This is a genomic window from Aeromonas sp. MR19, assembly GCF_963899305.1.
In the GTDB taxonomy this organism is placed as follows: Bacteria; Pseudomonadota; Gammaproteobacteria; order Enterobacterales; family Aeromonadaceae; genus Aeromonas; species Aeromonas bestiarum.
In genome coordinates, this window is the sequence record NZ_CAWQWZ010000004.1 from 57,526 (window position 1) to 112,960 (window position 55,435).

A 55,435-nucleotide genomic window follows, 5' to 3' on the forward strand; every position below is an offset into this window, starting at 1 on the left:
CTAGAATGGCCATAGTTTTTTCTTTAGTTTCGTATAAATGCAGTCAATATTGGCGTAATTCTAGTCATTTACGCCGACAAAAAACAGCAACACTTTGCGTGCAGAAGTAACAGGGAGTGTTATGTATCTGAAGCAAACCATCCTCGCCTGCCTGCTGGCCACTTTGAGCCAGGGTGCCTTGGCCGATCAGTTGAAATTGAAAGCGGGTTATCCCGAGCGTTATGTCGTGCAAAAAGGCGACACCCTCTGGGATATTTCGGGCCAGTATCTGGCAGAGCCCTGGCTCTGGCCCCGGCTGTGGAACATCAATCCCCAGATTGCCAATCCGCACTGGATCTACCCCGGTGACGTGCTGCATCTGAGCTGGGTCAACGGCGAGCCTCGGCTCGGCAAGGCGACACAGGGGGGCAAGCCGGTAGTCCATCTCTCGCCCAAGAGCCGCTACGAGAACAAGGCCAATCCGGTCCCGACGCTGCCGCTCAGCGAAATAGGCCCCTTCCTGCAAACCGACCACATTCTGGCCGACAACCAGCAAGCGAAGAAGCTGCCCTATGTGCTCGGCAACAACGAGGCCCACATCGGCATGCTGGAGGGCGACACCCTCTATGTGCAGGGATCGCTGACGCCAGGTCAGGACTACGGCATCTATCATCCGGGCATGGTTTACAAGGACAAACAAACCGGCGAGCTGCTGGGGCAGGAGGCGGTCTTTGTCGGCACGGCCAGAGCCGAGGAGCGGCTGCCGGATGATCGCACCCGGGTCACCCTCAGTCACAATCAGCGAGAGGTGTATCAGGGGGACAAGGTGATGCCTTTCCCGCCGCAGGAAACGCTCTCCGCCGTGTTCACCCCGAAGGCAGCGCCCGTGATTTCACCGGGCTACATAGTCGATCTGCCGAGCAAGGCCCGTGGCGGTGGCAAGTTTGATGTCGTGCTAATCAACCGGGGGCTGCGGGATCAGCTTGCCCCCGGCGATGTGCTGGAGATCCGGCGCCCCGGTGCCAAGCTGGTGAGTAAGAACGGCAAGGTATCGTACAAGGAGTACTCTTCTGTCTACAACAAGGCCTTCTACTCGGCCGGCAAGCCCCCCTTGCCCTCGGAGGCGGTGGCCAGGGTGATGTTGTTCAAGGTGTACGACAAGCTGAGCTACGGCCTCATCATGCAGAGCCAGGACATGGTCAGCTCCGGCTATCAGGTCAGTAACTTCTAACGTGCCACCTCCACTCGGGCGGGTCTCGTTGTGGCTGACGCTGGATGCCGTCACCGGTATCGGCCCAGTCACCGCCGCCCGTCTGCTTGCCCACTTCGGTGGCGATATCGCCGCCCTGTTTGAGAGTGATGATGGTCGTTTGCGGGCGCTTGGTCTGCACTCGGCCCAGATACGGCAGCTAAGATGGCCACTGCCTTCGGTTGAGCAGGGGCTGAGCTGGGCCACCGAGCCTGGCAATCGCCTGCTCTGCCCCGATGATCCCGCCTATCCTGACCTGTTGAAAGAGATCCCCGCCGCCCCCTTGCTGCTCTACTGTCGTGGCAATCTTGCCGCCTTGTCTGTTCCACAGCTGGCGATGGTCGGTACGCGCCACCCCACCTATGCCGGCAAGGACAATGCCGCGCGCCTGTGTGCGGAACTGGTGGCGTATGGTCTGGCGATCACCTCGGGACTCGCGCTCGGTATCGATGGTGTCTGTCATCAGCAGACCCTGGCGACTGGTGGTATCACGCTCGCCGTGCTGGGCTCCGGCCTCGACTGCCTCTACCCCAAGCGTCATCAGGGGCTGGCTGGCCAGATCCTGGAGAACGCGGGTGTGCTCATCTCCGAGCTGGCGCCGGACAAGGGGCCGCTCGCCGAACATTTCCCTCGTCGCAATCGCATCATCAGCGGCCTGGCGCTCGGAACCCTGGTGGTGGAGGCGGCCGAACAGAGTGGCTCACTCATCACGGCCCGCTACGCGCTGGAGCAGGGGCGTGAGGTATTTGCCGTTCCCGGTGCGCCGCAGAATGTGCAGGCGCTGGGCTGCAACAAATTAATCCAGCAGGGGGCCAAACTTGTATTGAGCGCGGCCGATATAGTGGAAGAGCTTCCCGGATTGGTCAGCCTGGTACGGAAATCGGCTGGATTGCCTGAGCAACGGCATAATAGCGAATTGCCTTATGCCGATTTGTTGGATAACGTAGATTATGAGACCACGAGCGTGGATACCGTCGCCGAACGGGCCCAGCTTCCTGTCGAAGTGGCATTGGGCAGGTTGGTAGAGCTGGAGCTTTCCGGTGCAGTGATGGCGGTAGCCGGTGGATACGTCAGAGCGAGGAGGGCGAATCATGTTTGATGTATTGATGTACCTTTTCGAGACCTACATCCACAGCGATGCAGATGTAATGGTCGAGCAGGATGAACTCACCGACGAGCTGAGCCGGGCCGGTTTCGATAAAGACGAGATCGAGAAGGCGCTCGACTGGCTGGAGCGACTGGCCAACCTGCACGATAGCGAGCGGGAGGTGTACGTCACCGCCAGCGCGCAAGGCTCGATGCGTATCTATGCCCCGCAAGAGCTGGCTCGCCTCAGCACCGAATGCCGTGGCTTCCTGTTGTTCCTGGAACAGGCTCAGGTACTGAATGCCGAAACCCGCGAGATATGCATCGAGCGTCTGCTCGAGCTGGACAAGCCGGATATCGAGCTGGACGATTTGAAGTGGGTCGTCATGATGGTGCTGTTCAACGTACCGGGCAGTGAAAATGCCTACCAGCAGATGGAAGAGCTGGTGTTTGATGAGTCAGACGGCGTCATTCACTGACAGTCCGGTGCCGCGCTGGTAGAATTCAGGCCATCTGGATTTCAAGGCGCGGCCCATGTCAAAAATCGATCATCATCTCTTTTCTGCCCACGAACAGGCGTTCGAGCGAGAGCCGTGCCCGGAGTGTGGTGCCGAGCTGGTGATCCGACAGGGCAAGCATGGCCCCTTTCTGGGCTGCTCCGCCTATCCCACCTGTGACTATATCCGTTCTCTGACGCCATCCGGCCGCGACATCGAGAAAGTGCTCGAAGGTTCGGCCTGCCCGGATTGCGGCCAGCCGCTGGCGATCAAGAAGGGGCGTTACGGTCTGTTTGTGGGTTGCACCCAGTATCCGGCCTGCCAGCACATCGAATCCCTGCAGGAAAGCGACGATACCCAGATCCTCTGTCCCGAGTGTGGCAAGGGTCATCTGGTGAGTCGCACCTCCCGCTATGGCAAGCAGTTTTACTCCTGCGATGGGTATCCCCATTGTAAATATGTGGTTAACGACAAGCCGATCCCCATGCCTTGTCCCGAATGTGGCTGGGGCATCATGGTAGAGAAGAAAGTGAGGGGAAATCTGAGGTGGATCTGCCCGCAAAAGAAATGCGGCCATCAAAGTGAGCAGGTATAATCCCGCCGCCGTAACCAAATTGAAACGTTTTCGGCGAACTTCAACCCCCCACTTGGAGTAAGGAAATTCCCACCATGAATAAACCCTTTGTTGCCGTATTGATGGGCTCTGATTCTGATTTTCCCGTGATGCAATCTACCCTTGAAGTCCTCAAGTCGTTTGATATCACAGTGGAGGTCAAGGTTACCTCTGCGCACCGTACCCCGGCTGCGACTCATCAGTATGTGACCGATGCCGAGGCCCGTGGCTGCAAGGTCTTTATCTGTGCTGCCGGTTTGGCGGCTCACCTGGCCGGTGCCGTTGCCGGCATCACCACCCGTCCCGTGATCGGGGTGCCCATCGATGGCGGCCCGCTCAAGGGACTGGATGCGCTGCTCTCTACCGTGCAGATGCCGGGCGGGGTGCCAGTAGCAACCGTGGCGATCGGCAAGGCCGGCGCCAAGAACGCAGGCTATCTGGCGGCTCAGATGCTGGCGGTCGGAAATGATGAGCTGGCGGCCAAGGTACGTGCCGAACGCCAGAAGAATGCCGAAGAGGTGATGGCCAAGGATGCCGCCCTGCAGGCTCAACTGCTCAAGTAAGTGATAAAGCGGCAACCAGCCGGACATGTTCGCGCTTTATAACAGGACGCGCGGATGTGTACCGGCGGTTGTCGCTCTAACAGGTTCAATCCAAATAAGTGATGAGGCGGCAGCCTGGCTGCCGCATTTTTTCTATGCCCAACGAATTTGAACAAGCGGTTGCCGCCCTCCACAGTGAAGGGGTGATCGCTTATGCCACCGAGGCCGTGTTTGGTCTGGGTTGTGATCCCGACTCAGAATTGGCGGTGCAGCGTCTGCTGGCCATCAAGCAGCGTCCGGTGGAGAAAGGCTTGATCCTGATCGCCGCCGATCTGGCGCAACTGCAGGAATATATCGATGTGAGCCAGCTCAGCGCCGAGCAGCTGGCCCTGGTCGAGGCCAGCTGGCCCGGCCCCTTCACCTGGATCATGCCCGCTCGAGCCGCGACGCCGACCTGGCTGACCGGTCAGTTCGACACCCTGGCTGTGCGGGTGACGGCCCATCCTCAGGTGCAGGCCCTGTGCCGCGCCTTCGGCAAGCCACTGGTCTCCACCAGTGCCAACCTGACCGGCGAGGAGCCTGCCCGTCGGCTAGCCGAGATCGGTGAGGCGCTGGCCAGCCAGCTGGCCTATGTCCTGCCCGGCGAGGTCGGGGGCCAGGCCAATCCTTCCGAGATCAAGGACGCCAGAACCGGCGCCATCATTCGCCCCTCCTGAGTGGGGCGGGCTGACCCTTTTTTACCGCAATGCACATGGGCCTTGAGCCCTGGGTGTGACATCACAATAAAGTGGACAGGGCGTTCAAGATCCTGCCTGACTGGAGACAAGATGAGCAAACCGGACGTGGCCCAGGTCAAGGCCTTCCTGTTGCAGTTGCAGGACGAGATCTGCCGTGGCCTGGAGCAGGCCGATGGTGCCGGGCACTTTGTGGAAGATGCCTGGTGCCGCGAGGGTGGCGGCGGTGGTCGTACCCGAGTGTTGCGCCATGGCGCCGTGATCGAACAGGGAGGCGTCAACTTCTCCCACGTCTATGGCGATGCCATGCCTGCCTCGGCGACGGCCCACAGGCCCGAGCTGGCAGGTCGCAAGTTCGAGGCCATGGGGGTGTCGCTGGTGATCCACCCGCACAACCCCCATGTGCCGACCAGCCACGCCAACGTCCGTTTCTTCATCGCCGAGAAAGAGGGCGAAGAGCCCATCTGGTGGTTTGGCGGCGGTTTCGACCTGACCCCGTTTTATCCGTTTGCCGAGGATGTGCAGCACTGGCACCGGGTATCGCACGACCTCTGCCAACCCTTTGGCGAGCAGGTCTATCCCGAGTTCAAGTCCTGGTGCGATCGCTACTTCTTCCTCAAGCATCGCAACGAGACGCGCGGTGTGGGCGGCCTCTTCTTCGATGACCTGAATCGCTGGCCGTTTGCGGATTGTTTTGCCTTCATGCAGGCGGTCGGCAAGGGCTATCTCGATGCCTACCTGCCGATTGTCGAGCGGCGCAAGGCCCAGCCCTATGGCGAGCGGGAGCGGGAGTTCCAGCTCTATCGCCGTGGTCGTTATGTGGAGTTCAATCTGGTCTACGACAGGGGCACCCTGTTCGGCCTGCAGACCGGCGGACGTACCGAGTCGATCCTGATGTCCATGCCACCACTGGCCCGCTGGGAGTATGACTGGCAGCCGGAAGCGGGCAGTCCGGAGGCCTTGCTCTACACTGACTACCTCACGCCACGAGAGTGGCTGTGACCAGAGGGGCCATCATGGCCCCTTTTTACTGGCCGATATTCGGCTTGTTCCCGCGCGAGAAAACCCGTTAAATCGGAATATTGCCCTCTGATGGAACTCCTTGATGGATCGTTATCTGGTTTTTGGCCACCCAGTGCGCCACAGCAAATCCCCCTTTATCCACACCCTGTTTGCCAGGCAGACCCAGCAAGAGCTGGAATATGGTCTGGCCGAACCCGCCATCGATGAGTTTGCCACGACCCTGCGCGCCTTCTTCGCACAAGGGGGCAAGGGGTGCAATGTCACTGTCCCTTTCAAGGAGCAGGCCTTCGCGCTGGTCGACAGGTTGAGCCCGAGGGCCAGGCTGGCTGGGGCGGTCAATACCATCAAGCTGACCGACGATGGTGTACTGCTGGGGGACAATACCGATGGTGCCGGTCTGGTGGCGGATCTCAAGGCCCACGGCGTGACCCTGACGGGCGGCCGGATCCTGCTGCTGGGCGCAGGGGGGGCCGCCCGTGGTGCCCTGGCGCCCTTGCTGGCCGAACATCCGGCCGAACTGGTGATTGCCAACCGTACCCACGCCAAGGCGGAGCAACTGGCGGCTGAGTTTCACGATCTGGGGGTTGTCACGGCCCAGCGTTATGAGCTGCTGGAGGGGGTGTTCGATCTCATCATCAATTCCACTTCCGCCAGCCTGCAAGGAGAGCTGCCACCCCTCGCCCCTGCGCTGATCCACGCCGATATTGCCATCTACGACATGATGTATGGTGCCTCGGATACTCCCTTCATCGGCTGGGCCAGACAGCAGGGGGCCCGCCAGATCATGGATGGGCTGGGCATGCTGGTCGAGCAGGCGGCGGAGGCCTTTACCGTGTGGCGCGGAATCCGGCCAGGGACTAAACAGGTATTGAGAGAACTGAAACGAAATCTGGGGACCCTATGAACCAAGGCATTCTGTTTCCCGAGCTGGCGGACTGGCAAGCGCACGAACAGCGGATCCATTTCCCGGCCCAGCAGAGAGGGGCTCTGGTCGATTGTTACATCAGTCGCCGGCGTCTGGAAAAGATGACTGGTCTTTCCCTCGTCAGGGAGGAGGACATACTGCGCGCCTTCGAGAGTGTGCGCTTCGACATCGAAGATATGGCAGAGAAACTCATTGAAGAACAAGAGTTTGCAGAAGATGGCGCCATCTATCTCTAAGTTTTTTTAGTTTTTTCTCAAAGCAGCGGAACTTGTGTGGAATGCCGCTGACTAACTAGATAGTTGAGGAAGTGCTAGCTAGTCACCTTTATAACTCCCCGGTATTCGTACTGGGGATTTTTTTATCTATATGAAAAACAAAGTGTTTTTTGTAATTCATTTTTCATGAAACTAAATTACATAAATTACTTTCACTTTCTGCTGCTTTGCTATACAGTTAGCAACGTAGGGTACAGAGGTAAGATGTTCTATCTTTCAGACCTTTTATTTCACGTAATTGAATGTGGCTGAATAGCAGCCCCGATGAGCATTCGTCGGGGTGTTTTTTTATGCGCTGTGTTTAGAGTAAATGCTTTAATGTGGCCAGATATTTGTTAGAATGAAGGGGCTTCTTGAGGAAAACCAGTTGTCTTTGTTCTCAAGATTTAGCTTCTTCCCAATTTTTGAACTGATTGTTTCAGGCCGATACTGCACCAGTGGTACCGGCCTCATTTTTGTCCCTTCCTGCCGCCTTCATGTAATAAAATTTCATTTTCGTACTTATTGAGTGATGTGCCTTCAATTCGACGGCAGAAATCTGAAAACGTTGCCATGGGGATGAAAAGTTAATTAATAATGGTAATTAACTTTTCATCCCATTGTTAAAAAAGGCTTTTATCAAATTTTCTTGAGGAGGAGTATAGGCGGGGATCGAGGGTTGGCGGGACGTCATCAAACTGAAAGTCTTTCAATCAGCGGAGGGTCAACTCCGCCAATTGCAAGGAGGGGATAGCAGTATGATGGAGGAATGCATTATTCCTCGATCTGCTCTTGCTCATCACCTTCGGCGATCTCGTCCGCCCCAGCCAGGTACCAGCCAGACAGAGTCTGGGCCAGTTTTTCCACCCCGATATTGTTGAGGGAGGAGAAGGCTTCTACCTGGATCTGCGGGCCCAGGTCGGCAATGGCCTGACGAACCTTGATGACCTGATTGTTGCGCGGACCCGGGCTCAGCTTGTCCGCCTTGGTCAGCAGCAGCATGACCGGCAGTTCACGGTGGGAGCTCCACTCCAGCATGTTCATGTCGGTATCTTTGAGCGGGTGACGGATGTCCATCAGGATCACCAGGCCTTTCAATGACTCACGACGCTGCAGGTATTCTGCCAGTGACTTTTGCCACTTGAGCTTCATTTCCAGCGGTACTTGTGCATAACCATAGCCCGGCAGATCGACCAGACGCTTGCCCGGTTCCAGTTCAAACAGGTTGATCAGCTGGGTGCGGCCCGGTGTTTTACTGGTGCGAGCCAGGTTCTTGTGCTTGGTTAAGGTGTTCAATGCAGATGACTTACCGGCATTGGAACGACCGGCAAACGCAATCTCGACACCCCCATCATTTGGCAGGTGACGGATGTCGGGTGCGCTGGTCACAAAATGCACCTTATTGAAATTCAGAGTTTGTGTATCCAACGTAAATTCCCCATAGAGATAGAGGGTTATAGAGTTACTTTTTTGTGAAATCGTGTAAAATGGCGTCGCTTAAACGCGTTTATTTTAACATGCCTTCAGCGGCATGGGATCTGGAAGCCTAATAACGAGAAGTTGGAACGCCATGAAGAACCTAGTCATTACTCTTGCTCTGATGGTTGGCGTAACGGGGATGGCACAAGCCAAGGGCGATGCCGCTGCGGGACAATCCAAGGCTGCCGTGTGTGCGGCTTGTCATGGACCGGACGGAAACAGCCTTGTCGATATGTATCCCAAGATTGCTGGTCAGCACGCATCATATATCAAAAAGCAATTAGTTGAACTGAAGGCTGCAGCTTCTGGCCAAATTGGTCGAGTTGCGCCCATCATGGGGCCTATGGCGCTTCCCCTGTCCGACCAGGACATGGAAGACCTTGCTGCCTACTTCTCCAGCCAGAAGGTAACACCGATTGCGGTGCCTGATGACGCTGTAGCAGCGGGTAAAGCGCTCTATATGGGTGGTGACATGAGCCGTGGTCTGGCTGCTTGTACCGCTTGTCACGGTCCGCGGGGCTCGGGTGTCGAGCAGGCCAAATATCCGAGCCTGTCCGGCCAGCATCCTGCTTATATCAAGGCCCAGCTCACCGCGTTTCGTGCGGCGGCCCGTGAGAACGACCCGAACAGCATGATGCGGGACGTTGCCAAGAAGCTGACCGATCAGGATATAGAAGCCTTGTCCAAATACGTGGCCGGTTTGCACTGAAAACGCATTATGATGTACCCCATTGATATTAACGAGGAGCCACCGGCTCCTCGTTTCTTTTTGGCCTTTAACTCCATTTAGCCAATTTTTTCTCGTATTGTTGTAAGAGATCCCCCATTCATTGGCCTGGCCAGGGCTTAAACATTTTTCAAAAAATTTTTAGTAATTCATTAATTTCAATATGTTAAATGACAATAAGCAATTTATATCCGTTTGAAAACGTTCTTGGTGGATTGAGTCGTTTTATTAAGTTGATACAGTGGATGCATGGAGTAGCCCACGAGGCGATTCACGACCGGGATGTTGTGAAGACAGGATGTCGATGCGGCGGGATGCCACAGGACCACGCAAGTGACAGGCAAGGGATTGAAATACCAGGATGGTGACTGCTCAGGAAGAGCGGGGCTGCGGGATGCAACCACCCCAGAGTGATGGCCGGAGGCCGTCTCCATGGGTCAAGCAAGCACACGCACATTCAGGAACGACCATTAAGGTCAGGACGACCATATACAAAGATATGATGCGCAGAGGTATCACCAGGGACAGGGTGATTTGCAGCCAGGGATGGGACTCGCATAAACATATCGAGGCAGCTTCGGCTGCCTTTTTTCTTTTGGGTCATTAACCCGATTAGCCATTCTGTGTCAAAATACCAGCAACATGCCCAGAGGATACCGATCCTGCGGTGTTCAGAGGCCAGAAATGGTCGGGTTGGTGCAGGATCCCGCTCTTGTTTCTGATCCACTGTCCCCCGTGTCAGTATCCTCCCCGGATGGTCTCATCCCGGGTGCGGCTTCAATCCAGTTATTTGTCGGAGTCAGTCATTCATGTCGGCTAAACAACCCAACCGCAAGCCTACCGGTAAGCGCAAAGAATCAGATGCCAGTGCCCTGGAAGGCCGTGAGCGCAAACGCGCCGCCAAGCGTAAGGGCTTGAAGGCGGGCTCCCGCCAGCAGGCAGAACAGTCCAGCAACAAGAATGGCAAGCAGGCCAAGGATCCGCGTATCGGTTCCCGCAAGCCCATCGCGCTGATCGTGGAAGAGAAGAGCGGCAAGCCGGTTGCGCCCAAGCCGGTGAAAGAGAAGAAGCTGGTAATGACGCCCGAGCAGGAGCTGGCGGCCATCGAGAATGATGATCGCCTGAACGATCTGCTGGATCGCCTCGATGCCGGCGAGACCCTGGAAGCGGCCGAGCAGATCTGGGTTGACCAGCGTGTCGATCGCTATCAGGAGCTGATGGATGAGCTTGGCATCATAGACAACGATGATGACGAAGACGACGATGGCTCCTTCGACGATGCCGGCTATGACGAGCCGAGCCAGCCCGCCTCCGAAGAGGAGCTGTGGGATCGCTTCACCCAGGTTGACTATCAGCCAGAGCCCAAGCCTGAGCCGAAGAAAAAGTGATGAGTGGATGGATGCTGGCCGCCCTGTTGGGCGGCCTGATTTTGCTGGGGCTGGCCTGGTATGCCGGTACCCTGCTGGCCCGTCTCAAGCGCCAGCGTGATATGCAGATGCAGGCCGTTGCGGCCCGCAATGAGCGTATCCTCGACAGCGTGCGGGTGATTGCCCATGCGGTGCGGGACGGTCAGTGCGATTACTCCGAAGGCGCCATCCGGCTGACCAATTTGCTGGATGCCTTGCAGATCCAGGGCGGTCGGGCCTTTGCCAGTGAATTTCCGGGTTTGTACAGTCTCTATGAGAAGGTGAAAGAGATGCCGACTCATGAGGCGAGACGGGCCCTCAAGCGCAATGAAGTAATGAAGATGGATCTCGAACGCAGTGGCTATGAGGCCGAGCTGGAGGCGCAGATCCTCAAGGATGTGGCCCAACTGAAGGATTTTCAGTTAAGCCGGTGAGCCGATAACAAAAAAGAGGAAGCAAGCGTGCAAGCAGAACAGATTGTGTGGGATCAGGCCCTGATCGAAAAATATAACTACAGCGGCCCGCGCTACACCTCCTATCCCACTGCGCTGGAGTTCAACGAGCGCTTCGGCTATCCGGACTTCGTGCACGCCGCAGGCCAGTATCCGGCGCGCAACCTGTCTCTCTACGTGCACATCCCTTTTTGTCACAAGCTCTGCTACTACTGCGGCTGCAACAAGGTGATCACCCGTCATCAGCACAAGGCCGATCAGTACCTCGACTATCTCGAGCAGGAGATCAAGGCCCAGGCCCCCCTGTTCAAACACCGGCTGGTGACCCAGCTGCACTGGGGCGGCGGCACGCCAACCTATCTTGACGAAGCCCAGACCCGCCGTCTGATGGCAATGCTGCGGGAGCACTTCCAGTTCGCGGACGAAGGCGAGATCAGCATCGAAGTGGATCCGCGGGAGATCGAGCTCACCATGCTGGATGTGCTGCGTGAAGTGGGGTTCAACCGCATCAGCCTCGGCGTGCAGGACTTCAACAAGGCAGTGCAGGTCGCGGTCAATCGTGAGCAGGACAACGACTTTATCCGCGCCATGCTGGAGCGTGCTCGCGAACTGGGCTTTCGCTCCACCAACCTGGATCTCATCTACGGCCTGCCGCACCAGAATCGCGACAGCTTCCACCATACCCTGGAAGAGGTACTCAAGACGGATCCGGCCCGCCTTTCCATCTTCAACTATGCCCATCTGCCGAGCCGTTTCGCCGCCCAGCACAAGCTGAAAGAGGAAGACATGCCGGCCCCTCGGGAGAAGCTGGCCATGCTGCAGGACACCATCGCCTTCCTCACCGGTCAGGGTTACCAGTTCATCGGCATGGATCACTTCGCCAAGCCCGATGACGAGCTGGCGGTGGCCCAGCGCGAGGGCAAGCTGCACCGCAACTTCCAGGGCTACACCACCCAGGGGGATTGTGATCTGCTGGGGCTGGGGGTCTCCTCCATCAGCATGATCGGCGACGCCTATTCCCAGAACCAGAAAGAGCTCAAGGCCTATTACGCCCAGGTGGAAACGCTCGGCCATGCCCAGTGGAAGGGGTGCTCCCTCAACCAGGACGACCTGATCCGCCGCGAGGTGATCAAGCGCCTTATCTGTGACTTCAGCCTGAACTTCGCCGCCGTCGAACAGGCTCATGGCCTGGTCTTCAGTGAGTACTTCGCCGACGATCTCAAGCTGTTGCAGACCTTTGTCGACGACGGTCTGGTACGCATGACCGAAGAGGGACTGGAGGTGGTCTCCACCGGCCAGCTGCTCATTCGCAACATCTGCATGTGTTTCGATGTCTATCTTCGCAACAAGGCGCGCCAGCAGCAGTTCTCCCGGGTGATCTGAACCGGCAGCCCGGCGCTGAAGATAAAAAAACCGCCTCTCGGCGGTTTTTTTATTGGGTAAGCAAGCGGTTCAAGGCTCAGCGGCTGGCGGCGCGGGCGCTCAGCTCGGCTTTCTCGCCATCGCTCAGGAAGGCCAGGGTCAGGCCGTTTTGCTGGGCGGTGCGGATCTCGATCGCCGTCATGCCGGCGGCCGGGGCGGCCACCTCATATTCGTGGGGCAGGTCTATGCCTTCGACCGCAGGATCGTCCGTGTTGAGGCAGGCCAGCACGCCGGCAGCCAGGAACTGGCGGATCGGGTGCTCGGTCAGGCTCGCCACCGTTGTGGTCTGCAGGTTGGAGGTGAGGCAGGATTCGATGCCGATGCGGTGCTCCGCCAGATAGGCCATCAGACGGGGATCCTGGATCGCCTTGACGCCGTGGCCGATACGCTCGGCGCCCAGATCGCGGATGGCTTGCCACATGCTCTCGGGGCCGGCGGCTTCGCCGGCGTGCACTGTCACGCGCATGCCCGCATCGCGCACCTTGCGAAAGTGCTCGGTGAACAGCTCGCCCGGGAAGCCCAGCTCGTCGCCAGCCAGATCGACGGCAACCAGCTTGTCGCGGTGGGCCAGACAGGCCTCCAGTTCGATGCGGCACTGCCCGGTGCCGAAGGTGCGGCTCATGATGCCGATAAGGTTGGTCTTGATGCCAAAGTCGCGGCAGCCGGCAGCCACACCGTCTATGATGGCCTCCACCACGCCTTGCGGGTGCAGCTTGTGGGCCATGGCCATGTAGGCCGGGCTGAAGCGCAATTCGGCGTAGTCGATGCCGGCGCGCAGCAGATCTTCCACGTTTTCGTAGGCGACCCGGCGGCAGGCGTCGTAATCGGCCAGCACGGCCACGCCCCAGTCCAGTTTCTTCAGGAAGGCGACCAGACTCGGCTCATTCTCGACGATCTGCACGTGGGGGCGCAGCGCCTCCAGTTCATCGGCGGGCAGCTGGATATTGTGCTGACGTCCCAGCTCGAGGATGGTCTGCGGACGAATGTTGCCGTCCAGATGGCGGTGCAGGTCGGTCAGGGGGAGAGATCTGTCAATCATGGTGACGCCTTCTTCGAGTCGGGTTTGAAAGCCTGCCATTCTAGGCAGGGCTCTCAAAAAAGATACCCCGTTTGAAATCAAACGGGGTCTTATTGGTCAGTGATTTGCGAAGGCGTGATGGGAATCGTTTTTCCCGAGGACTCAGGAGAGGTCGAGTTCCTTCAGCTTGCGAGTCAGGGTGTTGCGACCCCAGCCGAGCAGGCGGGCGGCCTCTTGTTTGTGGCCATGGGTGTGATCCAGTGCGGTCTCCAGCATGATCCGCTCGAACTGGGGCAGGGCATCGGCCAGGATGTCGGTCTCCCCCAGCGCCAGCTTGCTGGCGACCCAATCCTGCAACTGCTGCTGCCAGCCACCGGTCAGGGCCGGCTGGCCCGGCTCGGCCGCGCTGGTGATGGGGGTCAGCAGCTCGGCGGGCAGATCCCCGACCAGCACCTCCTGGCCAGAGGCCATCACGGTCAGCCAGCGGCAGACGTTCTCCAGCTGGCGCACGTTGCCCGGCCAGGGCAGGCGGCTGATATAGGCCTGGGTGTCCGGGTGCAGGCTCTTGGCCTCCACGTTCAGCTCCTTGGCGGCGCGCAACAGAAAGTGCTGGGCCAGCTGGGGTATGTCTTCACGGCGCTCCTTAAGGGCCGGAATGTGGATGCGGATGACGTTGAGGCGGTGGAACAGATCTTCCCGGAATTCGCCGTCGGCGACCCGCCTCTCCAGATTCTGGTGGGTGGCAGCGATGATCCGCACGTCCACCTGCACCGGTTGATGGCCACCGACCCGGTAGAACTGGCCATCGGCCAGCACCCGCAGCAAGCGGGTCTGCACATCCAGCGGCATGTCGCCTATTTCGTCGAGAAACAGGGTGCCACCGTCGGCCTGTTCGAAGCGGCCGTGACGTATGTTGTTGGCGCCGGTGAAGGCGCCTTTCTCATGGCCGAACAGCTCGGATTCGATGAGATCTTTCGGGATGGCCGCCATGTTGAGGGCGATGAAGTTCTTGTGGGCGCGCGGGCTGTGCTTGTGCAGCGCGTGGGCGACCAGCTCCTTGCCGGTGCCGCTCTGGCCGTTGATCAGCACAGAGATGCTGGAGCGTGACAGTCGGCCTATGGCGCGGAACACCTCCTGCATCGCCGGCGCCTCGCCGATGATCTCGGGGGTGGCGGTGGCTTCTTGCTGACGAGACTTGCGCTTGGTGCGCTGCTCTTTCAGGTGATTCTCGGCGCGGCGCACCAGGGTGACCGCCTCGTCGATGTCGAACGGCTTGGGCAGGTACTCGAAGGCGCCGCGCTGGTAAGCGTTGACCGCGCTGTCCAGGTCCGAGTGGGCCGTCATTATGATGATGGGCAGATCGGCCTGGCGGCGGTGGATCTGCTCCAGCAGGCTGAGGCCGTCTATGCCGGGCATGCGAATATCGGAGAGGATCACATCCGGCGATCGCATCTCGAGCGAGCTCAGTAGGGCCTCGCCGTCGGCGAAGCTCTCGCACTCGAAGCCTTCGCTGCCGAGGGTGCGTTCCAGCACCCAGCGGATAGAACTGTCGTCATCGACGATCCACACTTTTGCTGTCATGACGTTCCCTTATTTGCGAAGCGGTAGAAAGATGGTGAATTCGGTGTGGCCTGGCCAGCTGATGCAGTCGATGCGCCCCTTGTGCTGATCGATCAGGTTCTGGGCGATGGAGAGGCCGAGCCCGGTGCCTCCCTCCTTGCCGGTGATCATGGGGTAGAAGAGGGTATCGCGGATGGCATCGGGAATGCCGGGGCCGTTGTCGATGATCTTGATCTCGGCCGCCAGCCGGTAGCGCTGGCCGTGGATGGTGATCTGGAAGGCGGTGCGGGTCTTGATGCGGATGAGCCCGGTTTGCTCGCCTATGGCCTCGGCGGCGTTGCGCACCATGTTGAGAAACGCCTGCTGCAGCTGATCCGGCTCCATCTCGAATTCCGGAATGCTGGGATCATAATCCCGTTCTATGCGGACCGTCGGCGGCAGCTCCAGCTCCACCAGGCGGCGTACCTGTTCCAGCACTGAGTGGACATTGTGCAGCTGGTGACGACCCGGATGTTGTGGACCGAGCAGGCGATCGACCAGCACTCGCAGCCGGTCGGCCTGCTCTATGATGATGCCGGTGTATTCACGCAAGGCCGGATCCGGCAGCTCTTTTTGCAACAGTTGGGCCGCGCCGCGCAGGCCGCCCAGCGGGTTCTTGATCTCGTGGGCCAGACCACGCACCAATTCCTTGGCCGCCTGCTGCTGGGCATGTTGTTGCAACTCCTGGCTGATCTTCTTCTGCTGATCGATCTTGCGCAGCTCCACCACCATCAAGCGTTGTTCATGGTCGGCGAGCGGGCTCACGCTCATCTCCACCAGTCTGGGTTCTCCTTCCACCACCAGGGTCACTTCGCTATCGGTGAAGCCCTGCCCCGAGGTGAGGCACTGCTTGAGGCGTTGCAGATCGAGGGAGATGTGTTCCAGCAGATGGGGCAGCTCGATCCCGATCAGCCGGCGCTGGCTGAGGGAGAGCAGTTGTTCGGCCGCCGGGTTGACGAACTGGATGCAGAGCCGCTCATCCATCAGGATGACGGCGGTCAGCAAGTTATCGAGCAGTATCTTGGCTTGATCCGGGCGGGTTGGCACAGGTTTCTCCCTAAAACGGTGCTATACACCAGTAATGCACCAACGTGGTGCATTTAGTCTACCCGTATCGATGCACAGGATCACCCCTTGTTGGGGAGCGGGGTCACTTTTGGTGCCGGATTGAGGCTGGCTCGGTGCAGGTAGAAGGTGACTACCCTGGATTTAGCAAGGATCGTACCGTCTTTGGCCAGCAGCTCGAGTTGGGCCTCGTGCGCACCGCGATCCAGGTTCTCGACCCGAATGGCCAGGCCATTGTTGACTATGGGGGCCGCCTTGCCATCCAGCGTCAGGCGCACGTCGTACTGGGTCGGTGCTTTCGGGCTGATCTGGCCCTGGAACACCACGTTGCCCGTGTTGTCGCGCAGCGTGCTGCCCTGTTCTGGTGAGAGCAGTTCGATCACCAGCTTGGCCGCTTCCTTCTCCTTCTTGGCATCGACGCCGGTCAGGCTGTTGAAGTTCTCCACCTGTACCGAGCGCGGCGAGCTGCCAATGAGAGGGGCAACCCGCAGATCCACTTCTTTGGCCTGCTGGCCGGGGGGAGGGGCATCCGTGTAGTGGACGACACCCTTGCTGTCTGTCCAGGAGTACACCTTGGCGGCCTGGGCCCCCATGCTCGCCAGCAGCAGACTCAGTGCCCATACGGGGTATGTGTTTCTCATCCATCTCTCCTTGACGGGATTTTGCTTAATCCTATCAGAGAAAAAACCCGCCTGTTGGCGGGTTTGGTCAAGTTCTGAGCTGTGGTCCGGATTAAACGGAGTAGTACAGTTCAAACTCCAGCGGGTGCGGGGTCATGCGCACGCGGTCAACATCCTGCTGTTTCAGTTCCAGGTAGGAGTTGATGAAGTCATCGCTGAACACGCCACCGCGGGTCAGGAACTCGCGATCGCTGTCCAGTGCGGCCAGCGCTTCGTCCAGAGAGCCGGCAACGGTCGGCACTTCGGCGGCTTCTTCCGGCGGCAGGTCATACAAGTTCTTGTCCATGGCATCGCCCGGATGGATCTTGTTGATGATGCCATCCAGACCGGCCATCAGCTGGGCTGCGAACGCCAGGTAGGGGTTGGCTGCCGGATCCGGGAAGCGTACTTCGATGCGGCGAGCTTTCGGGCTCGGCACTACCGGGATACGGATGGAGGCAGAGCGGTTGCGGGCGGAGTAGGCCAGCATGACAGGTGCTTCATAACCCGGTACCAGACGCTTGTAGGAGTTGGTGGTCGGGTTGGCGAAGGCGTTGATGGCCTTGGCGTGCTTGATGATGCCGCCGATGTAGTGCAGTGCCATCTCGGACAGACCGCCGTACAGGTCGCCGGCGAACAGGTTGACGCCGTTCTTGGCCAGGGACTGGTGGCAGTGCATGCCGGAGCCGTTGTCACCGAACATGGGTTTCGGCATGAAGGTGACAGTCTTGTTGTAGGCGTGGGCCACGTTGTGGATCACGTACTTCAGCACCTGCACTTCATCCGCTTTCAGGGTGAGGGTGTTGAAACGGGTCGCGATCTCGTTCTGACCGGCGGTCGCCACTTCGTGGTGGTGAGCTTCAACGACCTGGCCCATCTCTTCCAGCACCAGACACATGGCGGCGCGGATGTCCTGGGAGGAGTCGACCGGTGCAACCGGGAAGTAACCGCCTTTCACGAACGGACGGTGGCCCTTGTTGCCGTGCTCATACTCGGTACCCGAGTTCCAGGCGGCTTCTTCAGATTCGATTTTCACGAAGCTGTGGCCCATGGTGTTCGAGAAGGTGATGTTGTCGAACATGAAGAATTCCGGCTCCGGCCCGAACAGCACGGTGTCAGCGATGCCGCTGGCTTTCAGGAAATCTTCGGCACGCTTGGAGATGGAGCGCGGATCGCGGTCATAACCTTGCATGGTGGCCGGTTCCAGCACATCGCAGACGATGTTCAGGGTGGTCTCTTCGGTGAACGGATCCAGCTTGGCGGAGGCCGCATCCGGCATCAGCACCATGTCAGACTCGTTGATGCCCTTCCAGCCGCCGATGGAGGAGCCATCGAACATCTTGCCGTCTTCGAAGAAGTCTTCGTTGACCTGGTGGGAAGGGATGGATACGTGCTGCTCTTTACCCTTGGTGTCGGTAAAGCGCAGGTCAACAAACTTGACTTCGTGTTCCTGGATCAGGGCCAAAACGTTCTGGGCTGACATGCTAAGTAACCTCCGGTGTTAAAACTCTTAGGGTGAATGCGTCATCACATTCACATAAGCCAGTATCGTGCCAAGTTTGTGACAGCTTGATTTCAGGGCATTTGCGACTATAAGCCTGCCCCAAGACCCGCCATCTCAGCGCGTTACGCCTCAAAGTAGTGCAACAGTGGATCGTTTTGGTGCACTAAAATGGTGCGCAGTATACGGTCAGCCCCCATCTAAGCAGGCTTTGAACGGAAGGTCCATGATCCCGATCCCCTGTTATGCGTGAATGCACTGCAATTCTGCTAGGCAGATCACAAAGGCGAGAGTACAATTAGCGCCCAATTTTACCCGGTGATTGAGGCGAGAATGTTAGAGAATTTACGCAATATTGCGATTATTGCGCACGTAGACCACGGCAAAACTACCCTGGTTGATAAGCTGCTGCAGCAGTCTGGAACCCTGGACCGTACCACTGATGGTCAAGAGCGTCTGATGGATTCCAACGATCTGGAAAAGGAACGTGGTATTACCATTCTCGCCAAGAACACTGCGATCCGCTGGAACGACTACCGCATCAACATCGTTGATACCCCGGGTCACGCCGACTTCGGTGGTGAAGTAGAGCGCGTCATGTCCATGGTCGACTCCGTGCTGCTGCTGGTTGATGCTGTTGACGGCCCTATGCCGCAAACTCGTTTCGTGACCCAGAAAGCCTTCGCCCAGGGTCTGAAGCCGATCGTGGTCATCAACAAGATCGACCGTCCGGGTGCTCGTCCTGACTGGGTAATGGATCAGGTATTCGACCTGTTCGACAACCTGGGTGCCACCGATGAGCAACTGGACTTCAAAGTTGTCTACGCCTCTGCACTGAACGGTTGGGCTACCCTGGATCAGGGCGTTGAGTCCGACAACATGGAACCCCTGTTCCAGGCCATCGTTGACAACGTCGAGCAGCCGAAGGGTGACCCCGCCGGTGCCTTCCAGATGCAAATCTCCCAGCTGGACTACAACTCCTACGTGGGTGTTATCGGTATCGGCCGCATCAGCCGTGGCCGCGTCAAGACCAACCAGCAAGTCACCGTCGTCGGTGCCGATGGCAAGACCCGTACCGGCAAAGTCGGTCAGGTGCTTGGCTACCTGGGCCTGTCCCGTACCGAAGTGGTTGACGCGCAAGCGGGCGACATCATCGCCATCACTGGTCTGGGCGAGCTGAAAATCTCCGACACCATCTGTGACAACGGCGCTGTTCAAGCCCTGCCGCCGCTCTCCGTTGACGAGCCGACCGTGAACATGACCTTCCAGGTCAACACCTCACCGTTCGCCGGCAAAGAAGGCAAGTTCGTGACCTCCCGCAACATCCTGGAGCGTCTGAACCAGGAGCTGGTCCACAACGTGGCCCTGCGTGTGGAAGAGACCGAAGATCCGGACAAGTTCCGCGTATCCGGTCGTGGTGAACTGCACCTCTCCATCCTGATCGAAAACATGCGTCGCGAAGGCTACGAGCTGGCGGTATCCCGTCCGGAAGTTATCCTGCGCACCGTGGACGGCGTTCTGCACGAACCGTTCGAAACCGTGACTGTCGACGTGGAAGAGATCCACCAGGGTTCCGTGATGGAGCAACTCGGCCTGCGTAAGGGCGAGATGACCAACATGACCCCGGATGGCAAGGGCCGTGTCCGTCTTGACTTCATGATCCCGAGTCGTGGCCTGATCGGCTTCCAGACCGAGTTCCTGACCATGACCTCAGGTACCGGTCTGCTGTACCACACCTTCGACCATTACGGTCCGCACAAGGGTGGCAGCATCGGCGAGCGTCAGAACGGCGTGCTGATCTCCAACGCTACCGGCAAGGCTCTGACCTTCGCCCTGTTCGGTCTGCAAGACCGTGGTCGTCTGTTCATCGGTCACGCGACCGAAGTGTACGAAGGCCAGGTGATCGGTATTCACTCCCGTTCCAACGACCTGACAGTGAACTGCCTGAAGGGCAAACAGCTGACCAACATGCGTGCCTCCGGTACCGATGAAGCCCAGGTGCTGACTCCGCCGATCCGCATGACCCTGGAACAGGCTCTCGAGTTCATCGACAACGATGAGCTGGTAGAGATCACGCCCAAGGCTATCCGTGTGCGTAAGAAACTGCTGACCGAGATGGATCGCAAGCGCGCCGGTCGTGCTTGATATCTGTTCCTCGACAGACAGAGAGAGGCCTTCGGGCCTCTTTTTTTATGGTCGCTCGGCGGGGTATCGCTGGCCAGCATGCCCGAACAGGTCGCATCGATCCGGCCCATGGGTGGCCAAATGGCCATGCAATCTGACACAATGCCGGCATGATGAAGACATTGGGAATCACGATGCAGCAGAAATTCGGTGGCCGTCTCGGCCATGCCCTCTCCTTTTTACGCCACGATGGTGGTCACTTCGCCCAGTTTGTCTGGGGTCGTTTCCAGCAGGACAGGCTGACGGTGACCGCCGGTTATCTGGCCTATGTCACCCTGCTCTCCCTGGTGCCCATGATTGCCGTGGTGTTCGGCATGATGTCCGCCTTTCCCGTATTCCAGACCCTGAAACAGGCGATGGAGCAGTTCGTCTATCACAACTTCGTGCCCACCGCGGGTGAGATGCTCAAGGAGTACATAGACGGCTTCGTGGCCAATGCCACCAATACCACTGCCGTCGGCATCGGTGCCCTGATCGTGGTGGCGCTGATGCTGATCTCGGCCATCGACAAGAACCTCAACTACATCTGGCGCTCGACTCAGGGCCGACCGCTGGCGCAGGCGTTTGCCATGTACTGGATGATACTGACCCTGGGCCCTGTGCTTATCGGCGCCAGCATCGCCATCTCCTCCTACATTTTCTCGCTGCGGCTGTTTGGGGCCGAGAGCCTGTTCGGCATCGGCTACCTGCTGCTGCGCGGCTTGCCGTTCCTCTTCTCCGTGCTCACCTTCCTGCTGGTCTATACGGTGGTGCCCAACTGCAAGGTGCGGCTGATACACGCCTTCATCGGCGCCCTGGTGGCCGCTACCCTGTTCGAGCTGGCCAAGCGCGGATTTGCCATCTACATCACCAACTTCCCCTCCTATCAGGCCATCTATGGCGCCCTGGCGACTATTCCGATCCTGTTCGTCTGGGTTTACCTGAGCTGGTTGGTGGTCTTGCTTGGCGCGGAAACCACCGCCTGCCTCGGCGAATATGAGCGACCGGGCGCTGATGAGTTGGCCTGATCCGGCCTCTTGCTGTTAGCATCGACGACCGCCCCCGTCAGCAGATGGGGGCGGTCATTTTGTTTCAAGAGGAGAGGGATGTGATTGCATTGATCCAGCGGGTTTCCGAGGCCAGCGTAACGGTAGAGGGAGAAGTGACCGGGGCCATAGGCCGGGGGCTGCTGGTGCTGCTCGGGGTGGAGCAGGGGGATGACGAGGCCAGGGCCGACAAGCTGCTGCACAAGGTGAGCGGCTACCGCATCTTCTCCGATGAAGAGGGCAAGATGAATCTGAACGTGAGTCAGGCTGGCGGCAGTCTGCTGGTCGTCTCCCAGTTCACCCTAGCTGCGGATACCAAGAAAGGCATGAGACCCGGCTTCTCCGGCGGCGCCCACCCGGTCGAGGCCGAGCGGCTATATGACTACTTCGTGGCGCAGGCAACAGCCAGCGGCATACCGACCGAGACCGGCCGCTTTGCCGCCGACATGAAGGTGGCGCTGCTCAACGACGGTCCTGTGACCTTCTGGCTGCAGGTCTGAGAGGATGTATCGGCAGAGCCGGTGGCAATAACCGGGAGCATCGCGGCTAGGCGAGGTGGCGCGGGATTGCGTGCAGGATCACGTTGATGTAGCCGGGCACGGGGTGCGCCTGGGTGGGGCCAATCCACTCCTCGGCCAGCATGAGTGCCTGCTCCAGCTCCCTGTGGGTGCGCGGCAGCAGGTTGATGATGAGGGGACCGCGCAGCCGGGCGGCCAGGGTCTGATAGAGGTGATGCTGGAACATCAGCAGGGGGTTGCCATCCTGGCTGAACAGGTCGAGCAGCGCGAAGTCATAGGTGTCGTCGCGGGCCAGCAGGAAGGCGAGGGCATCGGCGTGGTGCAGGTGCAGCGCCCGATCAGCGGGCTCCGCCGGGTGGCGGAAGAACACTTGAAACAGGGTCAGCACCTCTTCGTCCAGATCCACGCAGTCGTGCCGTGCCTCGGGCCAGCGTGCCCCCAGGTGACGGGTGAGATCGCCGCCGCCGAGCCCCAGCTCCAGCACCCGGGTAGCCGTCACCGGCAACAGGCTGGCGATGCACTGCTGATGGGGCAGGCAGAGACTGGCCGGCTGGGCGAGGGACATGGCCGACTGCACCACGCCGTCTATCTCCAGCCAGCGGTGATGGGCATTTTCCAGTATGGAGAGGCGCCGTTCCGGCTTGGCGCTCAGGTGCAATAAGTGGTCGGCTTGGTACGCTTGCAGATTGAAGTCCATGAATTTGCACGGCAAGATGGTTTTCGACCAGTGTAACTCAAGGATGGAACTATGTACCGGGTGGTCACTCCCCAGACGGCAGCCGAGCTGGATTCTTACTACCAGCTGCGTTGGGAACTGCTGCGTAAACCCTTCAATCTGCCCGTCGGTTCCGAGCGGGATGAATACGATACCGTCGCCATCCACCGCCTGATGCTGGCCCCTGACGGCACGCCCATCGCCGTCGGCCGGTTGTTTGTCGGTGGCGACGAGGCCCAGATCCGCTTTATGGCGTTGCGCCCCGAGTTTCGCGGGCAGGGGCTGGGTGTCCGCATGGTGGAAGATCTCGAGCAGTTGGCCCGCAGCGAGAAGGTGAAGCGGCTGGTGATGAATGCCCGCCAGGAGGCGGTGGAGTTCTATCGCAAGTGCGGTTTCCTCGAGGTGGGGGAAGGCCCCGTCTCCTTCGGTCGCATTCCGCACCGCCAGATGATCAAGTCTCTCAGCCCCTTGCAGACTATCCAGTATCGCCCCGAGTGGTGCCAGGATCTGACCACCCGCTGGTCGCGGGGCATCCCCATCAGCGAGAAGATGGGGGTACACATCACCCACTACGACGGCCAGACCTTCCATCTCAAGGCCAATCTGGCGGCCAACCTCAACGTGCACGACACCATGTTTGCCGGCAGCATCTACAGCCAGTGCGTGCTGGCGGGCTGGGGCCTGATCTGGTTGCAGCTCAAAGAAGCGGGTCTGGTGGGGGATACAGTGCTGGCGGAGGGCAACATCAAGTATTACCGCCCGGTCAACGAGGAGCCGGAGGCGCGGGTGGCCCGCGAGGGAATGCCCGCCGTGCTGGCGCCGCTCAAGGCGGGAGAGTCGGCCAAGTTCAGCCTCAAGATCAAGCTGTTCAGTGGTGACAAGCTGGCGGCCGAGTTCCTCGGTCACTACGTGGTGCAGCCCATCAAGCGGCCCGGTCAGCAGGCCTGACGCTTTTCACCTCGCAAGATTGCAACAAGGCCTCATGATGAGGCCTTGTTCGTTTTACTGCTCGCTGGTCGGCGTGGGCGCTTTGGCGGGCTGTGCCGGTCGCCAGAGCGGGCTGTTGCGCCCCTGGGCCGGATAGCGCACCCCCACCTCCCAGCCACAGGAGGCCTGCTTGGCCGGGAACTCCCAGCTCAGCACGGGGGCATCGAGCGGGCCGCGCCAGTGGCTCAGCAGCTCGACGCAGCGCTGGCCATTCAGGGCACCGAGATCCAGCTGCCACTGTTCGTTGACCAGATCTATGCCCCCCTGCAGGGCGAGCAGGTGAGTGATGGTGGAGGCGCCGGCCTGCTCTATCTGCAACTGGCCCTGCTCCACCTTGCCCTGCAGCTTGATGCGGTAGAAGGGGGTGTCCCCCGCCTGCATGGCCTGCCACAGCTGATCCGGGCTGAGGGTGGGCGGGGTGGCGCCCTTGAACCACTCATCCAGCAGGGGATCTATCTGCACCTTGTCCCAGAAGGGCTCGTTGGCATCGATGGCAAAGCTCCCCTGCAGGGTGCTGCGCCACTCGCCTGGCGTCTTGCCGTGCAGGGCCTGCAGGTCGGCACTCAGATCGGCCTTGCCGGCGAAGGAGATGGGGGAGTGCAGCAGCTTGCTCCACTGCACCAGATCCAGCTTCTCCCCTTTCAACTGCAACCGGCTGGTCTGGCCCGGCTCCTTGCCCCACTGGCCGCTCAGGCTGAGGGAGCCCTGGTCGGGCAGCGAGCTGGTCAGCTTGTTGAGCAGCCAGGCGCTGGGGGTCAGTTCGCCGTCCAGCGCGCCGTTGCGGGCGCTGAGGCCGTCCCACACCAGCTCGAACCACTGGCTCTCTATCCTGGCCCGGCCGAGCAGGGGGGCGGGTTGCTGGCCCCGCAGGCCGAGATCGGTCAGATAGAGCTGCCAGCCGGTCAGCGACAGCGGCAGGGCATCGTCGAACGAGAGCACCTTGAGCTTGTCGAACGCCAGCTTGCGGATGTCGATTTGCTGTGGCCGCCAGCTCTGCCAATCCTGCCACCACCCCTGTGGCAGGCTGATGTCCATGCCGCTCAGGGCCATGTCTTTCAGGGTCAGCTTCTGCTGCTGGGTATCCAGCGCCAGCTCCAGATTGAATTCGCCTTCGTAGGCCTTGCCCTGCACCTCGGCGTCGATCTGCTGGGGCGAGAAGGCGACCTTGCCCTGGATGGCCTCCAGCTGGAACAGGCCGCGGCCGAGATCGCCGAGGGTCCCCGAGAAGTAGCCGCTGGGCGTGCTGCCGGCCTGCCAGTTGAAGGCGGTGAGCTGGCCGTTGAGGTTGTTGAGGGCCAGCTCCTGCTCGATGTCGTTGAAGCTGAGATCCCGGATCTGGCCGAGATCCAGGCTGACCTGACGCAGGGGAGATTCGGCCTTGGCAAGGGTGCTCCACTCGATGCGCATACCCTGGGTCTTGAGGTTGCTCAGCCGCAGGCTGCGGGCCGGCCAGTCCAGCTCCATGCCGGTTTCCAGCAGGCCGTCGAACAGGTTGGTGGTCAGCTTGTCGGTACTCAGCACCTGGCCTTCCAGTCGACCCTTGAGATTGAGGCGGGAGAGGGCAAAGGCGGGGGTTGTCAGCTGATTGATGTTGAGGCTCAGGTTGGCCTGGGGTGGCCGCACCGGATTGAGCAGCTGCCAGTCGTTGAGGGTGGCGTTGAGGCCGCTCAGGGTCAGCTCGTCACTCTGCAGGCTGAGCCGATCTATGGTGCTGTCGCTGATGGTGAGGGAGTGCACCGGCAGGTTCGGCAGCTGGTTGGGCAGCGGCAGCCTGATGACGGGGCGAATGAGATCGAGGTGGGCGATGCGCACGTCCCGGTTCAGCCAGTCGATGCTCTCTATCTCCAGATAGAGCTTGTCGAGGGTGACGGCGTCGCCATAGCTCACCTGCTCGGCCAGCAGGGTGTAGGGGTGGAGCGGGTTGAACACCAGCCGCCCTATGGTGACGGGCACCCCTGTCTGCTGGCTGATCCAGCCGGCGATGGGGCCCTTGGCCCGCTCCGCATCGAACAGGCCGAGGCCGACCCAGACAAATAGCAGCAGGAAGGCGAATGTATAGAGCAGGCCGCGTAGCCAGGAATTCATGGGTGCTTTCCTCCTGTTTCGGTATGGTTGTCAGGCGTTGGAGTAGTGATCTCGCAGACCCAGCCAGCGGCGGATCAAGGGGTCCACGTGGGAGCCGTGTCTGTCCATCAGGCAATGTGCCCATCTTCTGCATTTGCCTTGGTCAGGCATTGGAATAGTGATCCCGTAAACCGAGCCAGCGCCGTATCAAGGGATCGACATGGTTTGGATGACGGTCCATGAGGAAGCGCGCCATCTTCTGCACCTGCGGGATGAGCGACTGGTCGCGCACCAGGTCGGCGATCTTGAGGTCGGCCAGCCCGGTCTGACGGGTACCGAGCAGTTCCCCCGGGCCGCGCAGCTCGAGATCGCGCTGGGCGATCTGGAAACCGTCGTTGGTCTCCCGCAACACTCCGAGCCGGCTCTGGGCCGTCTTCGACAGGGGAGCATGATAAAGCAGCACGCAGTGGGAGGCCACAGAGCCGCGACCGACCCGGCCGCGCAACTGGTGCAGCTGGGCCAGCCCGAGCCGCTCCGGGTTTTCGATGATCATCAGGCTGGCGTTGGGCACGTCCACCCCGACCTCGATGACTGTGGTGGCGACCAGCAGCTGCAATATGCCCGCCTTGAACTCTTCCATGACCCTCTGCTTCTCGATGGGGCGCATCCGGCCGTGCACCAGCCCAATATGCAGGCCGGGCAGCTGGTTTTGCAGCTCGGCGGCGGTATCCTCGGCGGCCTGGCACTCCAGCACCTCGGACTCCTCGATCAGGGTGCAGACCCAGTAGGCCTGCTTGCCCTCTTCACAGGCCAGCTTGACTCGTTCGATCACATCCTGGCGACGGCTGTCCGGCAGCGCCACCGTGGTGATGGGGGTGCGGCCCGGCGGCAGCTCGTCGATGATGGAGGTGTCGAGATCGGCATAGGCGGTCATCGCCAGGGTGCGGGGTATGGGGGTAGCCGTCATGATGAGCTGATGGGGATGGACTCCCTCCCGCTCCCCTTTTTCGCGAAGGGCGAGGCGCTGGTGCACCCCGAATCTGTGCTGTTCGTCGATGATCACCAGGGCCAGGCGCTGGAACACCACCTGCTCCTGGAAGATGGCGTGGGTGCCCACCACCATCTTGACGCTGCCGTCGGCGATGGCGGCGAGTTGAGCCTCCCGCGCCTTGCCCTTCTGTTTGCCCGCCAGCCAGCCGACTCCGATGCCGAGCGGTGCCAGCCAGTGGCCGAAGTTGATGGCGTGTTGCTCGGCCAGCAGCTCGGTCGGGGCCATCAGCCCCACCTGGCAGCCGTTGCCGATGGCTTGCAGTGCCGCCAGCGCCGCGACCAGCGTCTTGCCTGAACCCACGTCACCCTGCACCAGCCGCATCATGGGGTAGCTGCGTTGCAGATCCTGGCCGATCTCCGCGACCACCCGGTTCTGGGCGCCGGTGGGAGTGAATGGCAGGGCGCCGAGCAGTTGCTCGACCAGCGCGGGCGCCGGCTTGAGGACGCGGGCCAGCTGGGTTTGCGCCTGGGCACGGACTTTCAGTACCGAGAGGTTGTGGGCCAGCAGTTCCTCCAGCACCAGTCGCTGCTGGGCCGGGTGCTGGCCGCTTTCGAGCAGCGCCAGCGCCACCGAGGGGGGCGGGCGATGGAGCAGGCGCAGGGCGGCGGCCAGTTCGATCTGCTGGGGATAGAGGCCGGCGGGCAGCAGCTCTTCCACTCCGTACAGGTCGAGCTGGGCCAGCGCCTGATCGGTGAGGTTGCGCAGGGTGAGCTGGCGCAGCCCTTCCGTGGTGGGGTAGACGGGGGTGAGCGCCTCTTCGGTCTGGCCGGCCTGTTCTTCGCCGAGCAGCTTGTACTCGGGGTGGGCCATCTCCAGTCCGTATTTGCCGGGGCGCACCTCGCCGAAGCAGCGGATCAGGCGGCCCTGGCCCAGGCTGTTCTTCTGGGCGGCGGTGAAGTTGAAGAAGCGCAGGGTCAGGGTGCCCGTGCCGTCGCTGATGCGACAGACCAGCATGCGGCGGCGGCCCATCACCAGCTGAGTGTCCTGGATTTCGCCCTCGACGGCGCCGTGCAGCCCGGGCGGCAGATCGCCGATGGGCCACACCTGGGTACGGTCCTCGTAGCGCAGGGGGAGGTGGAACAGCAGATCCTGTACCGTCGCCAGCCCCAGCCGCTCGAGTTTCTCCTGCATCTTGCTGCCGACGCCCTTGAGGCTGTCGAGGGAGATTTTATCCAATTTCATCAATTAGATGCCCGAAAACACTGTAAATATGTCCAGATGATAGGGGTTGTTGATGGCTCGATGCAAGCCGCGTTGCAGTGAGCCGGGCCGGCCGGGCGGCTGAAAAAAGGTGGTGGCCACATATGACAAAGGCCTGCCGAAAAACGGGAGGCCTTTGTGGCAGCTGCCTGTGGGCGCGATGCGCCCGGCGTCAGATGATGCGTTTGAGCAGGATATGAGCCCTGACCCTGTGGATCCGGGCCAGCAGCTTGCGCACCTGTTCCGGGTAGTCCTTGATCTGTTCAATCTGATCGAAGTGGCTGATCCGCTTGGTGTTGGCGAGTATGTTCTCCCGCTCCCCGTTGAACTGGGCACGCAGGTGATGGCGACGATCGTACACCAGCAGACCGTTCTCCAGATCCAGCGCCCAGGCGCGGGGGTTCAGGTTGTTGCCGGTGAGCAGCGCCCACTCGTCATCCACGAAGATCCCCTTGAGGTGGTAGGAGTTGCGCTCGCAGCACCACAGCATCAGGTTGAGACGGCCGGCATCTATGTGATGCTGGTTGCGCTCGGCAAACTTGCGCAGATTGGTCTCGTACAGATAGGGCAGGCCGCCTATGGTGGAGAATTTCTCCTCCGGCGGTATGAAGAAGTCGTTGGCCGTCTTGTCACCCACCACTATGGTCACCTTGCAGCCGCGCTTGAGCAGGGCCTCGATGTCCTTGTTCAACTCCTTGGGCGGGTTGAAATAGGGGGTGCAGATGAAGATCTCCCGCTCGGTGGCGCGCACCAGGGTACGGATCATCTTGTTGAGCTGATTGCCCCGTTTGCCCAGCCCCGTCATCGGAGTGATGGCGATCTCCTGGCTGTTGACCGGCATGCTCTCGAAGCGGTACTGGCCCAGGCGCAGGCTGTGCTTGAAGCGGCGGATCGGCCCCTTCAGCTGCTTGGCAGTGGGAATGTCGCTGCGATCCAGCCGCTGCACCGCTTCGCTCTTGAGGAAGAGATCGTCCACATAGTGGACCATGCAGCGGGTCAGCTCGGGGCTGGTGATCTGGTGATAACGGTCGAAACGGTAGCGATCCTGCTGATGCAGATAGATGTCGTTGAGGCTGGCACCCGAGTAGAGCAGGGTGTCATCGAAGATGAAGCCCTTGAGGTGCAGCACGCCGAGCAGCTCACGCCCTTTCACCGGCACGCCGTAGATGGCGATCTGGTGTTCGTGGCGGGCGGCCATTTCCTGATACATCAGGTGGTTGCCACCCTGCTTGCCCTTGCCGATCAGACCGCGCTGGGCACGGTGGAAGTCGACGAAGAGCTTGATGTCCAGGGCCGGGTTGCGCTGCTTGGCGGCGTAGAGGGCGGACAGTATCTCCCGTCCCGCTTCGTCATCCTGCAGGTAGAGGGCCACCAGATAGATGCGGTGAGTCGCGCTGGCGATGAGCGAAAGGATCCGGCTCTTGAAGTCCCGGGCGCTGTTGAGCACCTGAAACTGATCTGCGGCGACGGCGATCTGGGGCAGACGAGCCAACAGCTGTCGATAGTGTGCCGATGAATGCATAGAGAAACCTGAAATCACTGCGTTAAGCGTTCCACTCGGAGCGATGGATAGGCGATTCTAGCAACCTCGACCTGTTAGCCAAAGAAAGAATCGTCATAAAGATGAAAAAGGCCTCACATCGGAGGCCTTTTTGACAGCAGTTATGTTCAAAGGAAGCTGTAGATGATCATCGCCATGACGCCGCCCGTGGTGCCTATGATGGTCTCCATCACAGTCCAGGTCTGCAGGGTCTGCTTCTCGGAGAGGCCGAGATAGCGGTTGGCCAGCCAGAAGCCGGAGTCGTTGACGTGGGAGAGCACTATGGCCCCGCCCCCGATGGCGATGGTCACGGCGGCCAGCTGGGCACCGTTCAGGCCGAGCGGTTCCAGCATGGGCAGCAGCAGGCCGCAGGCGGTCAGCATGGCGACGGTGGCGGAACCCTGAATCACCCGCACCGCGGCCGCCAGTATGAAGGCCAGCGCGACTATGGGCAGGCCGGAATCCGCCAGCATGTTGCCAAGGGCGGCACCCACCCCGGAATCCACCAGGATCTGCTTGAACACGCCACCGGCGCCGGTCACCAGTATGATGACGCCGGCCGGCTGGATGGCGCTGTTGCAGACGCTCATCACCTCGTCACGGGACATGCCGCGACGCACTCCCAACAGGTAGAAGGCGGCCAGACAGGCGACCATGATGGCGGTGAAGGGGTGACCGATGAACTCCAGCCAGTTGTGCAGTGTGGATCCCGCCTCGACGAAGCGGCCGACTATGGTCTTGAGACCTATCATCAGCAGCGGCAGACCGATCAGGCCCATGGCCAGTCCGAACGAGGGCAGGGTCTTGCAGTCGTCGTGGGCGCTGCTCTGGGCATCGGCGGGCAGCGGCACATCCACCACCTTGCTGATCAGCTCCCCGAACAGCGGGCCCGCCAGGATCAGGGCCGGCACGGCGGCGATCAGGCCGAACAGTATCATGTAGCCAAAATCGGCACCCAGCTGGGACGCCACCAGGATGGGGCCCGGCGCCGGAATAAGGAACGCCTGGCAGGTGGCGATGCCCGCCAGCAGCGCTATGCCTATCTTCACCACGCTGCCGCCGCCGCGACGGACGATGGCAAAGGCCACCCCGATCAGCAGGACCACGGCCACGTCGAAGAAGAGCGGCAGTGCGCAGATGAAGCCGGTCAGTGACATGGCCCAGTTGGCGCGCTTGACGCCGAAGGTACCGAGCAGGGTATGAGCCACCCGGTCGAGGGCGCCGGTGACCTCCATTACCTTGCCGAACATGGCGCCCAGCGCCACCACTACGGCGACGAAGCCCAGGGTGCCGCCCATCCCTTTCTGGATGGTGTTGGCGATCTCGGCCGGGTTCATGCCGGCGGCAAGGCCGGCCACCATGGAGACCAGGATGAGGGAGACGACCGCGTGCAGGCGGGCCTTCATCACCAGAAAGAGCAGCAGCACTATGGAGCCGGCGGCCGTCATGATCAGGGAGAGGTCAGACATTGTTGTGCGTTCCTTGTTCCAGATTCAGTATCGACACCCTGCCGATCCATTGGCAGGCCATATCTTTATGATTTATTTAGATTTATGGCCAGGGCTCAAGCTCGCTTGCCCAGGTGACTGTGAGTTCGCTCAGTCTGTGGCAGACTTCACATTTCTTGTTGTTACCGGTAACATGTTACCGGTAACGTGCTAAGTTAGAACCCATCGGCAGCACGATTTTTGAAAAATGGGATAGAGGTCAAACAATGGCGGGCAAGAGCATTATCGTGATGGGTGTGTGTGGTAGCGGCAAGTCCAGCGTCGGCCTCAAGGTGGCTCAGGCGCTGGGTGCCAAGTTCATCGATGGTGATGACCTGCACCCCAGGGCCAATATCCAGAAGATGGCCGGTGGCAACCCGCTCAACGACGAGGATCGCGCCCCCTGGCTGGAGCGGATCCGCGACGCGGCCTACAGCCTGGAACAGAAGAACGAGGTGGGCGTCATTGTCTGCTCGGCCCTCAAGAAGCAGTACCGCGACCAGATCCGAGAGGGCAATGACTCGGTGCATTTCCTGTTTCTGGACGGTGATCAGCCGCTGATCCTCGAACGGATGCGGGCACGCAAGGGCCATTTCATGCGGGAAACCATGGTACAAAGTCAGTTCGATACCCTGGAACGCCCGGATGGCGAGGCCGGTGTATTTCACATCGATATAGACGGCACCTTCGAACAGGTGGTTGATCGGGCTGTCACAGCATTGGAGCAAGCCCAATGATCCATCAGGTTATTTCCAGCGTCACCGCCCGCATTCGCGAGCGCAGTGCCGCCCGTCGCCAGGCTTTTCTGGCCCGCATTCAGCGCCAGGCCGAGCAGGGCAAGACCCGCGCCGCCCTGGCCTGCGGCAACCTGGCGCACGCCGTGGCCGCCTGCAGCAGTGACGAGAAGGGGCGCATCCTCGACATGACCCGTGCCAACGTCGGCATAGTCACCGCCTACAACGACATGCTGAGCGCCCATCAGCCCTATCAGGGCTACCCGGACATCATCAAGGCCGCGCTGGCCGAGCTCGGTCACAGCGCCCAGGTGGCGGGTGGCGTACCGGCCATGTGCGACGGCGTGACTCAGGGCCAGCCCGGGATGGACATGTCTCTGTTTTCCCGCGATTTGATCGCCCAGGCGACCGCACTGTCACTCTCCCACAACACCTTCGACGCGACCCTGCTGCTCGGCATCTGCGACAAGATAGCCCCGGGCCAGATCATGGGGGCGCTCTCCCACGCGCACCTGCCCACCGCCTTCGTGCCGGCCGGCCCCATGGCCAGCGGCATCAGCAACGATGACAAGGTGAAGGTACGCCAGCAGTACGCCGCCGGTGAGCTGGGCCGCGATGCCCTGCTGGAGATGGAGTGCGGCGCCTACCATGCGCCGGGCACCTGTACCTTCTACGGTACAGCTAACACCAACCAGCTGGTGTTTGAGGCCATGGGCCTGATGCTGCCGGGCTCCGCCTTCGTCCATCCCCACAGCGAGTTGCGCCACGCGCTCACCGAAGAGGCTGCCCGCCGCATCAGCGCCATGATCCCGGGCTCCCCGGCCTACCGCCCCCTGAGCGAGGTGCTGGACGAGCGCGCCCTGGTCAACGGGCTGGTGGCCCTGCTTGCCTCCGGCGGCAGCACCAACCACAGCATCCACATGGTGGCGCTGGCCCGCGCCGCCGGCCTGCACCTGACCTGGGATGACATCAGCGACCTCTCGGATGTGGTGCCGCTGCTGGTGCGCATGTACCCGAACGGCCCGGCCGATGTGAATGCCTTCGAACAGGCGGGCGGCGTGCCCGGCCTGATGCGCCGTCTGGCGCAAGAGGGGCTGATCCACCTGGATGCCACCCCTGTGTTTGGCGAGATGCAGGATTACCTCAGCCGTCCGGCTCTGGTGGATGGCGAGCTGGTGTGGCAGCCGGTGGGCGAAAGCAGCGACGGGAGCGTGTTGTCGCCGACCGGTTCCGTGTTCCAGGCAACCGGCGGCACCAAGCTGCTGGCGGGCAATCTGGGTCGCGCCGTGGTCAAGGTCTCCGCCGTGGCGCCCGAGTATCGCGTCATCGAAGCGCCCGCCCGGGTCTTCTCCTCCCAGCACGCGGTGGAGGCGGCCTACAAGGCTGGCAGTCTCAATCAGGATGCCGTTATCGTGGTGCGCCACAACGGCCCGGCGGCCAACGGCATGCCGGAGCTGCACAAGCTGATGCCTGTGCTCGGCAACCTGCAGAAGGCGGGTCACAAGGTGGCGCTGGTCACAGATGGCCGTCTCTCCGGCGCCTCCGGCAAGATCCCGGCTGCCATCCATGTCACCCCGGAAGCCTTGCACGGCGGCGCCATTGGCCTGCTGCGCGATGGCGATCTGCTGCGGGTCGACGCGGTGACTGGCCGCCTCGACTGCCTGACCGATTTGAGTGGCCGTACCCAGGCCGACATCGACCTCACTCTGGAACAAGAGGGGTGGGGTCGTGAACTGTTCAGCGTGATGCGTCGCGCGGTATCGAGCGCCGAGTGCGGCGCCACCATCTTTGATTAAGGAAGCGTTATGCAAAACTGGAAAGTGACCCCTGCCGAGGTGTTTGCCGCCTCTCCGCTGGTACCCGTGATGGTCATCAACGATCTGGAACAGGCCCTGCCGATGGCCAAGGCGCTGCTTGACGGCGGCATCTCGGTATTCGAGATCACCCTGCGCACTCCGGTGGCGCTCGATGCCATCGCCCTCATCGCCAAGGCGATGCCGGATGCCATGGTCGGCGCCGGTACCGTGCTCAACTGCGCGCAGTTTGATGCGGCCGTGGCCGCCGGTGCCCGCTTTGTCATCTCCCCGGGGATGACCCCAGCGCTGCTGGCCCATGCCGCCAACAGCACGGCGCCTTTGATTCCGGGTGTTGCCACCGCCTCCGAAGTGATGCAGGCGCTGGAAGCAGGCTACGACCATCTGAAGTTCTTCCCGGCCGAAGCGAATGGCGGCACCAAGGCGCTGGCTGCCATTGCCGCCCCGCTTCCCCAGATCAAGTTCTGCCCCACCGGCGGCATAGGCCCGAAAAACGTGGCCGACTATCTGGCGCTGAAATGCGTCGCCACCGTCGGCGGCTCCTGGATGCTGCCGGCCGATGCGGTCAAGAGCGGCAACTGGGAGGAGGTGACTCGTCTCTCTCGCGAAGCGGTCGAGCTGGTTACACGCTAAGCGCCAGTAGTGCAGAAAAATCAGACAGGCCACCCTCGGGTGGCCTGCTTTTTGGTCGTCCTAATGGTGAAAAAGCCATTTGCAGCACGCAGCCTGCTCCCTTATGGTTATGGCCGGTTTCTCTCCGGCTGGCCGACATGTCCTTTCTCCATCGTTCCTGCCCGCAAGGGCACTTCACCCCGCTGCACTGCCATCCACAGGCCCAGTATTGCTACATGCACGATGGCGGCGGCGTCATCACTGGAGGCGGTGCCAGCGAGCTGCTGGTCGCCGGCCAGCTCTGTTTTATTCCTAAGGGCTGGGAGCACGAGTTTCGCGCGCTGCGCCACACTCGTCTCTCGCTCATCTATACAGCGCCGTCCGGGCATGATCCTTTTGGCCTGCGTCAGGTGACCCCCTTGCTGGCCGGTCTCTTTGCTCGTCTTGCCGAGTTGGGGGAGGGAAACGAGTGCGAGGCCTATTTGATGGTGATCGGCCACGAACTGGCACGCGCTGTCCCGCAGGCGGCTCAGCCTGCGCTTGCAGCCAATCTCGATCCACGCCTGCTGCGGGTGCTGGAGCGGGTCTGTCAGGCTCCCTCTGTCAACATTGCACTGGCGATGCTGGCAGAGGATTGCGGCGCCTCGGTACGCACCCTCAACCGACTCTTTCTCCAGCAGTTGGGTTGCACCTTTCGTCAGTGGCGGGAGCAGGTGGTGATGGGACGGGCGCGTCAGCTACAGCATCAGGGGCTCACGTTGGCGCAGATCGCCGACCAGCTCGGCTATGAGGATCCTGGTGCCTTCTCTCACGCTTTCCAGCGCTTTGTGCGGTGCGACTCAGCGCCGTGAACCTATGTCCTCGTCCTGCGCGCTGCCAGTCAGCAGGCAGGTTACCTCGTCGGTCTGGCAGATCCTGCCGTGGTGAAAGGTAAAGAGGCCGCTCACCTTGCAAACGAGGGGGAGGCCATCGTGACGGGTGGCCCGCACCACGTGGGTCGAGTGCACTCTCTCCCCTTGCGCCAGCATGGCGATAAAATCGATTGATGCACTCGCCAGATGGTTTCTCAGTGCCGCGATGTGCTGGCGGAAAGCCGCGTAGTCGAGCTGCTCGCCATTCACTTGCTGGCAGTAGTCCGGAGTGAACCACTGGTCGAGTTCGGCAAGGGTAAAGCTGGGATCGCAGATCACGTGTTGCAGGCAGGTTTGCAATCTCTCGGTGTTGTTCATCTTCTGCTCCTGATGATGTGGTCGGGATGTCGGGCCAGCATAGATCAGGGGACGGAGAGAACAGGCGGGAGGATGCGCCATCATGGCTGGTAAATGCGCCATGATGGCAGGGGGTCAGCCCAGGCTGTCCCCTTCATAGAGGGAGAAGCCCATGTCCTTACGGGTATCGGGCAGCGGCTGGCCGCTGAGTCGGGCCAGCAGCATGGTCGCCGCCTCGCGGCCTATCTCCTTGCGCGGGGTGACGATACTGGCCAGCTTGGGGGTCATGGCATGGCCTATGTCGAGGGCGTTGCTGCCGGCGATGGCGATCTGCTGCGGTACGGGTATCCACTTGGCCTGACACTGCAGCAGGGCGCCCACCGCCAGGTCATCGTTGGTGCAGAACAGGCCGTCGAGGTCGGGGTAGCGCACCAGCGCCTGATCCAGCAACTGACCACCCAGGGTGAAGCTGGAGGACTGCTCGGTCAGCAGGTGCTGGCCGGTCAGGCCATAATCGCCCATCGCCTGGTAGTAACCCTCCATCCGGAGCTGGGTGCGCACGTCGAGCCGCGCGCCGAGATAGACCAGCTTGCGTCGGCCCCGGCGCAGCATCTCTGTTACCATGGCCCGGGCGGCGGCCCTGTGATCCATCCCCACTACCATGTCGATGGGGGCTTGCGGCAGATCCATGGTCTCCACCACAGGAATGCCGGCAGTGGCGATCATCTTGCGGGTGCGCTCCGTGTGCTGGCTGTCGGAGAGGATCAGGCCGTCCACGTGATAGGAGAGCAGGGAGGCTACCTGCTCCTCTTCCCGTTCCGGGCTGTAACCGTAGTGGGCGAGCAGGGTCTGGTAGCCAGCGGGCCGGGTCACCGATTCTATGCCGTGCACCACGGCGGAGAAGACCTGGTTGGAGAGAGAGGGGATCAGTATGCCGATCGCCCTGCTGGTGGCGTTGGAGAGAATGTCCGGTGCCCGGTTGGGGATGTAGCCCAGTGCCTCCACCACAGCGGCGATCCGCTCACGGGTGCCCTCGGCCACGGCCTGCGGATCGCGCAGGTAGCGGCTGACGGTCATCTTGGTGACCCCGGTCTGGTCGGCTATGTCCTGCAGAGTGGGGCGGCGCTTTCGGGTATCGTTCATCTCGGGATCCGGCAAAAATGTTACAGGTAACATTACCGTTTTTGTTTAACAAAGTCAGCATATGACGCCATCGACAGAGGACTATTCGCATGATCAAGGGCAAGTGCTTCGAGGGGAAGCGTTTCGAACAGCAGTATGTGGCGCAAGAGTGTTTTACTGAGTGCCGCTTCATCGACTGCAACTTCTCCTGGCTGGACTTGAGCGAGAGCCGCTTCGTCGACTGCAGTTTCTACGAGCGGGAGCGCGAGCTGGGCTGCCAGCTGCAGGGCTGCGATCTGCGGGAGGCCAGCTTCCTGCGCTGCGATCTGACCCTGGCGGATCTCAGCCGCAGCCAGTGCCTGGGGCTGGAGATGCGTGACTGCCAGGCCATGGGCATCAACTTCGCCCGCGCCAGCTTCGCCAACCAGATCACCGTCAAGAGCTACTTCTGCGAGGCGCATCTGACCGGCAACAACTTCAGCTACGCCAACTTCGATGGCTGCCTGCTGGAGCGCTGCGAGCTCAGCGGCAATCGCTGGCAGGGAGCCAGCCTGCTGGGGGCCTCGCTGGCCGGCTCCGATCTGAGCGGCTCAGAGTTCGGCCAGATAGAGTGGACCAGCTTCAACCTGCAGGGCTGCGATCTGCGTCAGTGCGATCTGCCCGGGCTGGATCTGCGTCGGGTCAACCTGGATGGGGTGCAGATCAATGAAGATCAGCAGCAGGGGCTGCTCGAACAGCTCGGCCTCATCGTCTTCCCCTGAACCAGGCGGTCGAAAACGGGGTAAGTTTTCGTCATTCGATGCCGCCGACAGGGCCGTCGGCGACGATCAAAAAAGCCTGCGTCATGCAGGCTTTTTGTCATCGCGTGTGCGGGGTCAGCGTTTGGCCAGCCACTTGGTCGGGTTGATGGCTTCACCCTGATAGCGGATCTCGAAGTAGAGGCCGGGTCTGTCCTGGCCGCCACTGTCGCCGACCAGCGCCACGGGTTCGCCCTGTTCCACGCTCTGGCCCACCTGACGCAGCAGCGACTGGTTGTGACCGTAGAGGCTCATGTAGCCACGGCCGTGGTCGATCACCAGCAGCATGCCGAAGCCATCCAGCCAGTCGGCGTACACCACCTGGCCCGGTGCGACCGCCTTGACCTGGGTCCCTTCGCTGGCGCCAATCAGGGTGCCCTTCCACTTGAGCTCGGCGGTGCGGGGTGAGCCGTAGGAGATGAGGATCGGGCCCTGCACCGGCCAGCGCAGGCTGCCGTTGGTGCTGAGGCCGCCGTAGCCGCCACTGCTTGGCTTGCTGCTGCGCGCGGCGGCTTGCTGCTCCGCCACCCGGTTCTGTTGTTCGGCGACTTTCTGCTGTTGGGCCGCGAGCCGTTGCTGCTCGCCGACCTGTCGCTGCTGCGCCGCGATCCTCTGCTGTTCTGCAATCCGTTTCTGCTCGGCGGCCAGGCGTTGGGCCTCCAGGCGGCGCTGGCGCTCCTGCTCGGCCTTCAGCTTGGCCAGCCGTTCCCGCTCGGCCCGTTCACGGCGCTCCTGCTCTTCCCGCTGGCGACGCAGTTCTTCCAGCCGGGCCTTCAGGGCTTTCTCCGCCTTGACCAGCTTGGTCAGCTTCTGTTCGTCATCCTGTACCGACTGCTGCAGCTGGTTGCGTACCTTGGCGCGGCTCTGCTGGCTGGCCAGCAGGCTCTGGTGATGTTGCTGCTGTTCGCTCAGCAGGGTTTGCAGCTTGTTCTCGGTCTCTTTGGTGGCCTGCTGGTTTTTCGCCAGCTTGGTGCGGGTCGTGCGCAGGGCTTCGATGGCCTCGATGCGGGCCTTGTTGAGGTAGTCGTAGTAATCGAGAGAGCGGCTCAGTTTGGCCGGATCCTGCTGATTGAGCAGCAGTTTGAGGTAATCGTGGTTGCCCGCCTGGAAGGCGCTTTCCGCCTGCTTGGCCAGCAACTGCTTCTGATGGCTGGCCTGTTGTTCCAGATCCAGCTTGTCCTGTTGCAGGCCCACCAGTTTTTGCTGATTCTGTTTCAGCTGTTGTTTGGTCTGCTCGAGCTTGGCCGCCGCGGCCGAGATGGCCTGCTCATCGGCCTTGAGCTGGGTGTTGAGTTTGGCCAGCTCCTGCTTGCTGAGCTTGATGGTCTGCTGTTGCTCTTTGATCTGGGACTGCATGGTGCCGAGCTGCTGATTGGCAGCCAGGGCCTTGCCCGCGACAAACGACAGGCAAAAAAACAGCGCGCCGGCCAACAGGCCGACGCGACTGGTTTTGTTTGAAATAACTTCGCATCCCCGCATGGGGAAGGATTATTTCAGAATCATCAGGGGCTTGCCAGTCATTTCCGGCGGGACCGGCAGTCCCATCAGGGTCAGCATGGTCGGAGCCAGATCGGACAGTTTGCCACCTTCAACCACCTCGGACTTGCGACCGAAATAGATGAGGGGAACCGGCAGGTTGGTATGGGCTGTGTGGGCCTGACCCGTCTCTTCGTCCAGCATCTTCTCGGCGTTGCCGTGGTCGGCGGTGATCAGGCATTCGCCACCCACTTCGGCCAGAGCCTCGGTGACGCGACCGATGCAGTGGTCAACCGCTTCACAGGCTTTGACTGCCGCATCGAACACGCCGGTGTGGCCGACCATGTCGCCGTTCGGGTAGTTGCAGATGATGGTGTCGTACTTGCCGCTCTTGATGGCGGCAACCAGCTTGTCGGTCAGCTCTTCGGAGCTCATTTCCGGCTGCAGGTCATAGGTGGCCACTTTCGGGCTGGCGACGATCTCGCGGTCTTCGCCGGTGAAGCAGGACTCTTCGCCACCGTTGAAGAAGAAGGTGACGTGGGCGTACTTCTCGGTTTCGGAGATGCGCAGCTGGGTCTTGCCCTGCTTGGCCAGCCACTCACCCAGGGTGTTCACCAGGGCGGTCGGCGGGTAGGCACAGGCGGTTTTGATGTCGGCCGCGTATTCGGTCAGCATCACGAAGTTCAGCGCCGGGGTGGCGGCACGGGCAAAGCCGGTGAAGTCGCTGTCGACGAAGGCGCGGGTGATCTCGCGGGCGCGGTCGGCACGGAAGTTCATGAAGATCAGGGCATCGCCATCCTGCATGGGAGCGGCAGCACCGATGCGGGTGGCCTTGACGAACTCGTCGTTCTCGTCGCGGGCATAGGCGGCGGCCAGGGCTTCGCTGGCGCTGTCGGCGGTGAACTCGCCCTTGCCCTGAGTCATCAGGTCATAGGCTTGCTGCACGCGATCCCAGCGGTTGTCACGGTCCATGGCGAAGTAGCGGCCGATCATGGAGGCGAAACGACCCTTGCCCAGACGGGCAAACAGGGCGTCGAACTGTTCGATGGAGGACTGGGCTGAACGCGGCGGTACGTCGCGGCCATCCAGGAAGGCGTGGAAATAGATCTGCTCGGCGCCACGCTTGGCGGCCATCTCGATCATGCCCATGATGTGCTCTTCGTGGCTGTGTACGCCACCCGGGGACATCAGACCCATGATGTGCACGGCCTTGCCCTTGGTCACGGCACAGTCAACAGCCTTGGCCAGTTCGACGTTCTGGAAGAAGTCGCCGTCCTTGATCTCTTTGGAGATGCGGGTCAGTTCCTGATAGACGATGCGACCGGCACCTATGTTGACGTGACCCACTTCGGAGTTACCCATCTGACCATCCGGCAGACCCACGTCCAGGCCGGAGCCGGAGATCAGGGTGCTGGTGTAGTCACGGGCGAGACGGTCGAGGTTGGGAGTCTTGGCGGCAGCGACGGCGTTGTGCTCTTGCTTGGTGCTGTAGCCCCAACCGTCCATGATGACCAGAACCAAAGGTTTCTTAGCTGTTGACATAAGGCTATGTCCTCTCGGATAGGAATGAATTGCGGGAAGTGAAACTAGCGTAATATTACTACATCTGCCGAAATAGTCACCTGATAGCCAAGCCCAGGCCCGCCGTCGTTCAGGACTGTTGCCAGCCTGTTTCCCCTTTGTCGCCGGCTTGTCTCCCGGCTCGAAGAATCCTCGCCTCAAGGCGTCGGACGCCACTTTTTATTCCGATCCTTTATCGTGCCCCTGCCCGATGGGAGCCCGCTCCCGCTTTGCCGCCAAGATGGCTGATCTTGGTGGGGTCCCCATGTATACTCGGGCCCTTGTCTTGGTCCCTGGATAGTAGAAGATGCAAGAGTATTTGGATTTTGCGGCCCGTAACCCGCTGCTGACCGCAGCCTGGTTCGGCCTGGCAGGCACCCTGGTTTACACCACTGTGCGTGCTCGTTTTTCTCCGGTTAAGACGGTGAACAACCACACGGCTACCCTGCTGATCAACCGTGAAAATGCCACAGTGGTGGACATTCGCAGTCAGGAAGAGTTTGCCAAGGGCCATCTGGCCGGTGCCCAGCACCTGCCGCTCAGCCAGATCCAGAGCAATAACCTGGGTCCGGTTGAAAAGCATAAAGATGCCCCCATCATAGTGGTGTGCGAGTCGGGGATGACCGCTGGTGGCGCGGGTCGCCAACTGAGCAAGGCCGGTTTCAAGCAGGTGTATGTGCTCAGCGGTGGCATGGCCCAGTGGCGTGCAGATAATCTGCCGGTGACCAAAAAACGCTGATTTAAGGGCCTGCGCCCACATATTTTCTTAAAAAGGAATCAAACGAAATGGCTGACGAAATCAACAACCAGGAAGTACAACCGGAATTCCACATCCAGCGTGTTTACACCAAGGATGTCTCTTTCGAAGCCCCGAATACCCCGCACATCTTCCAGAAAGAGTGGCAGCCGGACGTCAAGCTGGACATGGACACCAAGACCAACATCCTGGCTGATGGCGTGTATGAGGTTGTGCTGACCCTGACCGTGACCTGCAAGCTGGAAACCGAGACTGCCTTCCTGTGTGAAGTGCAGCAAGCCGGTATCTTCACCATAGGCAACCTGCCGGAGCCGCAACTGGCTCACTGCCTGGCCGCCTTCTGCCCGAACATCCTGTTCCCGTATGCCCGCGAAGCCGTGGCCAATATGGTGAGCAAGGGTTCCTTCCCGCAGCTGAACCTGGCACCGGTCAACTTCGATGCCCTGTTTGCCCAGCACATGGCGCAAGCACAGGCCCAGCAGGCGACTGCGGAAGCCTGATAATGGCTGACCAGATCGCTATCTCGGTCTTGGGGGCGGGGTCTTATGGCTCCGCCCTTGCCATTTCTCTGGCGCGCAACGGTCATCCGACCCTGCTGTGGGGTCACGACCCTGCCCATGTCGCCGAGCTGGAACAAGACCGCTGCAACAAGGCTTTTCTGCCGGATGTCCCTTTCCCTGCCGATCTGCAGCTGACCGCCGATCTGCAGGCGGCGGTGCAGGCCGCGCCCGTGCTGCTGCTGGTGGTGCCGAGCCATGTGTTCGGCCAGGTGCTGGCTCAGGTCAAACCCTTCCTGCGCCCCGATACCCGTATCGCCTGGGCCACCAAGGGGCTGGAACCTGACAGCGGCCGCCTGCTGCAAGACGTGGCCCGTGAGGTGCTGGGTGAGGCGATCCCGCTGGCGGTGATCTCCGGTCCCACCTTCGCCAAGGAGTTGGCCGCCGGCCTGCCGACCGCCATCTCGGTGGCGTCGACTCACGATGACTTTGCCGATGACCTCTCCCTGTTGCTGCACTGTGGCCGCTCGTTCCGGGTCTATACCAATCCGGACTTCGTCGGTCTGCAGCTCGGCGGCGCCGTCAAGAACGTCATCGCCATCGGCGCCGGTCTCTCCGACGGGCTGGGCTTTGGCGCCAACGCCAGAACCGCGCTCATCACCCGGGGTCTGGTGGAGATGCAGCGTCTGGGTGCGGCCCTGGGTGCCGACGCCAAAACCTTCATGGGGATGGCGGGGCTCGGGGATCTGGTGCTGACCTGTACCGACAACCAGTCGCGCAACCGTCGCTTCGGTCTGGCCCTCGGGGCCGGCAAGAGCGTGGATACCGCCATGGCCGAGATAGGTCAGGTGGTGGAAGGCTATCGCAACACCAAGGAGGTGCATCTGCTGGCGGCCCGTTGTGGCGTCGAGATGCCCATCTGCGAGCAGATCTTCCAGGTGCTCTATCAGGGCAAGAACCCGAAAGAGGCCGCCATCGCCCTGCTAAGCCGGGACAAACGCGACGAATAAGAGCAAATTCCATTAGGCTGTTTTATTAGCCATTTTGAACCTGGGCAGTGCTCGAAATCCTCACGTATGCCTATACGCTCCGGTTTCTGCGCGCTGTCCGTGTTCAAACTGCCGTCAACAACGACGCCTACTGAGATAGGCTCATTCGGTTCGTCGGATAGCAAAAGGCCCCGCCAGATTGGCGGGGCCTTTTTCATGTGCTCATCAGGTCGGTGACTGCCTCGCTGCGGGAGTCACTGCCGCGGCATCAATAGTAGGAGTGATCGCCGCGCTGGTGCTCGGTGGCATCTTTGACGCCGTTGAGCTCGCCCGGGAATTTCTCCAGCAGCTGCTTCTCAATCCCCTCTTTCAGGGTGTAATCGACCATGGAGCAACCGTTGCAACCGCCGCCAAACTGCAGGATGGCCAGCTTGTCTTCGGTCAGCTCGACCAGGGTGACCTTGCCGCCGTGACCGGCCAGCATGGGGTTCACCTCGGACATCAGCACATATTCGATGCGGTCGATCAGAGGTGCATCGTCGGCCACCTTGCGCATCTTGGCGTTTGGCGCCTTGAGGGTGAGCTGGGAGCCCATCTGATCGGTGACGAAGTCGATGGTGGCATCGACCAGGAAGGGGGCGCTCAGAGGGTCGACCAGGCAGTCGAAGCCGCTGAAGGGCAGGTGTTGATCTTCCGGATCGACCGCGTCGGGTGGGCAATATGATACGCCGCACTCGGCATTCTGGGTTCCCGGATTGACCACAAACACCCGGATATTGGTGCCATCAGGCTGTTTTTCCAGCAGTTTACGGAAATGGGCCTGGGCGGTGTCGGAAATGCTGATCATCACTATCCTCATAAACCTGAGTGTACGACTAGGGTATTCATGATAACTCGCTTGGCAGTGCTTGGGTAGCATGCTGATGGCGCCGGGCATATGTCAAATATACCTATGGTCGCCTGATGTGCCTGAGCTTGCGGTAGCCATGTCGAGTGTCATTTGAGGTGTTTGAGCGTGCGGCAAATGGCCCACACCTCCACTTTTACGATGCCGCTCTCGTGCAGTACGCGGGTGAGTTGGCCTGCCGTCGCCCCCGTGGTCACCACATCGTCGAGCAGGGCCACGTGCCGATAGTGGTGGGGCTGGATCTGGAAGGCACCGCGCAGATTCCGTCGCCGCTGAGCGGCACTGAGCCGGGTCTGCTGTGGGGTGGCTCGGGTTCTGCGCAGCAGCCGGGTGTCGCAGGGGATGCCGGTGATCTCGCTGAGGGTGATGGCTATCTCCTCCGCCTGATTGAAGCCGCGCCACCAGAGTCGCCACCAGTGCAGGGGAACCGGAATGATGGCCTCGGGGGGATCGTCTCTCTCCAGATGATCGGCCAGCAGACGGGCGAGCAGCGGCGCCAGCAGGATCTGGCCAGAATATTTCAGCTGCGGGATGAGCATGGAGTAGGGGGCCTGGTAGTCGCCAATGACCTGCAGCCGCTGCCAGGGCGGTGGCCTGTGCTGGCAGCGCCCGCAGACAGGTTCGGTTTCTCCGTCAGGTTCCGGCAAGGGCGACGCACACAGGCTGCATTTGCGATAGGGCTGGTGGAGGGCCTGCTGGCACCAGCTGCAGAGCAGCGGCTGTGCATCGCAAGGCTGTTGGCAGAGCAGGCAGTGGCCCTGCCAGTCGGCATGGTTGCCAAGGATCGGACTTGCTTTGGCGAGCAGCCGCTTTAACATGCTGACCCCAAGAGAATGAACAGGGATCTTGAGTCTAGATGAGCGTATCGGTAGAGCGATTTGGTCAGGGGCCCGATCTGGTGCTGTTGCACGGATGGGGCATGAATGGCGCAGTCTGGCATGGTATTGCCCAGCCGTTGGCGGCCCATTATCGGCTGCATCTGGTGGACTTGCCTGGGTTTGGCAACAGTCCGCTGGCCGACGGGAGTGAGTACTCCTTGCCCTGGCTGGCTGAGCAGATTGCCGCCGTCTTGCCGCAGCAGTGCCATCTGCTCGGCTGGTCCCTCGGTGGTCTGGTGGCGAGCCAGTTGGCGCTGACCCAGCCTGAGCGCTGCCAGAGCCTGATCACGGTGGCGAGTTCCCCCTGCTTCATGGCCCGTGACGACTGGCCGGGGATAGCTCCCAAGGTGCTGACCGGCTTCAATCAGATGCTGGCGGGGGACTTCAAGCAGACCATAGAGCGTTTCCTCGCGATCCAGGCCATGGGCAGCGAACATGCCCGGGATGATATCCGCCAGCTGCGCCATTGGTTGGCCGAACGTCCGGCTCCCCAACTTGCGGCGCTGGAGGCTGGACTCGGTCTGCTGGCGGACGTTGATCTGCGCGATGCGCTGGCAACGCTGAGCCTGCCCTGGCTGCGGGTCTATGGCCGACTGGATTCGCTGGTGCCCAAGGCGGCCATACCGCTGCTGGACGAACGCTACCCGGCCAGTCACAGCCTGGTGCTGGAAAAGGCCTCGCACGCACCCTTTATTTCCCATCCACAGCAGTTCGTTGAAATCATTCGACATTTTGTTGGTTGAAAAACAACCTATTTGCTTCATTAATCCTCTGGCGTGACGGATAATTAATCCAGCGTCAGAGGAGTGTCATCATGCGTATAGATTCTGCATTGAACAGCGGAGTACAAGGGTTTCAGCGAGCGGAACAGATTGCCGACAAGGCATCCAGCCAGATCGCCCGGCTCAACACCCCGAGCGGTGATCAGGTACAACTGCCTGATGAGCTGGTCAACCTCAAGGTGGCCGAAGTACAGGCCGGAGCATCTGCCAAGGTGATCCAGACCGCCAGTGATGTTATGGGTACCCTGATCGATATCCGGGTGTGACATGAACATCAATGTCAGTCTGCCGACCATTATTCCTAATCAACTGCAACCGCAGACGGAATCGGCACGCACTGACAATCGCCGTGTAGCCCTCATCCCCCAGACCCGTCAGAGCGAGGCATTCAATGCCGAGCCTGAAGTCGGCTCACAGAAAGACAAGGCCAAGGCCAGCCAGGCCAATCCCAACCAGACCTCCCAGCAGACGCGGGAAGCTTCCCAGACCGGCAATCCGCAAACGCCGGTTGATCACCGCTTCGTGGAGGCCACGGGTGAAGACGGGCAGCGCAACAAGCAACAGCAGGATCCCAGACAGCAGGAGCAACAACAGAAACAGGAGCTGCAGGTCAAGGAGCTGGCCGACAGGGATCAGGAGGTACGGACCCACGAGCAGGCACATCAGAGCACGGGCGGCCAGTATGCTAGCAGTCCGACCTATCAGTTCTCGATGGGACCGGATGGCAAGCGCTACGCTACCGGCGGTGGCGTCTCCATCGACATCGGGACCATTCCCGGCGATCCCAGGGCGACCATCGCCAAGATGCAGCAGGTGCGTGCCGCCGCTCTGGCCCCGGCCGATCCTTCCGCACAGGATCTGAGCGTGGCCAGAAGTGCCGCCGCCAAGGAGGCTCATGCCCGCAAGGCGCTGCTCTCATCCGACCCAGACTCCGCCTTGGCGGCCGATGGCAGCGCCAAGACGGGCGTGCTGAACGGCTACATGGAGCAGCGCAACCAGGTCATTGCCCAGCGTTATCAACAGGCGGTCAGGCCTGCTGCGCAGCAAGGGTTCAGCCTGAACGTCTGAGCGCTGCACCACTCTTCCCCCTGATTTTTCGATCACGTCCCGGGTATTTGCAACTAATCTGAGGGGTAATCCCATTCATCCTCACAGGAGTCGTCATGCACTTTGATGAAGTCAAACCGGAAGACTTTGCCACCTTCTCCCGCGTTCCCCCTCCTCACCTTCAGATGGAACAGTTTTTGATGCAGCTTGGTGGTGGCGGAACCGAAGGCACTCACTTCAAGAAGAAAGTCATGCTGGCGGCCGGTTGGAGCCATACCGGCGTGGTTTCCTATGGCAAGTACCCGCAGGAGGCCTGCAAGGCATTCAATCGACTGCGGGAGGTGCTGGCCCGGCATCAGGATCCTGAAAGTATTCTGGCCACCCTCAGTCAATGAGTCTTGGTGTCTCGTAAAAAAGCCCCTTTCGGGGCTTTTTTCATGTCTTGACGGCTCATTTCTTGGTTTTGGAGAGGGCTGCCGCGAAGGCGTTGCCCATGGCGCCACCCACCGGCGTGCTTGGACGCGGCGCCGGTCTCGGCTTGGCACTGCCAGCATTCGCGTTGCGGGACTCCGCAGGCTTGCGGACCGGTTGTCCGGCTTTTTCGTCCAGTCGCATGGTCAGGCTGATCCGCTTGCGCGGGGCATCCACCTCCAGCACCTTGACCCTCACTATGTCACCCGCCTTGACCACCTCGCGGGGATCCTTGACGAAGCGATCCGTCAGAGAGCTGATGTGTACCAGCCCATCCTGATGGACGCCGATGTCGACGAAGGCGCCGAAGTTGGTGACGTTGGTGACCACGCCTTCCAATATCATCTCGGGCACCAGATCGCTTATCTTCTCCACCCCATCCTTGAAGGTGGCGGTCTTGAACTCGGGGCGCGGGTCGCGGCCCGGCTTGTCCAGCTCACCTATGATGTCGGTGACGGTGGGCACGCCGAACTGCTCATCCGTGTAGTCGGCCGGCTTCAGGCTGCGCAGCAGGCTGCCGTTGCCGAGCAGGCTCTCAACTTGCTGCTGGAGTTGCGCCAGGATCCTCTCAACCACAGGGTAGGATTCCGGGTGCACAGCCGAGCTGTCGAGCGGGTTGCTGCCCCCGCGAATGCGCAGGAAGCCAGCGCACTGTTCGAATGCCTTGGGGCCGAGCCGGCTCACTTTCAGCAATTGCTGGCGGCTCTGGAAGGCGCCGTGCTCGTCCCGATAGGCGACGATATTCTGGGCCAGGGTCTGGGAGAGACCGGATACCCGATTCAGCAGGGCGACCGAGGCGGTATTCACATCCACCCCGACCGCGTTCACGCAATCCTCGACCACGGCGTCCAGCCGGCGGGCCAGCTGGCTCTGGCCGACGTCGTGCTGGTACTGGCCCACGCCTATGCTCTTGGGATCTATCTTGACCAGCTCGGCCAGGGGATCCTGCAGGCGGCGGGCGATGGAGACGGCGCCACGGATAGAGACATCGAGATCCGGGAACTCCTGGGAGGCAAGCTCGGAGGCGGAATAGACAGAGGCCCCCGCTTCGCTCACTACTATCTTCTGCGCCTTGGCGGCGGGGTAGCGCTCGAACAGATCGCTCACCAGCCGGTCTGTCTCTCGCGAGGCGGTGCCGTTGCCTATGCTGATGAGCTCGACCTTGTGCTTCTGGCACAGCTCGCTCAGGGTCTTGAGGCTCTGATCAACCTGGCGCTTCGGCTCGAACGGATAGATGGTGGCGTGATCGACCAGTTTGCCGGTGGCGTCGACCACGGCCACCTTGACCCCGGTACGGATGCCCGGATCCAGCCCCATGGTGCAGCGCATGCCCGCCGGCGCCGCCATCAGCAGATCCTGCAGGTTCATGGCGAATACCTTGATGGCCTCGTCTTCTGCCGATTCGCGGATACGGCCGATCAGCTCGGTCTCCATCTGCAAGGAGAGCTTGATCTTCCAGGTCCAGCTCACCACCCCCTGCAGCCACTTGTCGGCCGGGCGGTTTTGCAGATTCAGCTTGAGGTGGTGGGCTATGATGCCTTCGCAGGGGCTGCTGCCCTCGTCTTCACCTGTGATCAGCGCCAGATTGAGAATGCCCTCGTTGCGACCGCGCAGCATGGCCAGCACCCGGTGGGAGGGGGCCTTGTGCAACGGCTCGTCGTGCTCGAAGTAGTCCTTGAACTTGGCTCCTTCCTGTTCCTTGCCGGCCACCACGCGGGCGCGCAGGGTGGCGTTGTGCCACAGATAGTCCCGCAGCTTCTCCAGCAGGTCGGCCTGCTCGGCGAAACGCTCCATCAGTATGTAGCGGGCGCCGTCGAGGGCGGCCTTGCTGTCAGTGATGCCGTGCTCGCTGTTGAGGAAGGCGGCAGCGGCCTGCTCGGGATCCCGCATAGGGTCCGTGAGCAGCAGGCTCGCCAGCGGCTCCAGTCCCGCCTCTATGGCCATCTGCCCCTTGGTGCGACGCTTGGGCTTGTAGGGGAGATAGAGATCTTCCAGCCGGGTCTTGCTGTCGGCGCCGTTCAGCTCGCGGGCCAGTTCCGGGGTGAGTTTGCCCTGCTCCTCGATGGAGCGAATGATCACCTGGCGGCGATCCTCCAGCTCGCGCAGATAGCCGAGGCGGCTCTCCAGGGTACGCAGCTGGCTGTCGTCCAGGCCACCGGTCACCTCTTTGCGATAACGGGCGATAAAGGGCACGGTCGAACCTTCATCCAGCAGGCGCACGGCCGCCTGCACCTGTTCCGGGCGGGCATTCAGCTCACCGGCAATCTGTCTCTCTATTACATGGCTGTGCATCTGGGATCTCTGTGGTCGCTTCTATCCAACTGGCCCGGGGTGGCGTCGATGTGCTGCGGCCGGGTATGCCGCTCGGCAGCTCGCCGTCTCTCTGCACCATGAGGGGGGACCGCATGGTGTGCATTGAGCGTTGCCGGGGCTGGCCCGCACCCAAGGCGCCAAATGTGAGCACTATATGGGGTCGGGCGGCGCTATGCCACCCTGCTGAAATGACATGCATGGCTGTCGGGCCGAATGGCGGGAGAGGGGCTGGCCGCCCAGATACTTGTCATGGGGGCTCTTTGCTTGGACGGGCAGGGCATCAGCCCTTGCCCATGGCGGGGAGGCGAACGCTTCCCGCTACCGTCACTTCGGATAACTGATCTCGTTGACATACCAACAGACGTCACCGACTGGCGTAGGCACTATGGCCTCATCCCCGACCTCCTTCTTGAGCAGGGCGCGGGCCATGGGGGAGTCGATGGAGATGTAATCCTTGCGACCGAAGATCTCGTCATAACCGACGATGCGAAAACGCTTGGTCTCGCCCTCGTCGTTCTCCACCTCGACCCAGGCGCCGAAGAACACCTTTCCCTCCTGGGCGGGGGCATAATCGACGATCCCCAGCTCCTCGAGGCATTTACGCAGGTAGCGCACCCGCCTGTCGATCTCCCGCAACCGCTTCTTGTTGTACTGGTAGTCGGCATTCTCGCTGCGATCGCCCAGGCTGGCGGCCCAGGCCACCTTGCGGGTGGTCTCGGGGCGTTCTTCGCGCCACAGGAAATCGAGCTCTTCTTTCAGCTTGTTGTAGCCTTCGCGGGTGATCAGCTTGGTCTTCATGGATTTCAAGTACCTGCGTCAATGTGGGCTGATGGGCCTCTGGTGGCTCGGCCGATCTTATCCGCTGTCGCCTCGCTGTCGAGCAAAACCTGCGTCGTCATGGGAGAGGGCGTGGGCCGGTGGGCGCAAGGCGGCCATGGGCAATAACCAGTAACATATTTATGCTTTGCCGTTGGGGGCCCGGGCTCTAGTATTGGCAACATATCGAGAGGAGAGGCAAGCAATGAGTCAGCAATACAAGGTTCTGGTGGTCGACGATGATTTGAAATTGCGTTCCCTGCTGGAGCGCTATCTGACCGAACAAGGATTCGTGGTTCGTGGCGTCGCCAATGGTGAACAGGCGGATCGCCTGCTGACTCGTGAAAATTTCAGCCTGATGGTGCTGGACTTGATGCTGCCGGGGGAGGACGGCCTCTCCATCTGTCGCCGCCTGCGCGAGGCCGGCAACCAGATCCCGGTGCTGATGCTCACCGCCAAGGGCGATGAGGTGGATCGCATCGTCGGGCTCGAGATGGGGGCCGACGATTATCTGCCCAAGCCGTTCAACCCGCGCGAACTGCTGGCGCGGATCCGCGCCGTGCTGCGCCGTCATACCGTCGAACTGCCCGGGGCTCCCTCGACCGCCGAGAAGATGGTGACCTTCGGCAGCTATCAGCTCAACCTGGCGACCCGTGAACTCAGCCGTGATGGCGAGCCGGTAGCCCTGACCAGCGGCGAATTTGCCGTGCTCAAGGTGCTGGTCAGCCATCCCCGCGAGCCCCTCTCCCGCGACAAGCTGATGAACCTAGCCAGAGGGCGCGAGTACACGGCGACCGAGCGCAGCATCGATGTACAGGTCTCCCGCTTGCGCCGCTTGCTGGAGCAGGACCCGGCCCAGCCGCGTTACCTACAGACCGTCTGGGGCCTGGGTTACGTCTTCGTGCCGGACGGTGATGGCGAATGAAGAAAGTGAGCAGCATGTTTTCCCGCATGCTCTGGTTTCTGGCCGCCGTGTTGGTGGTCTATCAGTTTGTCTCCTATGCCACCTTCTACAACTATCTGCTGGCGCCGACCGTCAAGCAGATCAGCCACCTGCTGGCCAACCAGGTCAAACTCATCTTTCCGGTCGAAAGCAACCAGCTGGCGCTGAGCGAGGATGCCGAGGCGCTGGTCTATGTGGCGACCGGCAGCGACATCTATACCCAGACAGAGGCGGAGCAGCATGGGCTCAATGACTCCAAGCCCTACACCTATCTGGAAGAGAGCATCAGCCGCGAGCTGGGGGGCAAGACCAAGGTACGGGTCGAGATCCAGGATCACTACATCATCTGGATCCAGCCGCCCCAGGCCAATCAGGTGTGGGTTCGCATCCCGCTGACCGAGATCGAGGATGACGACATAGAGCCGCTGATCCTCTACATGAGCGTGCTGCTGGTGGTGACCCTGTTCGCGGCCTGGCGGTTTGCCCGCCAGCTGGTGCGTCCGCTGGAGGATCTGGAGGCCGGTGCCGTGGCCGTGGCCCGCGGCAACTTCCCCGACGCGCTGGGGGAGCAGGGCTCGCGGGAGGTACGCCGGTTGACCCGCACCTTCAACCACATGTCGAGCTCGATCAAGGGGCTGATCGAGGAGCGCAACCTGATGATGGCCGGGGTCTCCCACGATCTGCGCACCCCCTTGACCCGCATCCGGTTGGCGACCGAGATGATGTCTTCCGGGGATGAGTATCTCAAGGAGAGCATCAACGCGGACATTGACGAGTCCAACGGCATCATAGATCAGTTCATTGACTACATCCGGCCGGACGAGGGGCTGGATACCCAGCAAATCGACCTGACCCAGCTGATCCACGACGTGCTGCTGGTGCAGACCGATCAGGGGCTGGAGGTGGATCTCGAATTGCCTGAAGAGGCGGTGCGGGTGGCCTGCAATCCCATCAGCATCCGGCGCATCCTCAACAACCTGTCGGGCAACTCGTTGCGCTATGGCGCGAGCCGCCTGCATGCAGAGCTGAAGGATGATGGCCACTGGGTGCGGCTGCGGCTGTCAGACAACGGCCCCGGCATCCCGGAGCAGGACTACTACCGGGTGCTCAAGCCCTTTACCCAGGGCAACGAGGCCCGCACTGGCAGCGGCAGCGGCCTGGGGCTGGCCATAGTGGCCAAGATTGTCTCCCAGCACCATGGCACCATACGGCTGGGGAGCTCGGAACTGGGGGGCTTGCTGGTGGAGATCCGGCTACCCAAGAACCAGCCACTGGAGTGGATGGATTGAGAGAAGGGCGTATCCGTGGATACGCCCTTCTGCATTGTCAGGCTTGCGGCTCGGTGCTCTTGCGGTAGCGCTTGCCGTATTTGAGCTGCTGGATCAGCAGGGCGGCCACGATCAGCCCGAGCCCTATGGGGGTGGCCGGGTGTATGGCTTCGCCGATCAGCAGGTTGAGCAGTACCAGGGAGGCAAACGGCGAGATGAAGATGAGGTTGCTGATGGGGGCCGTGTTGGTGGCGTGGCGCAGCGCCATCAGCCAAAGCACGAAGCCGAAACCCATCTCGAACAGGCCCACATAGATGGCGCCGGCCCAGCCCTGCCAGGCGGTCATGGCAAAATCGGAGAGCAGCCAGGTCGCCGCGACGATGAAAGGCAGGCTGATGATGAAGCCGAGCAGCAGGCTGACGATGGGGTCTCCCTGATTGCGGGTGTTGAGGATCCAGTAACTGGCCCAGATAAGGGTCGACACTAGCGCCAGGGTCACCCCGAGCGGGCTGTCGAACTGCAGGCCGAATACATCCCCCTTGGTGGCGATCACCAGAGCGCCGAAGTAACCCAGTATTATGGCGACGCCGTCGCGGCGGCGCAGCTTCTGGCCGAGAAAAGGAACGGCCAGCAGGCTGAGGGTGATGGCCCAGGTGTAGTTGAGGGTCTGCGCCTGTTGCGCGGGCAGCAGGTCATAGGCCTTGAACAGCAGCAGGTAATAGAGGAAGGGATTCAATACCCCCAGCGCCAGGTAATAGAGGGGGCGGGCCTTGAGGTAACTCAGCAGCAGTGCCAGCTTGCCCTGTTTGGCAACGATAGCGCCGAGAGTCAGGGTCGAGGTGAAGGCGGCCACAAGCAGCAGCTGCACAGGCTCGAAGTAGGCGAGGGAAATCTTGAAGGCGGTGGCGACCGTCGACCAGAGGGCAACGGCGCAGAGTCCATACTGATAGGCTTTCTTTTGATCTTTGAGCATAGAATGTCGTTCCACTGACGGAGGCAGGTGCACAGTCTACCAGCCTGTTTGTAACATTGTCGTCACCCCCGGTTGGCGGGGAATGGCGTCACCGCCGGCGAGATCCATCTGTCACATAAAACTGCGCACAATCTGTTCGCTCTCCCTTGCGCAAATTTGAAAAATCCGTATAATCCCCTCCGCTTACCCATGAGGTAAGCCAGACGATATGTCTGCTGCTGAGTTGTTCGTTTACGGACAGCCAGCCATACAGTCCTCCCGATATGGGGGGAAACGTGAAAAATCACACCTCTGGCGGGATCACTCCCGGTCGGGCGGTGTTGGTTTATGTTCTTTTATCTATTGGAGCTCTGTCAATGCAGAACCAAAGAATCCGTATTCGCCTGAAGGCTTTTGATCATCGCCTGATTGATCAATCCACAGCGGAAATCGTTGAAACTGCAAAGCGCACCGGCGCGCAGGTTCGCGGTCCTATCCCGCTGCCGACTCGCAAAGAGCGCTTCACCGTCCTGATCTCCCCGCACGTCAACAAAGATGCGCGTGATCAGTACGAGATCCGCACTCACAAGCGTCTGGTAGACATCGTTGAACCGACTGACAAGACCGTTGACGCTCTGATGCGTCTGGATCTGGCAGCTGGTGTAGACGTCCAGATCAGCCTGGGTTAATTACGGAAAGAGGTTGATAACAATGACAATCGGTCTTGTAGGTCGCAAAGTGGGTATGACTCGCATCTTCACTGAAGATGGCGTTTCTATCCCGGTGACTGTTATCGAAGTTGAAGCTAACCGTGTAACTCAGGTCAAATCTGTAGAAACCGACGGCTACAACGCTATTCAGGTTACCACTGGCGCCAAAAAAGCCAGCCGTGTGACCAAGCCGGAAGCTGGCCACTTCGCCAAAGCTGGTGTAGAAGCCGGCCGCGGTCTGTGGGAATTCCGCTTGAACAACGGTGAAACTTTCACTGTTGGTAGCGAGCTGAAAGTAGATCTTCTCGCTGACGTTAAGATGGTAGACGTTACCGGCACATCCAAAGGTAAAGGTTTTGCGGGCACTGTAAAGCGCCACAACTTCCGTACCCAGGATATGACCCACGGTAACTCCTTGTCTCACCGCGCTCCGGGTTCTATCGGTCAGAACCAGACTCCGGGTCGTGTATTCAAGGGCAAAAAGATGGCTGGTCACATGGGTGCTGAGCGTGTAACGACTCAGAACCTGGAACTGGTTCGTGTTGACGCTGAACGTAACCTGCTGCTCATCAAAGGTGCAGTCCCAGGTGCAACCAACGGCAACGTGATCGTCAAACCTGCCGTCAAAGCGTAACGTCTGAGGAGATAGTAATGGAATTGGTAATGAAAGACGCCAAGAGCGCTCTTGAAGTTTCCGAGACTACCTTCGGGCGCGAATTCAACGAAGCTCTGGTTCACCAGGTCGTCGTTGCATATGCCGCAGGTGCCCGTCAGGGTACTCGCGCGCAGCTGACTCGCTCTGAAGTGTCTGGTGGCGGCAAAAAGCCGTGGCGTCAGAAGGGTACTGGTCGTGCCCGTGCTGGCTCCATCCGTTCGCCCATTTGGCGTTCCGGTGGTGTGACTTTTGCTGCTAAGCCGCAAGATCACAGCCAAAAAGTAAACAAGAAGATGTACCGCGGCGCTATCCGTAGCATCCTGTCCGAGCTGGTACGTCAAGAGCGCCTGATCGTTGTCGAGAAATTCGGCATCGAAGCGCCGAAGACCAAAGAACTGATCGCCAAGCTGAAAGAGATGGAACTGACTGACGTTCTGATCGTGACAGCTGAAGTCGATGAGAACCTGTTCCTGGCTGCTCGCAACCTGTACAAAGTTGACGTGCGTGATGTTGCCGGTATCGACCCGGTCAGCCTGATCGCTTTCGACAAGGTTCTGATGACTGCTGATGCAGTTAAGCAAATCGAGGAGATGCTGGCATGATCCGCGAAGAGCGTCTGTTGAAAGTTCTGAAGGCTCCGCATATCTCTGAAAAGAGCACCATGGTCGCCGAGAAGCAGAACACTATCGTGTTCAAAATTGCTGTCGACGCCACCAAGGCGGAAGTCAAAGCTGCAGTTGCGAAACTGTTCGAGGTCGAAGTTGAGACCGTCCGTACCCTGAACATGAAGGGTAAAACCAAGCGCGCAGGTGCACGCGTAGGCCGTCGTTCCGATTGGAAAAAGGCTTATGTGACCCTGAAAGCTGGTCAGGACATCGACTTCATGGGCGCAGCCGAGTAAGAGGAGTTCTGAAAAATGGCAATCGTTAAGTGCAAGCCTACTTCTCCGGGCCGCCGCCACGTCGTTAAGATCGTCAATCAAGAGCTGTACAAGGGTAAGCCCTTTGCCGCTCTGCTGGACAGCAAGAGCAAGTCCGGTGGTCGTAACAACAACGGTCGTATCACTACCCGTCATATCGGTGGTGGTCACAAGCAGCATTACCGTATCGTCGACTTCAAGCGCGAC

At 60.6% G+C, this 55,435-nt stretch carries 57 protein-coding genes (2 of these 57 running past the window's edge); 36 read left to right on the forward strand and 21 right to left on the reverse strand.

The features are described from left to right. Positions 1-13 carry the start of a peptide deformylase gene (gene def, locus AACQ95_RS02385; RefSeq protein ID WP_042866891.1) on the reverse strand. The gene continues 500 nt to the left of window position 1, outside the view, so 13 of the gene's 513 nt are visible here — the first part of the coding sequence; its start codon is at positions 11-13; the stop codon falls past the left edge of the window. 108 nt (positions 14-121) lie between these two features. Here def and AACQ95_RS02390 point away from each other — a divergent pair, with 108 nt between their 5' ends. The 9 genes from AACQ95_RS02390 to AACQ95_RS02430 all read left to right on the forward strand — a co-directional run bounded on the left by AACQ95_RS02390 (position 122) and on the right by AACQ95_RS02430 (position 6,884). Further along, positions 122-1,210 carry a LysM peptidoglycan-binding domain-containing protein gene (locus tag AACQ95_RS02390; protein ID WP_043554584.1) on the forward strand — a complete coding sequence of 363 codons (1,089 nt, stop codon included), beginning with the start codon at positions 122-124 and terminating at the stop codon, positions 1,208-1,210. A gap of 1 nt (position 1,211) precedes the next feature. Then, positions 1,212-2,327 (forward strand): DNA-processing protein DprA, encoded by a 1,116-nt coding sequence (gene dprA, locus AACQ95_RS02395; RefSeq protein WP_241280492.1) that lies wholly within the window; start codon positions 1,212-1,214, stop codon positions 2,325-2,327. Further along, positions 2,320-2,793, forward strand: coding sequence for a DUF494 family protein (locus AACQ95_RS02400; protein ID WP_043136489.1), 474 nt, complete (start codon positions 2,320-2,322; stop codon positions 2,791-2,793). Before dprA ends, AACQ95_RS02400 begins: the two co-directional genes overlap by 8 nt. Positions 2,794-2,848: 55 nt before the next feature. After that, a complete protein-coding gene (locus AACQ95_RS02405; protein WP_241280493.1) occupies positions 2,849-3,406 on the forward strand; it encodes a DNA topoisomerase family protein in 558 nt (185 codons plus the stop codon). A gap of 74 nt (positions 3,407-3,480) precedes the next feature. Continuing rightward, positions 3,481-3,987, forward strand: coding sequence for a 5-(carboxyamino)imidazole ribonucleotide mutase (gene purE / locus AACQ95_RS02410; protein ID WP_043136483.1), 507 nt, complete (start codon positions 3,481-3,483; stop codon positions 3,985-3,987). Positions 3,988-4,121: 134 nt separating this feature from the next. Then, positions 4,122-4,682, forward strand: coding sequence for an L-threonylcarbamoyladenylate synthase (locus AACQ95_RS02415; protein WP_241280494.1), 561 nt, complete (start codon positions 4,122-4,124; stop codon positions 4,680-4,682). 111 nt (positions 4,683-4,793) lie between these two features. Next, positions 4,794-5,702 carry an oxygen-dependent coproporphyrinogen oxidase gene (gene hemF / locus AACQ95_RS02420; RefSeq protein WP_241280495.1) on the forward strand — a complete coding sequence of 303 codons (909 nt, stop codon included), beginning with the start codon at positions 4,794-4,796 and terminating at the stop codon, positions 5,700-5,702. Positions 5,703-5,805: 103 nt separating this feature from the next. After that, positions 5,806-6,627, forward strand: a complete 822-nt coding sequence (gene aroE, locus AACQ95_RS02425) for a shikimate dehydrogenase (RefSeq protein WP_241280496.1) — start codon at positions 5,806-5,808, stop codon at positions 6,625-6,627. Next, entirely contained in the window at positions 6,624-6,884 is a 261-nt protein-coding gene (locus AACQ95_RS02430) for a DUF1488 family protein (RefSeq protein ID WP_098981036.1), read from the forward strand. The genes aroE and AACQ95_RS02430 overlap by 4 nt, the downstream gene beginning before the upstream one ends. Before the next feature lie 792 nt (positions 6,885-7,676). On the opposite strand, the gene yihA is transcribed toward AACQ95_RS02430, so the two are convergent. Then, a complete protein-coding gene (gene yihA, locus AACQ95_RS02435; protein ID WP_042033919.1) occupies positions 7,677-8,330 on the reverse strand; it encodes a ribosome biogenesis GTP-binding protein YihA/YsxC in 654 nt (217 codons plus the stop codon). 142 nt (positions 8,331-8,472) lie between these two features. Between yihA and AACQ95_RS02440 the strand changes: the two genes are divergently transcribed. The 4 genes from AACQ95_RS02440 to hemN all read left to right on the forward strand — a co-directional run bounded on the left by AACQ95_RS02440 (position 8,473) and on the right by hemN (position 12,349). After that, the gene (locus tag AACQ95_RS02440) at positions 8,473-9,090 is read left to right on the forward strand and encodes a c-type cytochrome (RefSeq protein ID WP_043136470.1); all 618 of its coding nucleotides are present in this window, start codon (positions 8,473-8,475) and stop codon (positions 9,088-9,090) included. An 827-nt stretch (positions 9,091-9,917) separates the two neighbouring features. Further along, positions 9,918-10,496, forward strand: coding sequence for a Der GTPase-activating protein YihI (gene yihI, locus AACQ95_RS02445; protein ID WP_098981034.1), 579 nt, complete (start codon positions 9,918-9,920; stop codon positions 10,494-10,496). 11 nt (positions 10,497-10,507) lie between these two features. Beyond that, positions 10,508-10,948: a DUF2489 domain-containing protein gene (locus tag AACQ95_RS02450; RefSeq protein WP_043136466.1), complete on the forward strand. Its 441-nt coding sequence runs from the start codon at positions 10,508-10,510 to the stop codon at positions 10,946-10,948. 27 nt (positions 10,949-10,975) lie between these two features. After that, entirely contained in the window at positions 10,976-12,349 is a 1,374-nt protein-coding gene (gene hemN, locus AACQ95_RS02455) for an oxygen-independent coproporphyrinogen III oxidase (RefSeq protein WP_043136463.1), read from the forward strand. 76 nt (positions 12,350-12,425) lie between these two features. Here the strand turns inward: hemN and add are convergent, their stop codons facing one another. The 5 genes from add to glnA form a co-directional block, all read right to left on the reverse strand. After that, on the reverse strand, positions 12,426-13,427 hold the full coding sequence (add, locus tag AACQ95_RS02460; protein ID WP_241280497.1) for an adenosine deaminase: 1,002 nt from the start codon (positions 13,425-13,427) through the stop codon (positions 12,426-12,428). A gap of 141 nt (positions 13,428-13,568) precedes the next feature. Next, the gene (glnG, locus tag AACQ95_RS02465; protein ID WP_043136458.1) at positions 13,569-14,987 is read right to left on the reverse strand and encodes a nitrogen regulation protein NR(I); all 1,419 of its coding nucleotides are present in this window, start codon (positions 14,985-14,987) and stop codon (positions 13,569-13,571) included. Between the two features lie 9 nt (positions 14,988-14,996). Next, a complete protein-coding gene (gene glnL, locus AACQ95_RS02470; protein WP_241280498.1) occupies positions 14,997-16,052 on the reverse strand; it encodes a nitrogen regulation protein NR(II) in 1,056 nt (351 codons plus the stop codon). Positions 16,053-16,132: 80 nt separating this feature from the next. Next, positions 16,133-16,711 carry a DUF4124 domain-containing protein gene (locus AACQ95_RS02475; protein ID WP_098981030.1) on the reverse strand — a complete coding sequence of 193 codons (579 nt, stop codon included), beginning with the start codon at positions 16,709-16,711 and terminating at the stop codon, positions 16,133-16,135. A gap of 91 nt (positions 16,712-16,802) precedes the next feature. Further along, on the reverse strand, positions 16,803-18,212 hold the full coding sequence (gene glnA / locus AACQ95_RS02480; RefSeq protein WP_042866924.1) for a glutamate--ammonia ligase: 1,410 nt from the start codon (positions 18,210-18,212) through the stop codon (positions 16,803-16,805). Between the two features lie 351 nt (positions 18,213-18,563). Between glnA and typA the strand changes: the two genes are divergently transcribed. From typA to dtd, 3 genes are all read left to right on the forward strand, one after another. Then, positions 18,564-20,375 carry a translational GTPase TypA gene (typA, locus tag AACQ95_RS02485; protein WP_043136450.1) on the forward strand — a complete coding sequence of 604 codons (1,812 nt, stop codon included), beginning with the start codon at positions 18,564-18,566 and terminating at the stop codon, positions 20,373-20,375. Between the two features lie 173 nt (positions 20,376-20,548). After that, the gene (locus AACQ95_RS02490; protein ID WP_043136447.1) at positions 20,549-21,421 is read left to right on the forward strand and encodes a virulence factor BrkB family protein; all 873 of its coding nucleotides are present in this window, start codon (positions 20,549-20,551) and stop codon (positions 21,419-21,421) included. Positions 21,422-21,501: 80 nt separating this feature from the next. Further along, positions 21,502-21,939, forward strand: coding sequence for a D-aminoacyl-tRNA deacylase (gene dtd / locus AACQ95_RS02495; protein WP_241280499.1), 438 nt, complete (start codon positions 21,502-21,504; stop codon positions 21,937-21,939). Between the two features lie 46 nt (positions 21,940-21,985). Here dtd and AACQ95_RS02500 read toward each other — a convergent pair whose 3' ends face one another. After that, positions 21,986-22,654, reverse strand: a complete 669-nt coding sequence (locus tag AACQ95_RS02500) for a spermidine synthase (protein ID WP_241280518.1) — start codon at positions 22,652-22,654, stop codon at positions 21,986-21,988. Positions 22,655-22,705: 51 nt separating this feature from the next. Between AACQ95_RS02500 and AACQ95_RS02505 the strand changes: the two genes are divergently transcribed. Next, entirely contained in the window at positions 22,706-23,620 is a 915-nt protein-coding gene (locus tag AACQ95_RS02505; RefSeq protein ID WP_241280500.1) for a bifunctional GNAT family N-acetyltransferase/hotdog fold thioesterase, read from the forward strand. 54 nt (positions 23,621-23,674) lie between these two features. Here the strand turns inward: AACQ95_RS02505 and AACQ95_RS02510 are convergent, their stop codons facing one another. From AACQ95_RS02510 to gntU, 4 genes are all read right to left on the reverse strand, one after another. Next, entirely contained in the window at positions 23,675-25,744 is a 2,070-nt protein-coding gene (locus tag AACQ95_RS02510; protein ID WP_241280501.1) for an AsmA-like C-terminal region-containing protein, read from the reverse strand. A gap of 142 nt (positions 25,745-25,886) precedes the next feature. Continuing rightward, a complete protein-coding gene (recG, locus tag AACQ95_RS02515; RefSeq protein WP_241280502.1) occupies positions 25,887-27,956 on the reverse strand; it encodes an ATP-dependent DNA helicase RecG in 2,070 nt (689 codons plus the stop codon). 190 nt (positions 27,957-28,146) lie between these two features. After that, the gene (pssA, locus tag AACQ95_RS02520; RefSeq protein WP_172955231.1) at positions 28,147-29,496 is read right to left on the reverse strand and encodes a CDP-diacylglycerol--serine O-phosphatidyltransferase; all 1,350 of its coding nucleotides are present in this window, start codon (positions 29,494-29,496) and stop codon (positions 28,147-28,149) included. Between the two features lie 146 nt (positions 29,497-29,642). Next, positions 29,643-30,983, reverse strand: a complete 1,341-nt coding sequence (gntU, locus tag AACQ95_RS02525) for a gluconate transporter (RefSeq protein WP_241280503.1) — start codon at positions 30,981-30,983, stop codon at positions 29,643-29,645. A 245-nt stretch (positions 30,984-31,228) separates the two neighbouring features. On the opposite strand from gntU, the gene AACQ95_RS02530 reads away from it, so the two are divergent. The 4 genes from AACQ95_RS02530 (at position 31,229) to AACQ95_RS02545 (ending at position 35,012) form a co-directional block, all read left to right on the forward strand. Then, positions 31,229-31,738: a gluconokinase gene (locus AACQ95_RS02530; RefSeq protein WP_241280504.1), complete on the forward strand. Its 510-nt coding sequence runs from the start codon at positions 31,229-31,231 to the stop codon at positions 31,736-31,738. Beyond that, complete coding sequence (edd, locus tag AACQ95_RS02535) at positions 31,735-33,531, forward strand: phosphogluconate dehydratase (protein ID WP_241280505.1); 1,797 nt, start codon at positions 31,735-31,737, stop codon at positions 33,529-33,531. Before AACQ95_RS02530 ends, edd begins: the two co-directional genes overlap by 4 nt. A gap of 9 nt (positions 33,532-33,540) precedes the next feature. After that, entirely contained in the window at positions 33,541-34,182 is a 642-nt protein-coding gene (locus AACQ95_RS02540) for a bifunctional 4-hydroxy-2-oxoglutarate aldolase/2-dehydro-3-deoxy-phosphogluconate aldolase (protein WP_241280506.1), read from the forward strand. Between the two features lie 137 nt (positions 34,183-34,319). Next, on the forward strand, positions 34,320-35,012 hold the full coding sequence (locus tag AACQ95_RS02545) for a helix-turn-helix transcriptional regulator (RefSeq protein WP_241280507.1): 693 nt from the start codon (positions 34,320-34,322) through the stop codon (positions 35,010-35,012). Here the strand turns inward: AACQ95_RS02545 and AACQ95_RS02550 are convergent. Together AACQ95_RS02550 and AACQ95_RS02555 are read right to left on the reverse strand one after the other, a co-directional pair. Continuing rightward, positions 35,001-35,390 carry a nuclear transport factor 2 family protein gene (locus AACQ95_RS02550; RefSeq protein WP_241280508.1) on the reverse strand — a complete coding sequence of 130 codons (390 nt, stop codon included), beginning with the start codon at positions 35,388-35,390 and terminating at the stop codon, positions 35,001-35,003. The two genes, AACQ95_RS02545 and AACQ95_RS02550, sit on opposite strands and share 12 nt — an antisense overlap. A gap of 114 nt (positions 35,391-35,504) precedes the next feature. Then, on the reverse strand, positions 35,505-36,512 hold the full coding sequence (locus AACQ95_RS02555; protein ID WP_241280509.1) for a substrate-binding domain-containing protein: 1,008 nt from the start codon (positions 36,510-36,512) through the stop codon (positions 35,505-35,507). 89 nt (positions 36,513-36,601) lie between these two features. On the opposite strand from AACQ95_RS02555, the gene AACQ95_RS02560 reads away from it, so the two are divergent. Beyond that, positions 36,602-37,252, forward strand: coding sequence for a Qnr family pentapeptide repeat protein (locus tag AACQ95_RS02560; RefSeq protein ID WP_241280510.1), 651 nt, complete (start codon positions 36,602-36,604; stop codon positions 37,250-37,252). 114 nt (positions 37,253-37,366) lie between these two features. Here AACQ95_RS02560 and AACQ95_RS02565 read toward each other — a convergent pair whose 3' ends face one another. After that, positions 37,367-38,767, reverse strand: a complete 1,401-nt coding sequence (locus AACQ95_RS02565) for a peptidoglycan DD-metalloendopeptidase family protein (protein WP_241280511.1) — start codon at positions 38,765-38,767, stop codon at positions 37,367-37,369. Positions 38,768-38,776: 9 nt separating this feature from the next. Beyond that, the gene (gene gpmM, locus AACQ95_RS02570; protein ID WP_241280512.1) at positions 38,777-40,306 is read right to left on the reverse strand and encodes a 2,3-bisphosphoglycerate-independent phosphoglycerate mutase; all 1,530 of its coding nucleotides are present in this window, start codon (positions 40,304-40,306) and stop codon (positions 38,777-38,779) included. Positions 40,307-40,631: 325 nt separating this feature from the next. On the opposite strand from gpmM, the gene AACQ95_RS02575 reads away from it, so the two are divergent. Genes AACQ95_RS02575 through gpsA form a run of 3 tightly spaced genes read left to right on the forward strand, consistent with a single transcriptional unit; the run spans position 40,632 to position 42,588 of the window. Further along, positions 40,632-41,063, forward strand: a complete 432-nt coding sequence (locus AACQ95_RS02575) for a rhodanese-like domain-containing protein (RefSeq protein WP_042866955.1) — start codon at positions 40,632-40,634, stop codon at positions 41,061-41,063. 47 nt (positions 41,064-41,110) lie between these two features. Beyond that, the gene (gene secB, locus AACQ95_RS02580) at positions 41,111-41,581 is read left to right on the forward strand and encodes a protein-export chaperone SecB (RefSeq protein ID WP_005319808.1); all 471 of its coding nucleotides are present in this window, start codon (positions 41,111-41,113) and stop codon (positions 41,579-41,581) included. A gap of 2 nt (positions 41,582-41,583) precedes the next feature. After that, the gene (gpsA, locus tag AACQ95_RS02585) at positions 41,584-42,588 is read left to right on the forward strand and encodes an NAD(P)H-dependent glycerol-3-phosphate dehydrogenase (protein ID WP_043136411.1); all 1,005 of its coding nucleotides are present in this window, start codon (positions 41,584-41,586) and stop codon (positions 42,586-42,588) included. A gap of 247 nt (positions 42,589-42,835) precedes the next feature. Here the strand turns inward: gpsA and nfuA are convergent, their stop codons facing one another. Further along, on the reverse strand, positions 42,836-43,414 hold the full coding sequence (nfuA, locus tag AACQ95_RS02590) for a Fe-S biogenesis protein NfuA (RefSeq protein ID WP_011704302.1): 579 nt from the start codon (positions 43,412-43,414) through the stop codon (positions 42,836-42,838). Between the two features lie 149 nt (positions 43,415-43,563). Beyond that, the gene (locus AACQ95_RS02595; RefSeq protein WP_241280513.1) at positions 43,564-44,292 is read right to left on the reverse strand and encodes a ComF family protein; all 729 of its coding nucleotides are present in this window, start codon (positions 44,290-44,292) and stop codon (positions 43,564-43,566) included. 38 nt (positions 44,293-44,330) lie between these two features. Here AACQ95_RS02595 and bioH point away from each other — a divergent pair, with 38 nt between their 5' ends. From bioH to AACQ95_RS02615, 4 genes are all read left to right on the forward strand, one after another. Beyond that, the gene (gene bioH / locus AACQ95_RS02600; protein ID WP_241280514.1) at positions 44,331-45,095 is read left to right on the forward strand and encodes a pimeloyl-ACP methyl ester esterase BioH; all 765 of its coding nucleotides are present in this window, start codon (positions 44,331-44,333) and stop codon (positions 45,093-45,095) included. A 71-nt stretch (positions 45,096-45,166) separates the two neighbouring features. Further along, on the forward strand, positions 45,167-45,400 hold the full coding sequence (locus AACQ95_RS02605) for a hypothetical protein (RefSeq protein ID WP_042866965.1): 234 nt from the start codon (positions 45,167-45,169) through the stop codon (positions 45,398-45,400). Position 45,401: 1 nt separating this feature from the next. Continuing rightward, positions 45,402-46,202, forward strand: coding sequence for a putative metalloprotease CJM1_0395 family protein (locus AACQ95_RS02610; RefSeq protein WP_241280515.1), 801 nt, complete (start codon positions 45,402-45,404; stop codon positions 46,200-46,202). 95 nt (positions 46,203-46,297) lie between these two features. Next, a complete protein-coding gene (locus AACQ95_RS02615) occupies positions 46,298-46,576 on the forward strand; it encodes a hypothetical protein (RefSeq protein ID WP_042866969.1) in 279 nt (92 codons plus the stop codon). A 55-nt stretch (positions 46,577-46,631) separates the two neighbouring features. Here AACQ95_RS02615 and AACQ95_RS02620 read toward each other — a convergent pair whose 3' ends face one another. Together AACQ95_RS02620 and greB are read right to left on the reverse strand one after the other, a co-directional pair. Next, positions 46,632-48,944: a Tex family protein gene (locus tag AACQ95_RS02620; RefSeq protein WP_241280516.1), complete on the reverse strand. Its 2,313-nt coding sequence runs from the start codon at positions 48,942-48,944 to the stop codon at positions 46,632-46,634. A 345-nt stretch (positions 48,945-49,289) separates the two neighbouring features. Continuing rightward, the gene (gene greB / locus AACQ95_RS02625; protein ID WP_043136397.1) at positions 49,290-49,763 is read right to left on the reverse strand and encodes a transcription elongation factor GreB; all 474 of its coding nucleotides are present in this window, start codon (positions 49,761-49,763) and stop codon (positions 49,290-49,292) included. Between the two features lie 223 nt (positions 49,764-49,986). On the opposite strand from greB, the gene ompR reads away from it, so the two are divergent. After that, on the forward strand, positions 49,987-50,706 hold the full coding sequence (gene ompR / locus AACQ95_RS02630) for an osmolarity response regulator transcription factor OmpR (RefSeq protein ID WP_005319762.1): 720 nt from the start codon (positions 49,987-49,989) through the stop codon (positions 50,704-50,706). Then, complete coding sequence (envZ, locus tag AACQ95_RS02635) at positions 50,703-52,013, forward strand: two-component system sensor histidine kinase EnvZ (protein WP_172955230.1); 1,311 nt, start codon at positions 50,703-50,705, stop codon at positions 52,011-52,013. Before ompR ends, envZ begins: the two co-directional genes overlap by 4 nt. Before the next feature lie 37 nt (positions 52,014-52,050). Here the strand turns inward: envZ and AACQ95_RS02640 are convergent, their stop codons facing one another. Next, positions 52,051-52,965 (reverse strand): DMT family transporter, encoded by a 915-nt coding sequence (locus AACQ95_RS02640; protein WP_241280517.1) that lies wholly within the window; start codon positions 52,963-52,965, stop codon positions 52,051-52,053. 356 nt (positions 52,966-53,321) lie between these two features. Between AACQ95_RS02640 and rpsJ the strand changes: the two genes are divergently transcribed. The 5 genes in view from rpsJ to rplB are tightly spaced (at most 22 nt apart) and all read left to right on the forward strand, a layout consistent with a single transcriptional unit that may run on beyond the window. After that, positions 53,322-53,633 (forward strand): 30S ribosomal protein S10, encoded by a 312-nt coding sequence (gene rpsJ, locus AACQ95_RS02645; protein WP_005307944.1) that lies wholly within the window; start codon positions 53,322-53,324, stop codon positions 53,631-53,633. A 22-nt stretch (positions 53,634-53,655) separates the two neighbouring features. Then, positions 53,656-54,288 (forward strand): 50S ribosomal protein L3, encoded by a 633-nt coding sequence (rplC, locus tag AACQ95_RS02650; protein ID WP_005319753.1) that lies wholly within the window; start codon positions 53,656-53,658, stop codon positions 54,286-54,288. 17 nt (positions 54,289-54,305) lie between these two features. Next, positions 54,306-54,911 (forward strand): 50S ribosomal protein L4, encoded by a 606-nt coding sequence (rplD, locus tag AACQ95_RS02655; protein WP_005340616.1) that lies wholly within the window; start codon positions 54,306-54,308, stop codon positions 54,909-54,911. After that, on the forward strand, positions 54,908-55,210 hold the full coding sequence (rplW, locus tag AACQ95_RS02660; RefSeq protein ID WP_042019359.1) for a 50S ribosomal protein L23: 303 nt from the start codon (positions 54,908-54,910) through the stop codon (positions 55,208-55,210). The genes rplD and rplW overlap by 4 nt, the downstream gene beginning before the upstream one ends. Positions 55,211-55,225: 15 nt before the next feature. After that, positions 55,226-55,435: the start of a 50S ribosomal protein L2 gene (gene rplB / locus AACQ95_RS02665; protein WP_005319743.1), read on the forward strand. The gene runs 612 nt beyond the window's last position; only the first 210 of its 822 coding nucleotides appear in the window; it begins with the start codon at positions 55,226-55,228; its stop codon lies beyond the right edge, outside the window.

Bases quoted from the DNA above. Each gene is read 5' to 3' on its own strand.
- rplC (WP_005319753.1), top strand. From the start codon at position 53,656: ATGACAATCGGTCTTGTAGGTCGCAAAGTGGGTATGACTCGCATCTTC.
- secB (WP_005319808.1), top strand. From the start codon at position 41,111: ATGGCTGACGAAATCAACAACCAGGAAGTACAACCGGAATTCCACATC.
- AACQ95_RS02415 (WP_241280494.1), top strand. From the start codon at position 4,122: ATGCCCAACGAATTTGAACAAGCGGTTGCCGCCCTCCACAGTGAAGGG.
- AACQ95_RS02545 (WP_241280507.1), top strand. From the start codon at position 34,320: ATGTCCTTTCTCCATCGTTCCTGCCCGCAAGGGCACTTCACCCCGCTG.
- glnG (WP_043136458.1), bottom strand. From the start codon at position 14,987: ATGACAGCAAAAGTGTGGATCGTCGATGACGACAGTTCTATCCGCTGG.
- AACQ95_RS02510 (WP_241280501.1), bottom strand. From the start codon at position 25,744: ATGAATTCCTGGCTACGCGGCCTGCTCTATACATTCGCCTTCCTGCTG.
- nfuA (WP_011704302.1), bottom strand. From the start codon at position 43,414: ATGATCAGCATTTCCGACACCGCCCAGGCCCATTTCCGTAAACTGCTG.
- add (WP_241280497.1), bottom strand. From the start codon at position 13,427: ATGATTGACAGATCTCTCCCCCTGACCGACCTGCACCGCCATCTGGAC.
- ompR (WP_005319762.1), top strand. From the start codon at position 49,987: ATGAGTCAGCAATACAAGGTTCTGGTGGTCGACGATGATTTGAAATTG.
- AACQ95_RS02605 (WP_042866965.1), top strand. From the start codon at position 45,167: ATGCGTATAGATTCTGCATTGAACAGCGGAGTACAAGGGTTTCAGCGA.
- AACQ95_RS02530 (WP_241280504.1), top strand. From the start codon at position 31,229: ATGGCGGGCAAGAGCATTATCGTGATGGGTGTGTGTGGTAGCGGCAAG.
- AACQ95_RS02405 (WP_241280493.1), top strand. From the start codon at position 2,849: ATGTCAAAAATCGATCATCATCTCTTTTCTGCCCACGAACAGGCGTTC.
- AACQ95_RS02615 (WP_042866969.1), top strand. From the start codon at position 46,298: ATGCACTTTGATGAAGTCAAACCGGAAGACTTTGCCACCTTCTCCCGC.
- yihI (WP_098981034.1), top strand. From the start codon at position 9,918: ATGTCGGCTAAACAACCCAACCGCAAGCCTACCGGTAAGCGCAAAGAA.
- aroE (WP_241280496.1), top strand. From the start codon at position 5,806: ATGGATCGTTATCTGGTTTTTGGCCACCCAGTGCGCCACAGCAAATCC.
- pssA (WP_172955231.1), bottom strand. From the start codon at position 29,496: ATGCATTCATCGGCACACTATCGACAGCTGTTGGCTCGTCTGCCCCAG.
- purE (WP_043136483.1), top strand. From the start codon at position 3,481: ATGAATAAACCCTTTGTTGCCGTATTGATGGGCTCTGATTCTGATTTT.
- gpmM (WP_241280512.1), bottom strand. From the start codon at position 40,306: ATGTCAACAGCTAAGAAACCTTTGGTTCTGGTCATCATGGACGGTTGG.
- AACQ95_RS02610 (WP_241280515.1), top strand. From the start codon at position 45,402: ATGAACATCAATGTCAGTCTGCCGACCATTATTCCTAATCAACTGCAA.
- AACQ95_RS02400 (WP_043136489.1), top strand. From the start codon at position 2,320: ATGTTTGATGTATTGATGTACCTTTTCGAGACCTACATCCACAGCGAT.
- gntU (WP_241280503.1), bottom strand. From the start codon at position 30,983: ATGTCTGACCTCTCCCTGATCATGACGGCCGCCGGCTCCATAGTGCTG.
- typA (WP_043136450.1), top strand. From the start codon at position 18,564: ATGTTAGAGAATTTACGCAATATTGCGATTATTGCGCACGTAGACCAC.
- AACQ95_RS02450 (WP_043136466.1), top strand. From the start codon at position 10,508: ATGCTGGCCGCCCTGTTGGGCGGCCTGATTTTGCTGGGGCTGGCCTGG.
- AACQ95_RS02440 (WP_043136470.1), top strand. From the start codon at position 8,473: ATGAAGAACCTAGTCATTACTCTTGCTCTGATGGTTGGCGTAACGGGG.
- gpsA (WP_043136411.1), top strand. From the start codon at position 41,584: ATGGCTGACCAGATCGCTATCTCGGTCTTGGGGGCGGGGTCTTATGGC.
- AACQ95_RS02500 (WP_241280518.1), bottom strand. From the start codon at position 22,654: ATGGACTTCAATCTGCAAGCGTACCAAGCCGACCACTTATTGCACCTG.
- glnA (WP_042866924.1), bottom strand. From the start codon at position 18,212: ATGTCAGCCCAGAACGTTTTGGCCCTGATCCAGGAACACGAAGTCAAG.
- AACQ95_RS02640 (WP_241280517.1), bottom strand. From the start codon at position 52,965: ATGCTCAAAGATCAAAAGAAAGCCTATCAGTATGGACTCTGCGCCGTT.
- bioH (WP_241280514.1), top strand. From the start codon at position 44,331: ATGAGCGTATCGGTAGAGCGATTTGGTCAGGGGCCCGATCTGGTGCTG.
- AACQ95_RS02595 (WP_241280513.1), bottom strand. From the start codon at position 44,292: ATGTTAAAGCGGCTGCTCGCCAAAGCAAGTCCGATCCTTGGCAACCAT.
- greB (WP_043136397.1), bottom strand. From the start codon at position 49,763: ATGAAGACCAAGCTGATCACCCGCGAAGGCTACAACAAGCTGAAAGAA.
- edd (WP_241280505.1), top strand. From the start codon at position 31,735: ATGATCCATCAGGTTATTTCCAGCGTCACCGCCCGCATTCGCGAGCGC.
- AACQ95_RS02490 (WP_043136447.1), top strand. From the start codon at position 20,549: ATGCAGCAGAAATTCGGTGGCCGTCTCGGCCATGCCCTCTCCTTTTTA.
- AACQ95_RS02575 (WP_042866955.1), top strand. From the start codon at position 40,632: ATGCAAGAGTATTTGGATTTTGCGGCCCGTAACCCGCTGCTGACCGCA.
- AACQ95_RS02620 (WP_241280516.1), bottom strand. From the start codon at position 48,944: ATGCACAGCCATGTAATAGAGAGACAGATTGCCGGTGAGCTGAATGCC.
- envZ (WP_172955230.1), top strand. From the start codon at position 50,703: ATGAAGAAAGTGAGCAGCATGTTTTCCCGCATGCTCTGGTTTCTGGCC.
- AACQ95_RS02565 (WP_241280511.1), bottom strand. From the start codon at position 38,767: ATGCGGGGATGCGAAGTTATTTCAAACAAAACCAGTCGCGTCGGCCTG.
- rplD (WP_005340616.1), top strand. From the start codon at position 54,306: ATGGAATTGGTAATGAAAGACGCCAAGAGCGCTCTTGAAGTTTCCGAG.
- rplW (WP_042019359.1), top strand. From the start codon at position 54,908: ATGATCCGCGAAGAGCGTCTGTTGAAAGTTCTGAAGGCTCCGCATATC.
- AACQ95_RS02475 (WP_098981030.1), bottom strand. From the start codon at position 16,711: ATGAGAAACACATACCCCGTATGGGCACTGAGTCTGCTGCTGGCGAGC.
- AACQ95_RS02390 (WP_043554584.1), top strand. From the start codon at position 122: ATGTATCTGAAGCAAACCATCCTCGCCTGCCTGCTGGCCACTTTGAGC.
- recG (WP_241280502.1), bottom strand. From the start codon at position 27,956: ATGAAATTGGATAAAATCTCCCTCGACAGCCTCAAGGGCGTCGGCAGC.
- rpsJ (WP_005307944.1), top strand. From the start codon at position 53,322: ATGCAGAACCAAAGAATCCGTATTCGCCTGAAGGCTTTTGATCATCGC.
- AACQ95_RS02540 (WP_241280506.1), top strand. From the start codon at position 33,541: ATGCAAAACTGGAAAGTGACCCCTGCCGAGGTGTTTGCCGCCTCTCCG.
- AACQ95_RS02505 (WP_241280500.1), top strand. From the start codon at position 22,706: ATGTACCGGGTGGTCACTCCCCAGACGGCAGCCGAGCTGGATTCTTAC.
- AACQ95_RS02555 (WP_241280509.1), bottom strand. From the start codon at position 36,512: ATGAACGATACCCGAAAGCGCCGCCCCACTCTGCAGGACATAGCCGAC.
- AACQ95_RS02560 (WP_241280510.1), top strand. From the start codon at position 36,602: ATGATCAAGGGCAAGTGCTTCGAGGGGAAGCGTTTCGAACAGCAGTAT.
- AACQ95_RS02430 (WP_098981036.1), top strand. From the start codon at position 6,624: ATGAACCAAGGCATTCTGTTTCCCGAGCTGGCGGACTGGCAAGCGCAC.
- AACQ95_RS02550 (WP_241280508.1), bottom strand. From the start codon at position 35,390: ATGAACAACACCGAGAGATTGCAAACCTGCCTGCAACACGTGATCTGC.
- hemF (WP_241280495.1), top strand. From the start codon at position 4,794: ATGAGCAAACCGGACGTGGCCCAGGTCAAGGCCTTCCTGTTGCAGTTG.